The organism is Luteimonas pelagia (assembly GCF_054776035.1).
Genome location: NZ_BAAHCG010000003.1, coordinates 614,831 through 669,446, shown reverse-complemented (window position 1 = coordinate 669,446; position 54,616 = coordinate 614,831). Strand labels below are relative to the sequence as shown.

52 protein-coding genes and 1 pseudogene (2 of these 53 cut by a window edge) are annotated in these 54,616 nt (G+C 72.9%); 22 read left to right on the top strand and 31 right to left on the bottom strand.

Annotation, left to right across the window (positions count from 1 at the left end):
• The 3 genes and pseudogenes from ACYU7H_RS11975 to coaBC all read right to left on the bottom strand — a co-directional run.
• A protein-coding gene (locus ACYU7H_RS11975) for a phosphomannomutase/phosphoglucomutase (RefSeq protein WP_460815005.1) crosses the window boundary here: on the bottom strand, window positions 1-371 show its 5' portion. It extends 2,023 nt beyond the left edge of the window; only the first 371 of its 2,394 coding nucleotides appear in the window; its start codon is at window positions 369-371; its stop codon lies beyond the left edge, outside the window.
• Window positions 372-413: 42 nt separating this feature from the next.
• On the bottom strand, window positions 414-878 hold the full coding sequence (dut, locus tag ACYU7H_RS11970; protein WP_460815003.1) for a dUTP diphosphatase: 465 nt from the start codon (window positions 876-878) through the stop codon (window positions 414-416).
• A pseudogene (coaBC, locus tag ACYU7H_RS11965) lies at window positions 875-2,154 on the bottom strand (bifunctional phosphopantothenoylcysteine decarboxylase/phosphopantothenate--cysteine ligase CoaBC). The gene dut and the pseudogene coaBC overlap by 4 nt, the downstream one beginning before the upstream one ends.
• A 259-nt stretch (window positions 2,155-2,413) precedes the next feature.
• On the opposite strand from coaBC, the gene radC reads away from it, so the two are divergent.
• From radC to ACYU7H_RS11940, 5 genes are all read left to right on the top strand, one after another.
• Window positions 2,414-3,088: a RadC family protein gene (gene radC / locus ACYU7H_RS11960; protein ID WP_460815002.1), complete on the top strand. Its 675-nt coding sequence runs from the start codon at window positions 2,414-2,416 to the stop codon at window positions 3,086-3,088.
• Window positions 3,089-3,326: 238 nt separating this feature from the next.
• The gene (locus tag ACYU7H_RS11955) at window positions 3,327-3,593 is read left to right on the top strand and encodes a GIY-YIG nuclease family protein (RefSeq protein ID WP_460815000.1); all 267 of its coding nucleotides are present in this window, start codon (window positions 3,327-3,329) and stop codon (window positions 3,591-3,593) included.
• 270 nt (window positions 3,594-3,863) lie between these two features.
• On the top strand, window positions 3,864-5,552 hold the full coding sequence (argS, locus tag ACYU7H_RS11950; RefSeq protein WP_460814998.1) for an arginine--tRNA ligase: 1,689 nt from the start codon (window positions 3,864-3,866) through the stop codon (window positions 5,550-5,552).
• A 114-nt stretch (window positions 5,553-5,666) separates the two neighbouring features.
• On the top strand, window positions 5,667-6,371 hold the full coding sequence (locus ACYU7H_RS11945; protein ID WP_460814996.1) for an SPOR domain-containing protein: 705 nt from the start codon (window positions 5,667-5,669) through the stop codon (window positions 6,369-6,371).
• Between the two features lie 6 nt (window positions 6,372-6,377).
• The gene (locus ACYU7H_RS11940) at window positions 6,378-7,133 is read left to right on the top strand and encodes an SDR family NAD(P)-dependent oxidoreductase (RefSeq protein WP_460814994.1); all 756 of its coding nucleotides are present in this window, start codon (window positions 6,378-6,380) and stop codon (window positions 7,131-7,133) included.
• Between the two features lie 281 nt (window positions 7,134-7,414).
• Here ACYU7H_RS11940 and speA read toward each other — a convergent pair whose 3' ends face one another.
• A complete protein-coding gene (gene speA, locus ACYU7H_RS11935; protein WP_460814992.1) occupies window positions 7,415-9,322 on the bottom strand; it encodes an arginine decarboxylase in 1,908 nt (635 codons plus the stop codon).
• Between the two features lie 122 nt (window positions 9,323-9,444).
• Between speA and speE the strand changes: the two genes are divergently transcribed.
• On the top strand, window positions 9,445-10,296 hold the full coding sequence (speE, locus tag ACYU7H_RS11930; RefSeq protein ID WP_460814990.1) for a polyamine aminopropyltransferase: 852 nt from the start codon (window positions 9,445-9,447) through the stop codon (window positions 10,294-10,296).
• A gap of 488 nt (window positions 10,297-10,784) precedes the next feature.
• Here the strand turns inward: speE and ACYU7H_RS11925 are convergent, their stop codons facing one another.
• Entirely contained in the window at window positions 10,785-11,123 is a 339-nt protein-coding gene (locus ACYU7H_RS11925) for a P-II family nitrogen regulator (RefSeq protein WP_460814989.1), read from the bottom strand.
• A gap of 163 nt (window positions 11,124-11,286) precedes the next feature.
• Here ACYU7H_RS11925 and ubiK point away from each other — a divergent pair, with 163 nt between their 5' ends.
• From ubiK to ACYU7H_RS11905, 4 genes are all read left to right on the top strand, one after another.
• Window positions 11,287-11,559 carry a ubiquinone biosynthesis accessory factor UbiK gene (gene ubiK, locus ACYU7H_RS11920; protein WP_460814987.1) on the top strand — a complete coding sequence of 91 codons (273 nt, stop codon included), beginning with the start codon at window positions 11,287-11,289 and terminating at the stop codon, window positions 11,557-11,559.
• Window positions 11,560-11,569: 10 nt separating this feature from the next.
• Window positions 11,570-13,090 carry a YifB family Mg chelatase-like AAA ATPase gene (locus tag ACYU7H_RS11915; protein WP_460814985.1) on the top strand — a complete coding sequence of 507 codons (1,521 nt, stop codon included), beginning with the start codon at window positions 11,570-11,572 and terminating at the stop codon, window positions 13,088-13,090.
• 305 nt (window positions 13,091-13,395) lie between these two features.
• Window positions 13,396-13,803, top strand: a complete 408-nt coding sequence (locus tag ACYU7H_RS11910) for a GFA family protein (RefSeq protein WP_460814983.1) — start codon at window positions 13,396-13,398, stop codon at window positions 13,801-13,803.
• A 271-nt stretch (window positions 13,804-14,074) separates the two neighbouring features.
• Window positions 14,075-15,829 carry a potassium/proton antiporter gene (locus ACYU7H_RS11905; RefSeq protein ID WP_460814981.1) on the top strand — a complete coding sequence of 585 codons (1,755 nt, stop codon included), beginning with the start codon at window positions 14,075-14,077 and terminating at the stop codon, window positions 15,827-15,829.
• Between the two features lie 190 nt (window positions 15,830-16,019).
• Here the strand turns inward: ACYU7H_RS11905 and ACYU7H_RS11900 are convergent, their stop codons facing one another.
• Window positions 16,020-17,189: a putative peptide maturation dehydrogenase gene (locus tag ACYU7H_RS11900; protein WP_460814979.1), complete on the bottom strand. Its 1,170-nt coding sequence runs from the start codon at window positions 17,187-17,189 to the stop codon at window positions 16,020-16,022.
• A gap of 214 nt (window positions 17,190-17,403) precedes the next feature.
• Here ACYU7H_RS11900 and ACYU7H_RS11895 point away from each other — a divergent pair, with 214 nt between their 5' ends.
• Window positions 17,404-17,793 (top strand): NHLP-related RiPP peptide, encoded by a 390-nt coding sequence (locus ACYU7H_RS11895; protein ID WP_460814978.1) that lies wholly within the window; start codon window positions 17,404-17,406, stop codon window positions 17,791-17,793.
• On the opposite strand, the gene ACYU7H_RS11890 is transcribed toward ACYU7H_RS11895, so the two are convergent.
• The 10 genes from ACYU7H_RS11890 to ACYU7H_RS11845 all read right to left on the bottom strand — a co-directional run bounded on the left by ACYU7H_RS11890 (window position 17,736) and on the right by ACYU7H_RS11845 (window position 28,861).
• On the bottom strand, window positions 17,736-20,372 hold the full coding sequence (locus tag ACYU7H_RS11890) for a putative peptide modification system cyclase (protein ID WP_460814977.1): 2,637 nt from the start codon (window positions 20,370-20,372) through the stop codon (window positions 17,736-17,738). The genes ACYU7H_RS11895 and ACYU7H_RS11890 overlap by 58 nt on opposite strands.
• Window positions 20,373-20,376: 4 nt before the next feature.
• Window positions 20,377-21,411: a GGDEF domain-containing protein gene (locus ACYU7H_RS11885; protein ID WP_460814975.1), complete on the bottom strand. Its 1,035-nt coding sequence runs from the start codon at window positions 21,409-21,411 to the stop codon at window positions 20,377-20,379.
• Window positions 21,412-21,530: 119 nt separating this feature from the next.
• Entirely contained in the window at window positions 21,531-21,998 is a 468-nt protein-coding gene (locus ACYU7H_RS11880) for a hypothetical protein (RefSeq protein ID WP_460814974.1), read from the bottom strand.
• 187 nt (window positions 21,999-22,185) lie between these two features.
• Window positions 22,186-23,664, bottom strand: a complete 1,479-nt coding sequence (locus ACYU7H_RS11875) for a glycosyltransferase family 2 protein (RefSeq protein WP_460814972.1) — start codon at window positions 23,662-23,664, stop codon at window positions 22,186-22,188.
• A complete protein-coding gene (locus ACYU7H_RS11870; RefSeq protein WP_460814970.1) occupies window positions 23,661-24,743 on the bottom strand; it encodes a HEAT repeat domain-containing protein in 1,083 nt (360 codons plus the stop codon). The genes ACYU7H_RS11875 and ACYU7H_RS11870 overlap by 4 nt, the downstream gene beginning before the upstream one ends.
• A 2-nt stretch (window positions 24,744-24,745) precedes the next feature.
• Window positions 24,746-25,552, bottom strand: coding sequence for a YaiO family outer membrane beta-barrel protein (locus ACYU7H_RS11865; RefSeq protein WP_460814968.1), 807 nt, complete (start codon window positions 25,550-25,552; stop codon window positions 24,746-24,748).
• 2 nt (window positions 25,553-25,554) lie between these two features.
• Entirely contained in the window at window positions 25,555-26,580 is a 1,026-nt protein-coding gene (locus ACYU7H_RS11860) for an NAD-dependent epimerase/dehydratase family protein (protein WP_460814965.1), read from the bottom strand.
• A gap of 203 nt (window positions 26,581-26,783) precedes the next feature.
• Entirely contained in the window at window positions 26,784-27,410 is a 627-nt protein-coding gene (locus tag ACYU7H_RS11855) for a 1-acyl-sn-glycerol-3-phosphate acyltransferase (protein ID WP_460814963.1), read from the bottom strand.
• Between the two features lie 7 nt (window positions 27,411-27,417).
• Window positions 27,418-27,837, bottom strand: coding sequence for an alternative ribosome rescue aminoacyl-tRNA hydrolase ArfB (gene arfB, locus ACYU7H_RS11850; RefSeq protein ID WP_460814962.1), 420 nt, complete (start codon window positions 27,835-27,837; stop codon window positions 27,418-27,420).
• A gap of 49 nt (window positions 27,838-27,886) precedes the next feature.
• Window positions 27,887-28,861, bottom strand: a complete 975-nt coding sequence (locus ACYU7H_RS11845) for a pyridoxal-phosphate dependent enzyme (protein WP_460814960.1) — start codon at window positions 28,859-28,861, stop codon at window positions 27,887-27,889.
• Window positions 28,862-28,989: 128 nt separating this feature from the next.
• On the opposite strand from ACYU7H_RS11845, the gene ACYU7H_RS11840 reads away from it, so the two are divergent.
• On the top strand, window positions 28,990-29,640 hold the full coding sequence (locus ACYU7H_RS11840) for a hypothetical protein (protein WP_460814958.1): 651 nt from the start codon (window positions 28,990-28,992) through the stop codon (window positions 29,638-29,640).
• Between the two features lie 505 nt (window positions 29,641-30,145).
• A complete protein-coding gene (mnmG, locus tag ACYU7H_RS11835; protein ID WP_460814956.1) occupies window positions 30,146-32,035 on the top strand; it encodes a tRNA uridine-5-carboxymethylaminomethyl(34) synthesis enzyme MnmG in 1,890 nt (629 codons plus the stop codon).
• A 3-nt stretch (window positions 32,036-32,038) separates the two neighbouring features.
• On the opposite strand, the gene ACYU7H_RS11830 is transcribed toward mnmG, so the two are convergent.
• The 4 genes from ACYU7H_RS11830 to ACYU7H_RS11815 form a co-directional block, all read right to left on the bottom strand.
• On the bottom strand, window positions 32,039-32,896 hold the full coding sequence (locus ACYU7H_RS11830) for an alpha/beta fold hydrolase (RefSeq protein ID WP_460815056.1): 858 nt from the start codon (window positions 32,894-32,896) through the stop codon (window positions 32,039-32,041).
• Between the two features lie 89 nt (window positions 32,897-32,985).
• Entirely contained in the window at window positions 32,986-34,008 is a 1,023-nt protein-coding gene (locus ACYU7H_RS11825) for a 3-oxoacyl-ACP synthase III (protein WP_460814954.1), read from the bottom strand.
• A gap of 381 nt (window positions 34,009-34,389) precedes the next feature.
• Window positions 34,390-34,710, bottom strand: coding sequence for a DUF4156 domain-containing protein (locus ACYU7H_RS11820; protein WP_460815054.1), 321 nt, complete (start codon window positions 34,708-34,710; stop codon window positions 34,390-34,392).
• A 183-nt stretch (window positions 34,711-34,893) separates the two neighbouring features.
• On the bottom strand, window positions 34,894-37,767 hold the full coding sequence (locus ACYU7H_RS11815; protein ID WP_460814952.1) for a M16 family metallopeptidase: 2,874 nt from the start codon (window positions 37,765-37,767) through the stop codon (window positions 34,894-34,896).
• A gap of 178 nt (window positions 37,768-37,945) precedes the next feature.
• Here ACYU7H_RS11815 and ACYU7H_RS11810 point away from each other — a divergent pair, with 178 nt between their 5' ends.
• From ACYU7H_RS11810 to ACYU7H_RS11790, 5 genes are all read left to right on the top strand, one after another.
• Window positions 37,946-38,656, top strand: coding sequence for an SDR family oxidoreductase (locus ACYU7H_RS11810; protein WP_460814950.1), 711 nt, complete (start codon window positions 37,946-37,948; stop codon window positions 38,654-38,656).
• A 28-nt stretch (window positions 38,657-38,684) separates the two neighbouring features.
• Window positions 38,685-39,164, top strand: coding sequence for a tRNA (cytidine(34)-2'-O)-methyltransferase (locus ACYU7H_RS11805; RefSeq protein ID WP_460814949.1), 480 nt, complete (start codon window positions 38,685-38,687; stop codon window positions 39,162-39,164).
• A gap of 232 nt (window positions 39,165-39,396) precedes the next feature.
• Window positions 39,397-39,954 carry an OmpO family porin gene (locus ACYU7H_RS11800; RefSeq protein ID WP_460814947.1) on the top strand — a complete coding sequence of 186 codons (558 nt, stop codon included), beginning with the start codon at window positions 39,397-39,399 and terminating at the stop codon, window positions 39,952-39,954.
• Between the two features lie 187 nt (window positions 39,955-40,141).
• A complete protein-coding gene (locus ACYU7H_RS11795) occupies window positions 40,142-42,202 on the top strand; it encodes a TIR domain-containing protein (protein WP_460814946.1) in 2,061 nt (686 codons plus the stop codon).
• A 72-nt stretch (window positions 42,203-42,274) separates the two neighbouring features.
• The gene (locus tag ACYU7H_RS11790; RefSeq protein ID WP_460814944.1) at window positions 42,275-42,673 is read left to right on the top strand and encodes a hypothetical protein; all 399 of its coding nucleotides are present in this window, start codon (window positions 42,275-42,277) and stop codon (window positions 42,671-42,673) included.
• Window positions 42,674-42,731: 58 nt separating this feature from the next.
• Here ACYU7H_RS11790 and ACYU7H_RS11785 read toward each other — a convergent pair whose 3' ends face one another.
• From ACYU7H_RS11785 to ACYU7H_RS11760, 6 genes are all read right to left on the bottom strand, one after another.
• A complete protein-coding gene (locus ACYU7H_RS11785) occupies window positions 42,732-44,642 on the bottom strand; it encodes a phospholipase D family protein (protein WP_460814942.1) in 1,911 nt (636 codons plus the stop codon).
• Window positions 44,639-45,265, bottom strand: coding sequence for a YceI family protein (locus ACYU7H_RS11780; RefSeq protein ID WP_460814940.1), 627 nt, complete (start codon window positions 45,263-45,265; stop codon window positions 44,639-44,641). Before ACYU7H_RS11780 ends, ACYU7H_RS11785 begins: the two co-directional genes overlap by 4 nt.
• On the bottom strand, window positions 45,256-45,735 hold the full coding sequence (locus tag ACYU7H_RS11775; RefSeq protein ID WP_460814939.1) for a SixA phosphatase family protein: 480 nt from the start codon (window positions 45,733-45,735) through the stop codon (window positions 45,256-45,258). The genes ACYU7H_RS11780 and ACYU7H_RS11775 overlap by 10 nt, the downstream gene beginning before the upstream one ends.
• A gap of 37 nt (window positions 45,736-45,772) precedes the next feature.
• Window positions 45,773-46,402, bottom strand: coding sequence for a nucleotide-binding protein (locus ACYU7H_RS11770; protein ID WP_460814938.1), 630 nt, complete (start codon window positions 46,400-46,402; stop codon window positions 45,773-45,775).
• Between the two features lie 128 nt (window positions 46,403-46,530).
• Window positions 46,531-47,802, bottom strand: a complete 1,272-nt coding sequence (locus ACYU7H_RS11765; protein WP_460814936.1) for a hypothetical protein — start codon at window positions 47,800-47,802, stop codon at window positions 46,531-46,533.
• A 67-nt stretch (window positions 47,803-47,869) separates the two neighbouring features.
• The gene (locus ACYU7H_RS11760) at window positions 47,870-48,553 is read right to left on the bottom strand and encodes a 2OG-Fe(II) oxygenase (RefSeq protein WP_460814934.1); all 684 of its coding nucleotides are present in this window, start codon (window positions 48,551-48,553) and stop codon (window positions 47,870-47,872) included.
• Window positions 48,554-48,694: 141 nt separating this feature from the next.
• On the opposite strand from ACYU7H_RS11760, the gene ACYU7H_RS11755 reads away from it, so the two are divergent.
• Window positions 48,695-49,465: a hypothetical protein gene (locus ACYU7H_RS11755; RefSeq protein WP_460814933.1), complete on the top strand. Its 771-nt coding sequence runs from the start codon at window positions 48,695-48,697 to the stop codon at window positions 49,463-49,465.
• Window positions 49,466-49,528: 63 nt separating this feature from the next.
• Here ACYU7H_RS11755 and ACYU7H_RS11750 read toward each other — a convergent pair whose 3' ends face one another.
• The 5 genes from ACYU7H_RS11750 to ACYU7H_RS11730 are packed head-to-tail and all read right to left on the bottom strand — an operon-like array spanning window position 49,529 to window position 52,625.
• Window positions 49,529-50,557: an NAD(P)H-dependent glycerol-3-phosphate dehydrogenase gene (locus ACYU7H_RS11750; RefSeq protein ID WP_460814931.1), complete on the bottom strand. Its 1,029-nt coding sequence runs from the start codon at window positions 50,555-50,557 to the stop codon at window positions 49,529-49,531.
• On the bottom strand, window positions 50,557-51,090 hold the full coding sequence (gene secB, locus ACYU7H_RS11745) for a protein-export chaperone SecB (RefSeq protein ID WP_460814929.1): 534 nt from the start codon (window positions 51,088-51,090) through the stop codon (window positions 50,557-50,559). Before secB ends, ACYU7H_RS11750 begins: the two co-directional genes overlap by 1 nt.
• A gap of 56 nt (window positions 51,091-51,146) precedes the next feature.
• Window positions 51,147-51,626 (bottom strand): rhodanese-like domain-containing protein, encoded by a 480-nt coding sequence (locus ACYU7H_RS11740; RefSeq protein WP_460814927.1) that lies wholly within the window; start codon window positions 51,624-51,626, stop codon window positions 51,147-51,149.
• A 40-nt stretch (window positions 51,627-51,666) separates the two neighbouring features.
• Window positions 51,667-52,098 (bottom strand): hypothetical protein, encoded by a 432-nt coding sequence (locus ACYU7H_RS11735; RefSeq protein ID WP_460814925.1) that lies wholly within the window; start codon window positions 52,096-52,098, stop codon window positions 51,667-51,669.
• 44 nt (window positions 52,099-52,142) lie between these two features.
• Complete coding sequence (locus tag ACYU7H_RS11730) at window positions 52,143-52,625, bottom strand: YiiD C-terminal domain-containing protein (protein ID WP_460814924.1); 483 nt, start codon at window positions 52,623-52,625, stop codon at window positions 52,143-52,145.
• Window positions 52,626-52,698: 73 nt separating this feature from the next.
• Between ACYU7H_RS11730 and ACYU7H_RS11725 the strand changes: the two genes are divergently transcribed.
• The 3 genes from ACYU7H_RS11725 to ACYU7H_RS11715 form a co-directional block, all read left to right on the top strand.
• A complete protein-coding gene (locus ACYU7H_RS11725) occupies window positions 52,699-53,481 on the top strand; it encodes a uroporphyrinogen-III synthase (protein WP_460814922.1) in 783 nt (260 codons plus the stop codon).
• Window positions 53,482-53,544: 63 nt separating this feature from the next.
• Window positions 53,545-54,504, top strand: coding sequence for a uroporphyrinogen-III C-methyltransferase (locus ACYU7H_RS11720; RefSeq protein WP_460814920.1), 960 nt, complete (start codon window positions 53,545-53,547; stop codon window positions 54,502-54,504).
• Window positions 54,505-54,594: 90 nt separating this feature from the next.
• Window positions 54,595-54,616 carry the beginning of a heme biosynthesis HemY N-terminal domain-containing protein gene (locus tag ACYU7H_RS11715; protein WP_460814919.1) on the top strand. The gene runs 1,232 nt beyond the window's last position, so only the first 22 of its 1,254 coding nucleotides appear in the window; it begins with the start codon at window positions 54,595-54,597; its stop codon lies beyond the right edge, outside the window.

Here is a 54,616-nt window from a genome sequence, read left to right as displayed (position 1 = left end):
CCGCCCGCCAGGTCGCCGTATTCGGCGCCCAGGTCCTCGGGGAGGATCCCGGCGGCCTCGGCCTCGGGCCAGCCTTGCGCCAGCTGCGCCGAGGCCGCCTCGAGGTCGCCCTGCGCGAGGGCGGCCTGCACCTCGGGCGCGGCGAGCCGCGCCTGCAGGCGCCGGGTGGCCGCGTCGAGGGCCGTGCCGGTGCCGCGCGCGGCGGAATCGCGCGCACGCTCGAGCGCGGCGCTTTCCTGCGCGTCGCGCTGCTGCTGCCAGCCACCCCAGGCCAGCCACGCCGCCACCAGCGCCAGCAGCACCGCCGCGACCGGCAGCACGGGCCGCAACTGCGCGGCGCGCATGCGCGGGCGCTTCGTTTCCTCGTTCATTCCAACTCCCCCTCGGGGCGGCCGCGCGCGGCCGCCAGGAACTCAGCGCAGGCCGGTGTGGCCGAAGCCCCCCTCGCCCCGCGCGCTCGCATCGAAAGTATCCACCACCTGCAGGGTGGCCCGCACGATCGGCAGCACGACCAGCTGCGCGATCCGGTCGCCCGGCGCGATGGTGTGCGCCTCGCGGCCGCGGTTGAAGGTGCTGATCAGCAGCGGGCCCTGGTAGTCGGCGTCGATCAGGCCGGTCCCGTTGCCCAGGACGATGCCGTGGCGGTGGCCCAAGCCCGATCGCGGGAGGATCACGGCGCACAGGTTCGGGTCGGCCAGGTGGATCGCCAGGCCGCTCGGCACCAGCGCCGCGTCGCCCGGCGCCAGCGCCAGCGGCGCCTCGAGCGCGGCGCGCAGGTCCAGGCCGGCGCTGGCGTCGGTCGCGTAGGCCGGCATCGGCCAGTCGTCGCCGTAGCGCGGGTCGAGCACCTTCACTTCGAGCACGTGCGCGGTCTTCATGCGGGGCGGCGTCCTTCGTGTCCGGCGAGTCGGGCGGCGACCAGGTCGAGCAGCTGGTCGGCCAGGTGGTCCTTCGGCGCGGGTCCGAGCCGGCGATGGCCATCGGCCCACACCACCTCGAGCGCGTTGTCGTCGGCCTCGAAGCCGCTGCCGGGAATGCCTACCCGGTTGCCGGCGACGAGATCGACGCCCTTGGCGGCGAGCTTCGCGCGGGCGTGCCGCTCGACGTCCGCGGTCTCGGCGGCGAAGCCGACCACCACGCGCGGACGGCGTGGATGCGCCGCCACGTCGGCGAGCACGTCGGCCGTGCGGACGAGTTCAAGGGTGAGTACCTCGAAGCCGGGTTGCTTCTTGCGCTTCTGGTCGGCGACCTCGCGCGGCGTCCAGTCGGCGACCGCGGCCGCGCCCACGTAGACGTCGGCGGGCAGCGCGGCGAGGACGGCGGCATGCATCTGCGCGGCCGAACGCACGTCGGTGCGGTCGACGCCGGGCGGCGTGTCGAGCGCGACCGGGCCGGCGACCAGCACGGTCTCGGCACCGCGGCGCGCGGCGGCCGCGGCCACGGCGAAGCCCATCTTCCCGCTGGAGCGGTTGCCGATGAAGCGGACCGGGTCGATGTCCTCGTAGGTCGGGCCCGCGCTGACGACCACGCGACGGCCCTCGAAGTCGCGCGCACGGTTCACGCTGAGCGGCCGCCCGTGAACGACTCGGCGAGCGCGGCGACGATGTCGTCGGGTTCGACCATGCGGCCCTCGCCGGTCTCGCCGCAAGCCTGTCCGCCGGTGGCGGGGCCGAGGATGCGCACGCGTCGGCTGCGCAGCGTCTCGACGTTCGCCTGCGTGGCCGGGTGCGCCCACATGACGCGGTTCATGGCCGGCGCGGCGAGGATCGGCGCTTCGGTCGCCAGGCACAGCGTGCTGACCAGGTCGTCCGCGAGGCCGTGCGCGAGGCGCGCCAGCGTGTTGGCCGTGGCCGGCGCGATCACGATGCGGTCAGGCCAGCGCGCCAGTTCGATGTGGCCCATCGCGGCCTCGGCGGCGGCGTCCCAGAGCGAATCGCGCACCGGGTTGCCGGAAAGCGCCTGGAAGGTCGCCGTGCCGACGAAGTGGTGGGCATCGGCGGTCATCGCCACGCGCACCTCGGCACCGGCGTCCCGCAGGCGGCGCACCAGTTCGGCCGCCTTGTACGCGGCGATCCCGCCGCACACGCACAACAGCAGTTTGCGTCCCGAGAGCGCGGCCACCCGGTGTTTCCCTACCTGCGGAGCGGCGCCCAGCTTACCCGAAGGCCCCGCGTTTCCCGGCGGCGCGCGCCCCGGGCGATCGGGCCCAATGGCCCTGCGGTGGCGGATGCCGCGACGCGCCCCCCTGTCGTCGCGGCATCCCCGCCGCAAACCGCCTCGAACCCGGTCCGGCACCGCGGGAGCGCCCCGGCCGCGGCGGCGTTCGCGCCTCCCCGGGTCCGGCCGGCGCAGGCATGGCCAACACGACCGCGTCGCGGGGCGATGCCCGCCCCCGGCGCGACGGGAGTCACCGATGCACATCCGCGACTGGCCCGCCGACGAACGTCCGCGCGAGAAACTGCTCGCGCAGGGCCCGGCGGCATTGTCGGACGCGGAACTGCTGGCGCTGTTCCTCGGCTCGGGCATCCGTGGCCGCGACGCGGTGGCGACCGCGCGCGACCTGCTCGCCACGCACGGGCCGCTGCGCCCGCTGCTGGACCGCAGGCCCGTCGACCTGGCGCGCCTGCCCGGCCTCGGTCCGGCCCGCGCCTGCCTGCTGGCCGCCGCGATCGAACTGGGCAACCGCCGCCTCGCCGCCGGCCTCGCGCGCGGCGAGGCGATCAGCGACCCGGCCGCCGCCGGCCGCTATTTCGCCACCCGCCTCCGGCACCTGCCGCACGAGGTGTTCGCCGCGCTGTTCCTCGACAACCGCCACCGCGCGATCGCGTTCGAGGAACTGTTCCGCGGCACGCTCGACGGGGCCGAGGTGCCCCCGCGCGAGATCGCCCGCCGCGCACTGGACCTCAACGCCGCGGCGCTGATCGTCGGCCACAACCACCCCAGCGGGAATCCGGAGCCCTCGGCGGCCGACCGCGCGGTCACCGCGCGCCTCAAGCAGGCCCTGGCCCTGGTCGAGGTCCGCCTGCTCGACCACTTCGTCATCGCCGACGGCCCACCCGTCTCCCTCGCCGCCCGCGGCTGGGTCTGAGCCGCCGCAATCCGCCCACCCACCCATTCACCTACCCACTGTCGTCCCGAGCACAGCGAGGGACCTGCTTTTTCATCACGCCACCGCCCAAGAGCAGGTTCCTCACTCCGTTCGGAACGACAGAGAGGTCGGAACGACAGAGACGATTCGAACGAAAGGCCTGAACTGTCGTCCCGAGCGCAGCGAGGGACCTGCTTCCAAGGAGACCCCCCTGCCCACCCGCACCTACCACGTCTACATGCTCTCCAGCCGCTCCGGCGCCCTGTACGTCGGGGTGACCGGCCACCTCGAGCGCCGGGTGTTCGAGCACCGCGAGGGCCTCGTGCCGGGCCACACCCGCCGCTACCGGATTCACCGCCTCGTCCATTTCGAGGCGTGCGAGGACATCTACTCCGCGATCGCACGGGAGAAGGAGATCAAGGGGTGGCGGCGGGAGAAGAAGGTGGCGCTGGTGAGGGCGGGGAATCCGGCCTGGGATGACCTGGCGGCGGGGTGGTTCGGGTAGGAGTCGATGTGTCCGGGAGAGAGCAGGAGCAGGTTCCTCACTCCGTTCGGAACGACAGGGCACAGACCCCGACACCTGTCGTCCCGAGCGCAGCGAGGGACCTGCTTTTCGCTCGGCGGTGGGGGAAAAAGCAGAAGCAGGTCCCTCGCTGCGCTCGGGACGACATGGGTGGGGGCGACATGGGGCCGGGAGCAACCGGACGGCGAGGGACAACAGGGCCGCCGGGGACGGGCGCTTACAATGGCCGGCCCTGCTATCCCCGGTCCCCACGTGAAAGCTTCCCTCCGCGCCCTCGTGGCGTCCGCCATCGACGCGCTGCGCGCGGCCGGCACCCTGCCCGCCGACGCGGCCACGCCCGAGTTCGTGATCGAGCGGCCGAAGGACCGGGGGCACGGGGACTTCGCGACCAACGCGGCGATGCTGCTGGCCAAGGCGGCGCGCACCAATCCGCGGGCGCTGGCGCAGGCGCTGGTCGAGGCGCTGCCGTCGAGCCCGGACCTGGCCAAGGTCGAGATCGCAGGCCCCGGCTTCATCAATTTCCACCTCGCGCCCGCCGCGTACGAGCGCGAGGTCGCGCGCGTGCTGTCCGAAGGCGAGGGCTACGGCCGCAACGACAGCGGCAACGGCGTGCGCGTCGGCGTCGAGTACGTGTCGGCCAACCCGACCGGCCCGCTGCACGTCGGCCACGGCCGCGCGGCCTCGATCGGCGACTGCATCGCCCGCCTGCTGGCGGCCAACGGCTGGGACGTGGCGCGCGAGTACTACTACAACGACGCCGGCGCGCAGATCGACAACCTCGCGCTGTCGGTGCAGGCGCGCGCCCGCGGCCAGGGCCCGGACGACGCGGGCTGGCCGGCCGACGGCTACCGCGGCGAGTACATCAAGGACGTGGCGGCGGCCTACCTGCGCGGCGACACCGTCGAGTTCGAGGGCCACTCGGTCACCGGCGCCGGCGACCCCGACGACCTCGACGCGATCCGCGCCTTCGCGGTCGCCGCGTTGCGGCGCGAACAGACCGCCGATCTCGCCGCGTTCGGCGTGGCCTTCGACGTGTACTTCCTCGAGTCGTCGCTGTACGACGGCGGCCAGGTGGAGGAGACCGTGCGCGAGCTGGTCGGCCACGGCCACACGTACGAGGAAGGCGGCGCACTGTGGCTGCGGTCGACCGACTACGGTGACGACAAGGACCGCGTGATGCGCAAGTCCGACGGCAGCTACACCTACTTCGTGCCGGACGTCGCCTACCACCGCAGCAAGTGGCAGCGCGGCTACCGGCGCGCGATCACCGAGCTGGGCGCCGACCACCACGGCAGCCTCGCCCGCGTGCGCGCGGGCCTGCAGGCGCTCGACGCCGGCATCCCGCAGGGCTACCCGGAATACGTGCTGCACCAGATGGTCACGGTGATGCGCGGCGGCGAGGAGGTGAAGCTCTCCAAGCGCGCCGGCAGCTACCTCACCCTGCGCGACCTGATCGAGGAAGCCGGCCGCGACGCCACGCGCTGGTTCCTGATCGCGCGCAAGCCCGACTCGCAGCTCACCTTCGACATCGACCTGGCGCGCAGCCAGTCGAACGACAACCCGGTCTACTACGTGCAGTACGCGCACGCCCGCGTCTGCAGCTTGCTGCGCCAGGCCGCCGAGAAGAAGATCGCGCACGACGTGGACAACGGCGTCGCCAACCTGCACCTGCTCGACGACGAGGCCACGCAGCTGCTGATGGTCGAGCTGTCGCGCTATCCGGAAGTGGTCGAGTCGGCGGCGCAGACGCTGGAGCCGCACAACATCGCCCAGTACCTGCGCGAACTCGCGCACGCCTTCCACACCTGCTACCACGCCAAGCCGATCCTGCCGGCGCCGGCCGACGAGCGCGACGCGCGCATCGCGCTGAGCCTGGCCACGCGCCGGGTGCTGGCGAACGGCCTGGACCTGCTCGGCGTCGGCGCGCCCGAGAGCATGTGACCGCGCCGCCCGCCGCAAGGCGGGCGAACCCCCGCGCGGCCTTGGCATACACTGCCTTCCGCCCCGCGCGCGGCCGTTCGCCGCGCGCCGAACACGACAGAGGTTCCTGAACACGTGGCAGTCCGACGCGGCAGGTCGCAGGCGCGACGCAACAACAGCAGTGGCATGCCCGGCTGGGCCTGGCTGGTCCTGGGCCTGCTGATCGGCATCGGCGTGATCCTGATGGCGCCGTCGCTGCTGCGCTCCGACGGCGAGGACGGCTTCTTCCGCCCGCGGCCGAACCCGGACGCACAGCCGGCCGCCGACACCGGCGGCGAGGACGCCATCGTCCCGGAGGCCACCGCGCGCGACGACGGCGAGGCCGCCACGGCCCCCGACGCGGAGGCGCGCCCCGCGTACGACTTCTACACGATGCTGCCCGGCGACGAGGTGGCGATCACCGACGAGGAGCTCGCCGAAACCGCCGCCGCCGAACAGGCGCAGGCTCGGGCCGCCACCGAAACCCCGCGCAACGATGCGGCGGACCTGCGCGAGCCGGAGGCCACCCCGGCCCCGGCGGCGGCCCCGGCCGCCGCGACGGACGACGGCGCGCGCTACCTGCTGCAGGCGGGCTCATTCAGTGCCTCCGGCGACGCCGAGTCGCTCAAGGCGCGCATCGCGCTGCTGGGCCTGAGCGCGCGGGTCGAATCCGCGCAGGTGCAGGACAAGACCGTGTACCGCGTGCGCATGGGCCCGTACGGCAGCGCGTCGGAACTGGCGGACGCCAAGCGCAAGCTGGAATCCGGCGGCCTCCCGGCGCTCGCGATCCGGGTCGAGTAGGCGGCGATGGCGGCGCGGGTCGCGTTCATCAGCGGCGGCACGTCGGGCTTCGGCGCGGCGACCGCGCGGCGCCTGGTCGCCGACGGCTGGAACGTGGTGGTCACCGGGCGCCGCGCCGACCGGCTGCAGGCACTCGTGGACGAACTCGGCAGCGACCGCGTGCATGCGGCGTGCTTCGACGTGCGCGACGGCGACGCGATGGCCGCGGCGATCAAGGCGCTGCCGGCGGGATTCGACGGGATCGACGTGCTGGTCAACAACGCGGGCCTGGCGCTCGGCACGCAGCCGGCGCCGAAGGCGAGTCTGGACGACTGGCGCACGATGATCGACACCAACGTCACCGCGCTGGTCGCGTTGACGCAGGCGCTGCTGCCGTCGTTGATCGAGCGCCGCGGTTTGGTGGTGAACGTGAGTTCGACCGCGGCGACGTATCCCTACGCCGGCGGCAACGTGTACGGCGGGACGAAGGCGTTCGTGCGCCAGTTCTCGCTGGGGTTGCGCAGCGACCTGCATGGCAGCGGCGTGCGGGCGACGTCGCTCGAGCCGGGGATGGCGGAGACGGAGTTCTCGGTGGTGCGCACGCATGGCGACCAGTCCGCGGCCGACGCGCTGTACCAGGGCTGGCAGCCGATGACCGCCGGGGACATCGCCGACACGATCGCGTGGTTGGCGCAGCTGCCGCCGCACGTGAACATCAACCGCATCGAGATGATGCCGACGGCGCAGTCGTTCGCGGGGTTCCAGATCGCGAAGGACGCGTAGGTCCGCGGATCCTTCCGACCGGCGCGGGGTCACCCGACGACAGCGGACCCGCCTCCCCCGTAGGAGCGCCTCTACAGGCGCGATTGCTTGCGCCGCGCACCTTCGCCGCCCGCGTCGTCATTCCGGTGGACGCCGGAATCCATTCCTCGCCGGCTCCGGGGCCATCGCGCGCGTAGGCGCGCTCCTACAGATGCAAACGCAAGGCTGTCCCCTGTAGGAGCGCGCCTACGCGCGCGATTGGCTTGCGCCGCGCGTGTCGGCGGCGGGCGCGTCGCGTGCTGTCAGTCGAGCGGTTCGTCGCTGAGGTAGGTGTAGGCGGTGAGGCCCGATTCGAGCGCATCCCGCAGCCGCGTCGCCTCGTCGCCGGGCAACGACGCCGCGGCGACCTTCGCGTCATACGCCGCGCGAAGATCGTCCAGCCTGTAACCCACGTAATCCAGCATCACGTCCGCCGTGTCACCGCGCCGCTGCTGCCGGAACGCGTGGCCGTCGCCATCCACGTGCACCTCCACGGCATCGGTGTCGCCGAACAGGTTGTGGATGTCGCCCAGGATCTCCTGGTACGCGCCGACCAGGAAAAAGCCCAGCCGGTACGGCTCGCCCTTGCGCAGCGCATGCAGCGGCAGCGACGTGTCCAGCGCCTCGTCGCCCACGTAGGTGTCGATGCGCCCGTCCGAATCGCAGGTGAGGTCGGCGATCACGCCGCGCCGTTCCGGCCGCTCGCCCAGCCGCTCGATCGGCACGATCGGGAACACCTGGTCGATCGCCCACACGTCCGGCATCGACTCGAACACGCTGAAGTTGACGAAGTACTTGTCCACCAGCCGCTGGTCGAGCTCGTCGCGCACGCCCTGGTGGCGCTTGCCGCCCGGGTCGAGCCGCGCGCGCACCGCGTTGGCGATGGCGTAGAACAGGTCGTCCAGCCGCGCGCGGTGAACAAGCTCAAGCTGGCCCAGCGCGTAGGCCGACAGGCCCTCGGCGTGGAAATGCACCGCCTCGTGGAACAGTTCCGCCGCCGGCCGCTGGTCGAGTTCGTCATGGATCTCGCGCAGGTGGCGGATCACCGCCGGCTCGTCGTCGTGCGCGTCCGGCACGCGGCCCTCGGGCGCGGCCTCCACCTCCGACACGTTCGCCACCAGCACGGCGTGGTGCGCGGTCATCGCGCGGCCGCATTCGGTGACGATGCGCGGATGCGGCAGCCCGTTCGCCTCGCAGGCCTCGGCCAGCGGCTGCACGATGTTGAGCGCGTACTGCTTCACGCCGTAGTTGATCGAATTGAAGCTGCGCGAGCGGGTGCCCTCGTAGTCGATGCCCAGGCCGCCGCCCACGTCCATCCACTTGATCCGCGCGCCCAGCTTCGACAGCTCGACGAAGTAGCGCGTCGCCTCGCGCATGCCGTTGGCGATGTCGCGCACGTTGGAGATCTGGCTGCCCATGTGGAAGTGCAGCAGCTGCAGGCAGTCGCCCATGCCGGCGTCGCGCAGCCGCTTCCACAGGTCCAGCAGCTGCCGCGGCGAGAGCCCGAACTTGGCCTTGTCGCCGCCGCTGTTCTGCCACTTGCCCGCGCCCAGCGACGCCAGCCGCATGCGCACGCCCAGGCCCGGGCGCACGTCGAGCGCCTTCGCCTCCTCCATCACCAGCGCCAGCTCGGAGGGCTTCTCGACCACGATGAAGGTCTCCAGCCCCAGCTTGCGGCCGATCAGCGCCAGGCGGATGTACTCGCGGTCCTTGTAGCCGTTGCAGACGATCAGCCCGCCGGGCCGCGACAGGGCCAGCACCGCCATCAGCTCCGGCTTGCTGCCGGCCTCCAGCCCGAAATCGCAGCGCGCGCCGGCCTGTGCCGCGCCATGGGTGGCCAATGCCCCGGCCACGCCCGCGTGCTGGTTCACCTTGATCGGGTACACGGCGGTGTAGCCGCCCGGGTACTCCCATTCGGACATCGCCTCGGCGAAGGCCGCCTGCAGCTTGTCCAGGCGGTGGCCCAGGATCTCCGGGAAGCGCACCAGCAGCGGCAGCTTGGCGCCCTGCGCCCGGGCCTGGTCCACGATCTCCGGCAGCGCGATCGCCGGGCCCGCCTCGCCGCGCGGGCGGACCGTGACCCGCCCCGCGCCGTCCACGTCGAAATAGCCTTCCGACCAGTGCGGGATGGAATAGGCGCGGCGGGCGTGTTCGGTCGACCAGTCGGCCATGGGCGGCGTCCGGCAGGCGTTGGGGGACGCGCAGTTTAGCGTCCGGGGCCCCGCGGCCCGATCATCCGGGCGCCACGGGCCGACCCGTTACAATCCGCGGCCTTCGCACAGCCCCCACGCGCATGAACACCCCCGACTGGCATTACGAGAACTTCGACCCGACCGGCTCGGCGATCGGCTTCCGGATCGTGCGCAAGCTGGACGAGGTCCAGTCGGACTTCCAGAAGATCGAGATCTTCGAGACCAGCGACTGGGGCAACCTGATGCTGATCGACGGGGCGGTGATGCTCACCACCCGCGACAACTTCCTGTACCACGAGATGGTGTCGCACCCGGCGCTGTTCACCCACCCCGCCCCGCGCGACGTGGTGATCATCGGTGGCGGCGACTGCGGGACGCTGCGCGAGGTGCTCAAGCACCCGGGCGTGGAACGCGCCACCCAGTGCGACATCGACGAGCAGGTCACGCGCATGGCCGAGAAGTGGTTCCCGGAGCTGTGCGATTCCAACGGCGACAAGCGCGCCACGCTGATGTTCGACGACGGCGTGGCCTTCATGCGCGACTGCGCGCCTTCGAGCCTGGACGTGGTGGTGGTCGATTCGACCGACCCGGTCGGCCCGGCCGAGGGCCTGTTCAACCGCGCGTTCTACGAGAGCTGCTTCCGCGCCCTGCGCGACGACGGCATCCTGGTGCAGCAGTCCGAGTCGCCGCTGGCGCTGATCGAGCTGATCCGCGAGATGCGCGCGGAGATGGCCAAGGCCGGCTTCGCCGCGTTCGCCACCCTGCCCTTCCCGCAGCCCTGCTACCCGACCGGCTGGTGGAGCTGCACCCTGGCGCGCAAGCACGGCCACGGCTTCGAGTTCCGCGAGGGCGACGCGCAGGACAAGGCGTTCGGGACGAAGTACTACACCGCGGGCATCCACCGCGGCGCGCTGTCGACGCCGCCGTTCGTGGCCGAGGCGTTGGCGGAATAAGCCGCAACGCGGGGACCCATTCGGGATCGGTCGCTGGCATCGCGCGCGTAGGCGCGCTCCTACGGGGCGCGCCGAACCCGCGCGGCGTGGGTGCAAAACGGGGATGGGGTGCGCCGAACGGGCGTCGCGCGTGTCGAACCGGCACCAGGTGCACCGGACGGACAGCGTGCGTGCCGAACGTGCGGGTGGTTCTCCCGTAGGAGCGCCTCTACAGGCGCGAAGCCTGCGCAGGTCCAGTCACCGCGCAATCAGGCATCTCGCCAACCCGACGTCGCTCCTAGAACGCGGCGAGATTGCCCGCGTAACCCCAGAAGGCCGCCGCCAGCAAGGCCAGAAGGATCGCGCCCCTCACGGCCCGTTCGAGCCGGTCGCTCCGGCGCGTCTGTTCGATGTCCATGGCGCTCCCTCCTGGGAGCCCGATCAGACGCCCGCGGGGGCCCCGGCGTCCGCGACCCGGGTCACGCTTCCCGCCGCCGACCGGCCGGCGTTCAGAGTGCGTCGGCGTCCAGCTCGCCCGTGCGGATGCGCACCGCCCGCTCCAGGTCCCAGACGAAGATCTTGCCGTCGCCGATCTTGCCGGTGCCCGCGGCCTGCATGATCGCCTCGACCACCGCGTCGGCCTGCGCGTCGGTGACCGCGACCTCCAGCTTGATCTTGGGCAGGAAGTCGACCACGTACTCGGCGCCCCGGTAGAGCTCGGTGTGGCCCTTCTGGCGCCCGAAGCCCTTCACCTCGGTCGCGGTGATGCCGGCCACGCCGGCCTCCGACAGCGCCTCGCGCACGTCGTCGAGCTTGAACGGCTTGATGATCGCCATGACCATCTTCATCGCGCGGCCTCCGGAGTCGGGGCGCGCAGGATAACGCGGCGCGGGCGGTAGACTGGCGCGCGGCCGCCGTCGGGATTGCCCGACGCGACGGGCCGGTGGGCGCCGACGGCGCCAAGGCGGACCGCGGCGCAGGCTGCGTGGCGCCGACGCAAGGAACCTTCGCATGATCGACCTGAGCCACATCGACGACCTCGCCCGCCGCCTCAGCAGCCTGGTGCCCCCGGGCCTGCGCGAGGGCCGCGAGGAGCTGCAGCAGAACTTCAAGTCCGTGCTGCAGTCCGGGCTGGCGCGGCTGGACCTGGTCACCCGCGAGGAGTTCGAGGTGCAGCGCGCGGTGCTGCTGCGCACGCGCGAAAAGCTCGAGGCGCTGCAGCGCGAGGTCGAGGCGCTCGAGGCGCGCTTGGCCGGCGACACGCCGCCCCCGCAAGACCGCTGAGCCCGCCGCCATGGGGTTGGCGCTCGTGCACGGCCGTGCACGCGTGGGCGTGCGCGCGCCCGCGGTGAAGGTGGAGGTGCATCTCGCGGGCGGGCTGCCGTCGATGTCGATCGTCGGGTTGCCGGATTCCGCGGTGCGCGAGGCGAAGGAACGCGTGCGCGCGGCGATCCAGTGCGCGCAGTTCGAATTCCCGGCGCGCCGCATCACGGTAAACCTGGCGCCCGCGGACCTGCCGAAGGACGGCGGGCGGTTCGACCTGCCGATCGCGCTGGGCATCCTGGCCGCGAGCGGACAGGTGCCGCTGGAACCACTGGCGGGCCACGAGTTCCATGGCGAGCTCGGGTTGACTGGCGAGCTGCGCGCGGTGGACGGGATCCTGCCGGCCGCGTTGGCCGCCGCGCGCGAGGGGCGGCGGATGATCGTGCCCGCGGGCAACGGCGCGGAAGCGGCGTTGGCGCGCGGTGTGGAAGTGCGGACGGCACGCACGCTGCTCGAGGTGTGCGGCGCGCTGTCGGGTCGGAAGACGTTGCCCGATGCGATCGCGCCCGACGCCGTGCACGACATCGGGCCGGACCTCGCGGACGTGCGTGGGCAGGCACATGCGCGGCGCGCGCTGGAGATCGCGGCGGCTGGCGCCCACCATCTGTTGCTGCTCGGGCCGCCGGGGTGCGGCAAGACGTTGCTGGCGTCGCGGCTGCCGGGCGTGCTGCCGGAAGCCGACGAGGCCGAGGCGCTGGAAGCGGCGGCGGTGCGCTCGGTCGCCACGCATGCGGAAGGCCGCGGGCTGGACCCGGCGCGCTGGCGGCAGCGGCCGTTCCGCGCGCCGCACCACACCGCGAGTGCGGTCGCGCTGGCGGGTGGCGGCAGCGATCCGCGACCGGGCGAGATCTCGCTGGCGCACCGGGGCGTGCTGTTCCTGGACGAACTGCCGGAGTGGGACCGGCGCGCGCTGGAGGTGCTGCGCGAGCCGCTGGAATCGGGCGTGGTGACGGTGGCGCGCGCGGCGCGGTCGGCGCGGTTCCCGGCGCGCTTCCAACTCGTTGCCGCGATGAACCCCTGCCCGTGTGGCTGGGCCGGTGATCCGTCCGGGCGCTGCCACTGCACCGGCGAGGCGATCGCGCGGTACCGCGGGCGATTGTCCGGGCCGCTGCTCGATCGCATCGACCTGCACGTGGAAGTGCCGCGCCTGCCGCCGGCGCAGTTGCGGCCGGATGCGCCGCCCGGCGAGTCGAGCGCGGTGGTGCGGGCACGCGTCGAGTCGGCACGCGCGATCGCGATGCAGCGGCAGGGCGTGGCGAACGCGCATCTCGACCAGGCCGGCACGTTCGCGCACTGCCGCCTGGCGCCGGATGACCAGGCGCTGCTGGAACGGGCGATCGAGGCGCTGCAGCTGTCGGCGCGGTCGATGCACCGGATCCTGCGCGTGGCGCGCAGCATTGCAGACCTCGCCGGCAGCCCGGACATCCGGACCGCGCACCTCACCGAAGCCATCGGCTACCGCAAGCTCGACCGCGGCCCACCACCCCTGTAGGAACGGGCCTACGCCCGCGATGGCTTGCCAGCGAACCTTCGTCCGTGACGCCGTCATCCCCGCGAAGGCGGGGATCCATCGGCCCGCGGCAGTCGCTGCCACCTCGCCCCACGCCGGCTTCGCGCCTGTAGAGGCGCTCCTACGAAGGGCGACACACCCCTGTAGGAGCGCACCTTGGGGCGCGATGCCGCGAAATTCGGATTCGCGGGGAAAGCCATCGCGGTGCAAGCCCCGCTCCTACAGGGGTGGCTTGGCCGGGGGAAGATGGGTGCTTACGCTTGCCGCTCGATTCCCGGGAGTGGGCCATGGATACCGGTCGCGGCAGTTGCCTGTGTGGGGCGGTCACCTTCGACCTGACTTGGCCCAGCAAGTGGGTCGCGCATTGCCATTGCTCGCTGTGCCGGCGGGCGCACGGTGCGGCGTTCGTGACGTGGGTGGGGATGGAACGCCCGCGGGTGTCGATCGAAGATCCGGACAACGCGCTCGTCTGGCATGCATCGAGCGACCACGGCGAACGCGGGTTCTGTTCGCGCTGCGGCAGCACGGTGTTCTTCCGCGGCAGCCGCTGGCCGGACGAGTTGCACGTGACGCTGGCGAACCTGCACGACGGTGCGGACCGCGTGCCGCAGGTGCATGCGTACTGGGATTCGCACGTGGATTGGGTGGCGCTGGACGAAGGCGACGGCCTGCCAAGGAAACCCGCACCCCTGTAGGAGCGCCTCTACAGGCGCGAAGCCGGCGCGATGTCATGTGGTGCGAAGGCTGCGGAGCAATGGATCCCCGCCTTCGCGGGGATGACGTTGGGGGCGATGAGGGTGATGGGGCGAAGACGGCGTCGGTGATGCGGGCTTACCGGGTGGGGCGATCGCGCGCGTAGGCGCGCTCCTACAGGGGTCATCCGCCGGATGTGGGCAGGGGCACCCGCGAGGCCGGGCGCTGCGGGCCGCGTGGGTATGATGGCCCGATCCCCCGGCACCGGTGCGCATGGACAGCCTCGCGACCATCGACTGGCAGCTGCTCGGCGTCGCCCTTCTCGTGCTCGCGGGCATCGCCTCGTCGCTGTTCGCGCGGCGGCTGGGCGCGCCCTTGCTGCTGGTGTTCCTGATGCTGGGCGTATTGCTGGGCGTGGACGGGCCCGGTGGCATCCGCTACGACGACACCCGCTTCACCTACCTGGTCGGCGCGCTGGCGCTGAGCGTGATCCTGTTCGACGGCGGCCTGCGCACGCGCGCAGCGCAGGTGCGCGGCAGCGTCGGGCCGGCGGTGGTGCTGGCCACGGTGGGCGTGCTGGTGACCGCGTTGCTCACCGCGTTCGCGGGCTGGAAGCTGCTCGGGCTGGCGCCGCTGCCCGCGTTCCTGCTCGGCACCATCATGGCCTCGACCGACGCGGCGGCGGTGTTCTTCCTGCTGCGCGCCAATGGCCTGCACCTGGAACGGCGCACCGCCGCCACGCTCGAACTGGAGTCCGGCAGCAACGACCCGATGGCGGTGTTCCTGGTGCTGGCGCTCACCGCATGGATCGCCGGCGAACAGGGCGGCGGGCCGCTGGCCATCGCGCTGCGCTTCGTGTGGGCGGGTGCGGCGGGCCTGGCCGTGGGCTACGGCGGCGGGCGGCTGCTGGTGTGGGCGCTCAACCGCTTCGACCTGCCCAGCGGCCTGCACCCGTGGCTGGCGCTGGCCGGCGCGGTGGCGCTGTTCGCGCTGGCCAACCGGCTGGGCGGCAGCGGCTACCTGGCGGTGTACCTGGCGGGGATCGTGGTCGCGAACCGGCCGGTGCGCGCGCTGCCGCAGGTGCTGGCGCTGCAGGACGCGGCCACGTGGTTCGCGCAGCTGATGATGTTCATGCTGCTGGGCCTGCTGTCGGCGCCCAAGGCGCTGCTGCCCATCCTGTGGCCGGCGCTGGGCGTGGCGGCGTTCCTGATGCTGGTGGCGCGGCCGGTGGCGGTGCTGCTGTGCCTGGCGCCGTTCCGCCGCTACCGCGCGGCGGAGATCGGCTTCATCTCCTGGACGGGCCTGCGCGGGGCGGTCGGCATCTTCCTGGCGTCGATCCCGTTGATGGCCGGGCTGCCGAACGCATGGCTGTACTTCAACGTCGCCTTCGTGGTGGTGCTGGTGTCGCTGGTGGTGCAGGGCTGGAGCCTGGGCTGGGCCGCGCACCGCCTGGGCGTGGCGGTGCCGCGCGCCGACCCGGTGGCGCGGCGGATCCCGCTCGACCTGCCGGGCCAGGTGGAATACGACATGGTCGGCTACCGGGTGGCCGCGGGCAGCGCGATGCTGCGCGGCGCCACCCTGCCGGGCCGCGTGCGGCTGGCGATGGTGGCGCGGAACGGCGAGGTACTGGTGCCGGAACAGGCCGGCGCCCTGCAAGCCGGCGATTACGCCTACCTGCTGGCGCCGCGCGGGCAGGCGCCGCGGCTGGACTGGCTGTTCGCCGAGGGCAGCGACGCGCGCGCGGCGGAGCAGGAGCTGTTCGGCAGCTTCACCTTCGCGGGCAACGTGCCGCTGGGGGACATCGCGCAGTTCTACGGGCTGAAGATTCCGTCGCGGTATGCGGGGCGCACGGCGTCGGAGCTGTTCGACGAGCGGTTCGACGGGCAGCCGCAGGTGGGCGACCGGCATCCACTGGGGCGCGCGGTGCTGGTCGTGCGCAGCCTGGCGGACGAGCGCGTGGAACAGGTCGGGTTGCGCTTGCCGGGGATGGGCGAGCGGTTGATGAGTGATCCGCGGGCGCCGGGATAGGGGCACGCGGATTCGTTCCCGATCACGGTCTTGGCGATGTCCGCGGATGTGGAAGTTCGCGCGGGCTTCGCGCCTGTAGAGGCGCTCCTACGGGGTCGGCAATTGCGTGGATCGGACGGGTTCGATCACTCCGTAGGAGCGCGCCTACGCGCGCGATCGCTTGCGCCGCGATGGGTCCGTCACGTCGCCCCTACCCCGTCGTCCACACCGCCCCGTTCGGATCCAGCTCCGTCGTCACCATTTCATCGGCGCGCCAGCCGAAGCCGCACAGCGCCAATGCCCCGCTGGTCACCGGGTCCAGCCCGAACGCCTGCTCCAGCAGCACCTCGTTGATCGCGCCGGTGATGTAGGCGCCCAGGCCCGCCTCGGTGGCAGCCAGGTACAGCGTCTGCGACAGGTGCCCGGCCTCCAGCGCCACCACGCGGTAGCCCTTGGCGTGCTGGCGGTACTTCCAGAACGTGCGGTCGAAGCGCGGCGCCAGCAGCACCATCGCGTGCGCGTTCGAGAACCACGTCTGCCCCGCCACCGCGTCCAGCGCCAGCGCGTCGAGGTCGCCGTCCCACGCGGGCAGCGGCTCCAGCGCATGGGTGGTCGCGTGGTAGTGGTACAGCCCGGGCGCGAGGCCCGCGACGTTGCGCACCAGCAGGTAGGCCTCGACCGGATGCAGGCCGCCGCCGGACGGGCTGGTCTTCTTCAGGAACACGGTGTCGTCGGCCACGCGCACCTGCGCCTGCGCGGCGAACACGCGCTGCATCAGCCGCGCGAACACCTCGAGCGGCAGCGGCCGGTCGGCGTCGAAGTTGCGGCAGGTGGCGCGGCGCGCCAGCAGGGCGTCGAAGTCGTTGCCGTCGCTGCGCGGCAGCGGCACGCGCGCGTCATCGCCGGCCAGCGCGGCGGCCTCGGGCGGCGGCGCGCCCAGGACGTCGCGAAGGGCGGCGGCGGTCTCGGTGCCGGTGTCCTTCATCGCCTGCACGGCGTCGGCACCGTGCCAGCGGGTGAAGGCGTGCAGCGTGGCCGAGAGCGGATGCCAGTACACGCTGCGCAGCACGTCATCGCGTTCGCGCATGCCGGCGTGCGCCTTGGTCGAACCGATCACCAGCCCCGCCTTGAGCAGGCGCCGCAGCGGCGCGCGCAGGTCATCGGGCAGCGTGCGGCTGTCGCGCCATTCGCCGGGGCTGAGCGCGCCGAGCAGTTCGCGCTCGGTGGCGTCTACTTCCACTTCCTCGCCCAGGTGCGGGGCCAGCGCCAGCCAGCGCGCGGTGCGGCGCAGGCCGTCGCCACCGGACAGCAGGCCGTCGAGGTCGAAGGCGACCTCCTCGCGCGGCTCCAGGTACAGGACCGCGCAGCGGCGGATTTGCATCGGTGGTGCCCCCGTGTCGGTGCCGCACTCCGCGGCGTGACCTGGCACGGGTCCGTGTGCCGATGCCGCCAGTGTCGCCGATCGCGCCGGCGCGCAGGAACCGCGGCGGCGCGTTGCCGGGGCGCCCGAGTTGTGACGGATGCACGGTCGCCGCTAGGATCGCCGGCGGGGCGGCCTGCGGGCCGGATTGCTGGACCACATAGGGGAGTCAGGCATGGCGACGAAGAAGGGCACGGGGACGAAGCGCGCGGCACCGCTCGAGGCGAAAGTGGCCGACCGGCTGCTGGACCTGCTGAGCACCGACAACGAGTTCCGTCGGCTGTTCAAGAAGGATCCGCATTCCGCGCTGGTCAAGGCCGGCTGGAAGCCGACGGCAGGCGCCGTCCCGGCCACGGCCAAGTCCGGCAAGGGTCCGCCCCACGTGCCGCCCGGCCCACCGGAAAGCGTGCCGCCGGGGCCGTGCATGAAGGTCGACCGGATCGCGCCGAAGGCGAAGTTCGTCGCCTCGCGCGAGGATTTCAAGCGCGAGCTGATGCAGGGGCTCGGCTACAGCCCCAATCCCTTCGAGGCGGTCCCGACCGCGTCGCGTCGCTCCCGCAAGTAGGCCGGCAGGGACGCCGCCGACCAGCTGCGTTCCAGCAGTCCCATCTGGACGGCGGCTTCCTCCTCGCGACCCAGTCCGAGGAGGATGTCCGCCGCGCGCAAGCGCGCAAGGTTCGAGTCCATGACATTCATGGGTTGCTGGCACAGGCCACAACCCAGTTGCGTGTACGCCCAGCCCCTGTGGCCGCCGAGCCACCGCGCCTCGCGGAGCGCGGCTTCCTTCTGGTCGAGCGCGAGGTAAGCCTCGAGCAGCGCGACGTGCAATTCGAAGCGTTCGTGCCCGTTGACGCCTGCTTCCAGGAGCGCGACCGCGCCCCTGGCGTCGCCCTTGGACATGAGGTCCCGGGCGCGAACCACCCGCACCAGGTCCGCGACGTAGGGCATGTCGAGCGCACCCTCCTGCGCGGACAGCCTTGCCAGCACCTCGCGCGCGCGACCGGGTTCGCCCGCGCGCTGCGCGAGGATGCCGGCGAACGCCGCGAGATACGCATCCGTGGCCTTGTCCGCGCTGCGCCCGGGGGCCGCCAGTGCGTCGAAGGCCTCCTCTGTCGCGCGATCGATCTCGCGCACCGTCGTCGCACGGTCGCCGGCCAGCCACGCCAAAGTTGCGACCGGGATGCGGGCGAACCTGCGCTGCCCGGGCTTGCTGGTCTCCAGCAGCCTGTCCGCCTCCTGCCGTGCCGCGGCCCACTGTCCGCGATCGAGCAGCAGCGACACCCGGTTGGTCAGGGCCACCGGATAAGGTGCATGCGCCTTCCAGACCGACTCGGCACGGCCGTGATCGAACCGCGTCGCGTGGACGTTGGCCCGAGGCAACGCCGACAGCGTCGCGCCCGCCTCGAGGGCCTGGTCAAGCACCTTGGCGGCGGCCTCGTGCTTGCCCTGCGCAAGCAGGATCCGGCCATGGAGTTCGAGACCGAGGGTGGAAAGTTCGTTCTGGGGCAAGCTGGATCGCTTCGCGTACGGCAGGGCTTCGCCGAAGCGATTCCGGTAGAAGAGCGACCAGCCGACGTTCGCGACCGCTGGGAAATAGTCCGGGTACAACGACGCGAGGTGCTGCCACTTGCCAAGTGCCTTGGAGGGCGCATCGACCTCGGCGGCCCACGCGTCCAAGTACAGCGCATCCTTCAGTGGCAGGCTCGACCTCAATCCCTGCGCGCGCCGCAGCGCGGGTAGCCCGGCCATCCGGTCGCCCTGGGCGCTGTGGGTGCGCAGGATCGCCACGTGGGCGAGCGCGAAGCCCGGGTCGACCTCGACGGCGCGCTCGAACAGCGCCTGGGCATCGGCGTAGCGATTCTCCTGGAACGCCTGCTGGCCGAGGGCGTATGCGCGAAGCGCGTCCAGGTTCGACGTGGTCACCTGCGGCAACGGCTCCGAATCCCGCTGGATGGCCTTGACCTCCTCGCCCAGCCGCGCGCGCAGCGCGGCGGTCACGTCGTCCACCGAGGCCAGCACCGAGTCCAGCCCGTCGCCGTCGGCGAACTCCGAGTACACGGTGGTCTGCGAGTGCGGGTCGATCACCTCCGCGCTCACCCGCACGCGGCCGCCCACTTCGGCCACCGTGGGCAGGATCACCGCGCGCGCGCCGTCGCGCAGCGCGATCTCCGAGGCCACCTCGCGGTCCAGCGCGGTGGTCGCGCCGCGCTGCATGCGCGCCAGGGTGTCGCGCGCCTTGAGGTCGGACAGCACGTTGACGTGGCGCGACTGCTCCAGGCTGATGCGGAAGGCCTGCTGCAGCGAATCGTCCAGCACCGGCTGGCCGGTGAGGTTGCGCATGTCGGCCACCACCACCCAGTCGCGCTCGGAGAAGGCGATGGCCGGCTGCGGGCGGGTGAAGAACCAGGTGAGCAGGCCGAGCGAGGCGACCAGGAAGAGCTGTGCGGCCAGCGCGAGCGGCTGGCGCCACTTCGGCACGTCGCGCCGCGACTTGCCGTCCGGGATGGGGCGGCGCAGCGGCGCGAAGCCGGGCTCGCCGGCTTCCCAGACGTCGATCGGGTTCTCGACGCCCTTCAGGCGCCAGCGGCCGTGCGACTTCCACAGCAGCTGCCCGCCGCGGTCGCCCAGCTCGGTGGTGGCGCGGCGCGCCAGCGATTCGGCGGTGCCCGACAGCAGGATCTGCCCCGGCCGCGCGATGCCCAGCAGGCGGCCGGCCATCGGCTTGGCCAGGCCCTCCACCTCGAGCGGCTTGGCACCGACCTCCACCGCCTCGGCCTCGTTGTGCCAGGTGAGCACCTCGCCCACGTGGATGCCGGCGCGCGCCTTGAGGTCCAGCCCGCGGGCCTTGCCCATGTCGTGCAGGCCGCGCTGGTAGTCGAGCGCGAAGCCGAGGCCGTCGATGGCGCGCTCGAACAGCAGCAGCAGGCCGTCGGAGCGGTCGATCAGGCGGCCGCGCCAGCGGCGCTGCAGTTCCAGCACCAGGCGGTCGTGGCCGCGGAACAGGTCGGCCGCGGCACGGTCGCCCAGGCGCTCCACCGTGCCGGTGGAGTCGACCATGTCGGTGATCAGCAGGGTGCGCGTCTGCGGCGCGGCGGCCTGCGGGTCGCCCGGGGGCGGGGGCAGCGGGGCGGCGACGGCGCTCATCGTCCTAGTCGCGGCGCGCGTCGTCGGCCCATTCGATGCAGTCGCCGCCCTTGTGCTTGGCACGATGCACGGCGGCATCCGCGACCGCATACCAGTCGTCCCAGTGGTGGTGCGGCGGCATGGCGCAGGCACCGATGCTGAGCTTGACCATCGGCGGCGGCAGGTTCGGGCGCGCATTCGCGACCATGGCGCGGGCAGCCTCCTGCACGCGCTGGGCGCGGGCCAGGATGGCCTCGCGGTCGCCCGTCTCCAGCACCAGGGCGAACTCGTCGCTGCCCATGCGGCAGGCGATCTCGTCGTCATCGATCGCGCCGCGCAGGATCCCGGCCACGCCCTGCAGCACGCGGTCGCCCACGTTGTGGCCGTGGACGTCGTTGAAGGCCTTCAGGCCGTCGCAGTCCACCAGCACCACGCCGCGCACGCGGCGGTTGTCGTGCTGGCGGCGCTTCTGCATGTGCAGGCTCAGGCCGCGGCGGTTGGGCAGGCCGGTCAGCTCGTCGGTGCGCACCATCTGCTCGCTCAGGTCCAGGCGGGCGGTGGTCGTGCGCAGGGTGTCGACGGCGGTCTGCAGCTCGAGGTTGCGGCGGCGCACGCGGCGCAGCAGGCTCTGCTCGCTGCGCACCACGCGCAGGATCGCTCGGCGGAGGAACTTCGACAGGCCTTCCGGCGACTCGCGCGCGATGCGCTCGAACTCGGGCTTGTTGAGTTCCAGCAGCCGGCCGGGGGAGACGACGATGGCGTCGGCGCTGCGGGCGTGGTCGCCGATCAGCAGGCCGAGCTCACCGAAGAACTCGTGGACGCCCAGGCGCTTGGTGGTCAGGTCCTCGCCGAAATCGAGGTCCACCTCGCCCTCGGCGATGACGTACATCGTGCCGCCCAGGTCGCCGCGCCGGAACAGCACCTCGCCGCCCTCCACGCGACGCGACCGCCCGACCTGCTCGAACAGGGCGAACTCGTCGTCGTTGAGGACCGCATCGCGGTCGTAGAGGCCGCTGTCGGCCCGCGCCGGAAAGACCGGCGCGCTGGCATCCGCATTCATCCTGCCCCCCGTCCGGGCGAACGGGCCGAGGATAGCACCGGCCCTTCCGGAAGCCTTACGGCATCGGGGGCGTGGGCAGGACAGGCCGGGCCGCGGTGGCGGCCCGGCCGGGGCCCGGATCAGTTGTTCGGCAGGCCGTAGGTTTCGCGGAATTCGCGCATCGCTTCCAGCGAGGCCTCGCGGTCGGCGTCGCGCTGGGCGACGGTCTTGCACTCCTTCACCTTGCGGTGCGAGCCCGTCTTGCGGACGTATTCGCAGACCACCTGGGCGCCGCGGGCATCGTTGACGGTGGCGTTGATCCACTCCAGCTCGTTGAAGACCTCGAACTGGTCCTCCTTGGACAGGTCGGTGAACTCGGCCACGCCATCCAGGGTGGCGAGCAGGCGGTTCTGGCGGACCACGAGCTCGTTGCGCTCGACTTCGCTGATGTCGGCGAAGACGCCTTCCTTCTTCTCGATCAGGCCGCGCAGCTCGATCTGCTGGGCGCGGATGAAGGCCAGGTCGGGCTTCTCGGCGGTGGTCTCGGCATGGGCCGCGAAGGCGGCCGCCAGGGCGATGAGCCCGGAAAGCAGGATGGCGTTGCGCATGGTCGTTTCCTCTGTCGGAAGCCGCGACCCTAGCGCCCGCGGCGTCTCTGTCGTAGTGCCCAAAGGCATGGTCGGCCGCCGCCCGGGCCGGGCCGGCGCGTCCCCGCGCGGGTCCCGGTGCCGGTCCCTGGCAGGGCGGCCTTGACGGGGGCAACGCGCGCCCCCGCCCGGACCGGACGCCTGCCGGTCAGCGCCCCGCCCTGGCCAGCGAGGGCGGCGGCGGGGCCTGCGGCGCGGTGTCCTGGTAGCTGCCGTGGCGCTCGGTGGCGCCGACGTCGGTGCGCCGGCGCACCACGAAGTCGAACGTGCCCACGATCCGCGTGAGCAGGTGGACCTGGTGGTAGCCGAGGTTCTCGACCAGCGCCGCGCCGAGCAGCCGCAGCAGGTCGCGGCTGGTGGCCGCGCGCATGCGGGTGCGCTCCTGCAGCAGCACCGCGGCCACCGACAGGAACGTGCCCAGCACGATGGCCAGGGCGATGAACATCCACACCTGCTGCGCCGTGGCCAGGCCCGCCACGACCACGAAGAAGATCAGCACGTAGCTGGCGCCCTCGACCAGCGCGGAGAAGACCTCGAACAGCACGAAGAACGGCATGCCGAACAGCCCGGCCAGCCCGTACTTCGGGTTGAAGGTCATGCGCCAGTGGCGGAACAGCGCCTGCATCGTGCCGCGCTGCCAGCGGTTGCGCTGCGACAGGTAGCTGCGCCAGGTCTCCGGCACCTCGGTGTAGCAGACCGGGTCGGGGATGTAGTCGACCTCGAGGCGGTGACCGGGGCGGGAGTTGTCGTACGCGTACTTGTAGAGGCGGATGGTGAATTCGATGTCGTCCGTGATGGTCTTCGCGTCCACGCCGCCCATCTGCATGAACACGTCCTTGCGCACCACCATGAACGCGCCGGAGATGCTCAGCATGCTGTTGAGCCGCGCCAGGCCGAGCCGCGCCCACTGGAAGCTGCGCAGGTACTCGACCGCCTGCACCAGCGGCAGCATGCGCCGCGGCAGGCCGAAGCCCTGGATGCGGCCGTCGCGCACCACCAGGCCGTTGGCCGGGCGCACGATGCCGCCGGCGGCGATCACGTCGCGGCTGCGAAGGAACGGGCGCACCGCGCGCAGCAGCGCGTCGTCCTCGAAGATGCAGTCCGCGTCCATGATGCACAGCAGCGGATAGCGCGCGTGGTTGGCGGCGGCGTTGATGGCGTCCGCGCGCTGGCCGTTGCCCTTGTCGATGACCAGCAGGTGCGGGTGTTCGGCGGACTCGTACACGCCGCGGACCGGCTGGGTGTCCAGCCGCTTGGCGCCGAACCGGTTCACCTTGCGCAGGCCGTAGCGGTCGATGAGCACCTGCATGGTGTCGTCGGACGACCCGTCGTTGACGACGATCACCTCGTGCTCGGGATAGCGCAGCCCGAGGGCGGCGTCCACGGTGCCGCCGATCACCTTGGCCTCGTTGTAGGCGGGGATGATCACGGTGAACGGCAGGGTGAGCGGCGACTCGGCGATGCGCTTGAAGTCGCCGACGTTGATGCCCTGGTGGTAGCGCCGCAGCTGCGTGGCGCCGATCAGGATCAGCATCAGGTACAGCCCGTGCAGCACGGCGTAGTAGATGAAGATCCCGTTGAGCAGGGTGACCAGCGTGTCGGGGCTGATGGCGATGGCGTCGATCATGGCGTGGCCTCCTGCCGGCGCTCGCTGCGCGCCTCGAGCAGTTGCCGGCTGATGTCGCGGGCGAACGCGTCGTCCTGCGTCGCCAACGCGTGCCGCAGCGCCTCCAGGCCGTCGTGGCCCAGCGAGGCGAGCGCCTGGGCGGCGTTGAAGCGCACCCACCACGCAGCGTCGGACAGCGCGGACTGCAGGGGCGCGACCGCCGCCGGCGTGCCCGACTGGCCCAGCGCCTTGGCGGCCATGCTGCGCACTTCCCAGGTTTCGTCGCGCAGCGCGCGGGCCAGCGCGGGCACCGCGGCCGGATCGGCCATCCCGCCCAGCGCACGGGCGGCGGCCACGCGCAGTTCCGGATCGGACCGGTCGAGCCAGCCGAGGATCTCGGTGGCCGCCTCGCGCTCGCGCAGCAAGCCGAGCACGTTCAGCGCCACGGCGGCTTCGCTGGTGCTCGGCTCCGGGGTGCCGGGGCGCACGCGCAGCAGGTCGCGCAGCGGCACGGTGGCCAGGTCGCCGAAGCCGGCGACCAGTTCGGTCGCGCGCTGCAGCGGCCAGCGGCCCGGCAGCGCAAGCGCGCGCAGCACCGGCAGCACGGCGGGCGCATGGCGCATCTGCACCAGTGCCTGCGCGGCGGCCAGGCGCACGTCCAGCTGGTCGTCGCCGAGCGCGTGCAGCAGGGCGGGCACGGCCTCTTCGCTGCCGAGATAGCCCAGGCGGACGGCGGCGCGGGCGCGGCGCGCGGGGCTGCCCCTGACCAGGGTCTCCAGTGCGCGTCGCTCCAGGTCCAGGCCCTCGGCCAGCTCCTGCAGCCGCACCTGGCGCGCGCGGATGGTGCCGCTGGCGACGTCCAGCAACACGCCGGTGGCGAGTTTCGGATCCTGGGCGAGTGCGCGCTCGACGTGTGGCGAGGCGACGCGGCCGTCCAGCCAGGCCTCCACCTGTTCGCGCATCATCGGTCGCAGGCGCGAGGCGCGCGTCTGCTGCCGCTCCGACAGCCAGCGGCTGGCCACCGCGTAGACCGACAGCGCCAGCACGGCGATGCCGAGCACCGCGGTGCCGTAGAGGGCGAAGGCGTAGAGATTGTCCATGGTCAGAACCTCGTAACGAACCCGATCGCGATCCCCTTGCGGGTCCACGCGGGTTCACGGTCCTCGTACTCGACGCCGAACAGGAGCTCGGGACCGTTGGCGCGCACCGGGAAGCGGTAGTACGCCGCGTAGAAGTCACCCTCGGTCAGCAGTACGCCGGGCAAGGCCGGATCGCGCTCCGGGTCGGTGCCGCGGGCGTGGACGAGGGACAGGCGATGGTCGTCCAGCAGGACCTGGTCGAGGCGGACCGACCAGGCGTCGTAGTGGACGCCGTCGAAGGCGTCGCCCTCGGTGTAGCGCAGGGTGACGGCGGTGGCGTCGTCGTTGAACCAGAACGTGGCGCCGGGACGGACCTCGCGCAGGTCGCCCAGCGGGAAGTCGAAGCGGCGCCCGTCCAGCAGCAGCGACAGCCACGGGGTGGCCCGCCAGTCGGCGCCCAGCGTGTAGGCGCGCTCGTAGCTGAAGTCCGCGTCGGGCGTGGCCGCGACGCTGCCGTGGAAGCGCCAGGCGCCGGTGTGGTACTCCGCGCCGGCGAGCAGCGTGGCGTCGGTGGTGTCGTCCCGGCGCCGCGTGGTGGCGCCGCCGCGGACCACCCAGCCATGGCCGACCCGGCGGTACAGGTCCAGGTCGAGCTGCTGCCAGTCGTCGCGGCCGGGGCCGAGGTCGCTGTGCGTGTAGACCGCGCCGAGGGCCCAGGGATCGTCCGCCGGCGCGGGCGCGGCGGCGGGATCGGTGGCCTGCGCGGCAACGCCGGAACTGGCCAGGACCGCCACCAGCGCGGCGGCGCACGGCGCGATGCGCGCGCGCATGGTCAGGCGCTCGCCAGCAGCGGTTCGACGTCGGCGGCGTCCCCGTCGGGGCGTCGGTTGGACAGCTGCATCCGGTAGTGCGCGCACAGGTCGTCGATGGTCTGCACCAGCGGGAAGCGGTGGCGGTAGCCGGTGAGCGCCTGCAGCCGGTCGAGGATCGGACGGCGCTGCGGGATCTGCGCGAACGACTGGCCGTAGGCCTGCGCGTAGGGCACGTAGCGGATGGGCGAGTCCGATCCCACCCGCGCCTTCACCAGCTCGGCGAGCTCGAGGATGGTGATCTCCTGGATGTTGCCGACGTTGACCACCTTGGCGTTCGCCGCCGGGGTCCGCGCAAGCGTGTCGAGCATGGCGGCGGTGTCGCGGACGTCGCAGAACGAGCGGGTCTGGCTGCCGTCGCCGAACACGGTGATCGGCTCGCCCGCCAGCGCCTGCTGCACGAAGCGCGGCACAACGAAGCCGTACTGGCCGGACTGGCGCAGGCCCACGGTGTTGAACAGGCGCGCGATGGTCACCGGCATGCCGTACTTGGCGGCGTAGGCCCGGCCCTGGATCTCGTTGCTGAGCTTGCTGATGGCGTAGTTGAGCAGCGGCGCGTCGGGCGAGGCGACGATGTCGGCCTCCTCGTGCAGGTCCTCGTATTTCGCCGGGCCGTACACCGAGGAGCTGGAGATCAGCACCGTCTGCGGCTTGTGGCCCGCGTCGGCGATGCACTGCAGCAGCCGCTCGCAGCCCATCGTGTTGACCTTGGTGACCTCCACCGGCTGCTCGAGCACGCGGAACATGCCGACCACCGCGGCCATGTTGTAGACGCGGTCGGCGGCGGCGACGGCGTCGTCCAGGCCGTCCCAGGTGTTGAGGTCGCCCTCGTCGAACTGCAGGAACGGGTTGGTCTGGTGGGCGGCCAGGTTCGCCCGGTTGCCCGTGCTCAGGTCGTCGAGCACGTGGACGTGGTCGCCGCGGGCGATATGGAGGTCGACGAGGTGCGAGCCGATGAAGCCCGCCCCGCCCGTGATGAGTACGCGCATCCCCTGTTCCCCTGTTGTTGAATCTGCGTGCCGAATCCGTTTGCCGGATCGGCGAGGGCCACGCCGGAACTGTGACCGTGTGCATGGATTGGACGCAAAAGACGGGCCAACCCGGCCGATTCGCGGGGCGGCGGGCGACGGGCGGCGTGCTGGAGGGGAGGGACGGCGGAGCCTGAACTGGCCGCCGGGCGGATCGTGGCGGGTCAGGGCGTGCCGTGGTGCCGGCCCTGCCAGGGGCGGTACCAGGCGCGCAGGGCGGCGAGGTCCGCCTCCATGTCATCGGTCGGGAGGAACGGCGGGCCGATGCCGATGACCTTGTCGGGGTAGTGGAAGTAGGCCGGCACGATCGGCACCCCGGCGGTGTGGGCGATCTTCCAGAACCCGGTCTTCCAGCGGGCGACCGGCTTGCGGGTGCCTTCCGGCGCGAGGCCGAACCAGAAGCGCTCGGCGCCCGAGATCATTGCCGCGGCCTGCGCGACCACCCCGTGCGGGGCGCTGCGGTCGACCGGGATCACGCCCAGCCGCGACAGCAGCCCGCCCAGCAGCGGCACCCGGAACAGCGAGTCCTTGCCGAGGATGCGGATGTCCAGGCCCAGGGCGAGCTTGGCCGCGAAGCCCCAGAGCCCGTCCCAGTTCGAGGAGTGCGGCACGCCGATCAGCACCGCGCGCGGCAGGTCCGGGAAGGCGCCGACCATCCGCCAGCCGCCCAGCCGGAGCACCGTGCGGCCCAGCCAGCGACCGAAGCCGCTGCGCGGGTGCCGTGGCACGGCGGGCGGCAGTGGCAGCACGGGGCCGTCGCGCGCGGGGGTGGGCGGATGCGCGGGATGCACGGGCCGGTCAGTCCCAGTCGCGGCCGCCGCCGCGGCCCCGCTTGACCTGGCCGCGGGCGCGCTTGGCATCCAGGCGGCGTTCGCGCGAGGCGCGGGTGGGCTTCGTCGCGATGCGCGCCTTCGGCACCACCAGGCCGTGCGCGACGAACGCGGCCAGGCGTTCGCGCGCGTCCTCCCGGTTGCGGTCCTGGGTGCGGAAGCGCTGCGCGGCGATGACCAGCACGCCCTCGGCGGTCACCCGCCGGTCGCGGCGCGCGAGCAGGCGCGCGCGCACCGGTTCGGGCAGCGACGGCGAGTTGGCGACGTCGAAGCGCAGTTCGACCGCGCTGGCGACCTTGTTGACGTTCTGCCCCCCGGGACCGGACGCGCGCACGAATCGCTCGACCAGCTCGCTGTCCGGGATGGCGATGCGGCCGACCTTCAGCATGCGGGGATTGTAGGGCGCTGCCCGGCGGCGGCCACCGGCGCGGGCCCGGTCATGCCGCGCCGAACAGCCCGCGGCAGGCGTCGAGGTCGACGTTGCCGCCCGACAGCACCACGCCCACCCGCCGGCCGGCGAAGCGGTCGCGCCGCGCGAGCACCGCGGCCAGCGCGATCGCCGAGGACGGCTCGACGATCAGCTTCAGGCGCTGCCAGAGCAGGCGCATGGCCGCGAGCGTGTCGGCATCGCGCACCAGGATCGCGCCCACCGCGTGCTGGCGCAGGATCTCGAAGTTCGGCGCGCCGAGCGTGCCGCGCAGGCCGTCGCAGACGGTGTCGGGGACGAAGTCGACGTCGCGGGCGCCGGCCACCAGCGACTTCGCGGTGTCGGCGGCGCCCACCGGCTCGGCCACCACCACGTCCGGCGCGGGCGACTGCGCGCCGGCCACCAGGCACGCGCCGGCGGCCAGCCCGCCGCCGCCGACCGGCAGCACGATCGCCTCCAGCGGCCCGGCCTGTCCCAGCAGTTCCAGGGTCGCGGTGCCCTGCCCCGCGATCACCCGAGCGTCCGCGTACGGATGCACCAGCTCGGCGCCGGTCTCGGCCTGCACGCGCGCGCAGGTGGCCTCGCGCGCGGCGATCGTCGGCGCGCAGCGGTGCAGGGTCGCGCCATAGGCCTCGATGGCGGCCAGCTTGGCCGGCACCGCGCCGTCGGGCACGACCACGTGGCAGGCGATCCCGCGCGTGCGCGCGGCCAGCGCGAGCGCGGCGCCATGGTTGCCGGACGAATGCGTGACCACGCCGCGCGCCGCGCCGGCGTCGTCGAGCGACCACACCGCGTTGCAGGCGCCGCGGAACTTGAAGGCGCCGGCGCGCTGCAGCGGTTCGGCCTTGAAGTGCAGTTCGCAACCGGCGAGCGCGTCCAGCCCGCGCGAGCGCAGGACCGGGGTGGCGTGGGCGTGCGGCGCGATGCGCGCGGCCGCGGCGAGGACGTCGTTGAAGGCGGGCAGCGCCACGGCGGGATCGGGCATCCGTGCATGCTATCCGGGCGGCCGCGCCGCGCGCCATGTTCAGCAAGCCGAACGCGCGTCACGGAGGGTTAATGGCACATTCAATCCGCGAGGACGACAGTGCAGGCTCTGTGACAGGGGGTGACACCATGAACCTGACCCGCATGATCCGCCCGGCGCTCCTGGCGCTGGCGGCCGTGGCCGTGAGCGGCTGCGTGACCTATCCCGGCTACCGCCATGGCGGCGCGGCGGGCGACTACTACTACGGGCAGCCGTCCGTGGAGTACCGCTACCGCGACTACGGCCCGTGGCATGGCGGCTACGGCTATCCGTACTACGGCGGCTCCCGCCTGAGCATCGGCATCAGCTACGGCTATCCCTATGGCTATGGCTATGGCTACCCGTACGGCTACGGCTACCACCGCTACGGCCATGGCTATCCCTGGTACGGCTGGCCCTACTACGGCTACCCCTACTACCGGCCCCGCGTCGAACGGCCGCCGGTGCACCGTCCGCCGCCCGGCGACGGCGGTGGCGACGGTGGTGGCCGCCACGACGACGACCGCGATCCGCCGTGGCGCGACCTGGGCGGGCTGGACGACCTGCGTGGCCGCCGCCCGATCGACGCCGAGCCGCTCCCGCCGCGCCGCTTCACCGGCGGCGTGACCGCCGATCGCCCCGCGCCGCCGCGCACCAGCGAGCCGGTCCGCCCGCGGATGGAGCGCGCGCCGGCGCGCCGTGAATCGAGCTCGACCTCGCGCCTGGAGCGCGCCCGGCAGATCCTCGAGCGCGAGGATTGAGGCCCATCGCGCCGCCCGCCCGGGCGGCGCTTGCATCGGGGCGGACTTGACCGCAAGCTAGCCCGCGACTGACCCAATGCGTCGCTTTTCGACGCAACCGGCGTCAGGCCCGATGTCGACGTCCGGTGGGACTCACGGATCCCCCCTGTTCCGCCCCCGCCGGGCGTCGACGCTTCACCCCGCAGGCCGCCGCAAGGCGGCCTGCGTGCTTTCCGGGTGTGGATCGGCCGGGACGGCAGGAACGGTCCGTCGCGGACCGCGGGCGCAAAAAAATGGGGTCGGATGTCCCCCGACATCCGACCCCGCGCCTCCCCGTCCGTGCGCTGACCGGCCCCTGTTCCAATACCGGTCGATGCCGCGCCACGACATCCGCCACGTCGGGTGCAAGGAGTAGCACGCAGGAAGCGTGCCAATCCGGCCGCCGCTGGCCGGGGCCGGGCGCGGCACCGGCGCTAGAATCCCCTCCCGCCCGCACGCGGCCCCGCCGCGCCCGCAGGACCCGCGCATGCCCAACGATTTCCATCGCCATGACGTGATCGTGGTCGGCGGCGGCCACGCCGGCACCGAGGCCGCGCTCGCCGCCGCGCGCGCCGGTGCGCGCACGCTGCTGCTCACCCACGCGATCGAGACCGTGGGCGCGATGAGCTGCAACCCGGCGATCGGCGGCATCGGCAAGGGCCATCTGGTGCGCGAGATCGACGCCCTCGGCGGCGTGATGGCGCGCGCGGCCGACGCGGCCGGCATCCAGTGGCGGCGGCTCAACGCCAGCAAGGGCCCGGCGGTGCGCGCGACGCGCTGCCAGGCCGACCGCGCGCTGTACCGCGCCTTCATCCGGCGCGCCGTCGAAGCCCAGCCGGGGCTGTCGCTGTTCCAGGCCGCGGTCGACGACATCGTGTTCGAGCACGGCCGCGTGGTCGGCGTGGTGACGCAGTCGGGGCTGCGCTTCGACGCGCCCGCGGTGGTGCTGACGGCGGGCACGTTCCTGGCCGGCAAGGTGCACGTCGGCCAGGCGACCCACGCGGCCGGCCGCGCCGGGGAGCCGCCGGCCACCACGCTTGCCGAGCGCCTGCGCGACGGGCCGTTCGTGGTCGACCGTTTGAAGACCGGCACGCCGCCGCGTCTGGACGGGCGCAGCCTCGACTACGACGCGATGGCGATCCAGCCGGGCGACGACCCGCGCCCGGTGTTCTCGTTCATGGGCACGCGCGAGGATCATCCGCGCCAGGTGCCGTGCTGGATCACCCACACCACCGAACGCACCCACGAGATCATCCGCGGCGCGCTCGATCGCAGCCCGCTGTATTCCGGCCAGATCGAGGGCACCGGCCCGCGCTACTGCCCGAGCATCGAGGACAAGGTGGTGCGCTTCGCGGAGAAGGCGAGCCACCAGGTGTTCGTGGAGCCCGAAGGGCTGGACGTGGTGGAGGTCTATCCGAACGGGATCTCGACCTCCCTGCCCTTCGATGTGCAGCTGGATCTCGTCCGCAGCATCCGAGGCTTCGAGCGCGCGCACGTCACCCGGCCGGGCTACGCGATCGAATACGACTTCTTCGATCCGCGCGGGCTGAGGCCGACGTTGGAGACGAAGTCGGTGGCCGGCCTGTTCTTCGCGGGGCAGATCAACGGCACCACCGGCTACGAGGAGGCCGCGGCGCAGGGCCTGCTGGCAGGCGTGAACGCGGCGCGCTTCGTCCGCGGCGACGAGGGCTGGACGCCGCGCCGCGACCAAGCCTACCTGGGCGTGCTGGTCGACGACCTGACCACGCACGGCACCAGCGAGCCGTACCGGATGTTCACCAGCCGTGCCGAGTACCGGCTGCAGCTGCGCGAGGACAACGCGGACCTGCGGCTGACGCCGGTCGGACGCGAACTCGGCCTGGTCGACGACGCGCGCTTCGCGGCGTTCGAGGCGCGGCGCGATGCGATCGAACACGAGACGTCACGCCTCGCGTCACTGTGGGCGGCCCCCAACAACGCGCTCGGCCGCGCGGTAGCGGACACGCTCGAGGTGCCGGTGTCGCGCGAGACCAGCGCGGTCGAGCTGCTGCGCCGGCCGGAACTCGACTACGTGGCGCTGATGCGCGTGCCGGGCCTGGGCCCGGGGGTGGACGACGCCGGCGTCGCCGAACAGGTGGAGATCGGCGCGAAGTACGCGGGCTACCTGGAACGCCAGCGCGAGGAGATCGCGCGCGCGCAGCGCAACGAGTCGACCGCGATCCCGGACGGCTTCGACTACGCGCGGGTGCGCGGGCTGTCCGCGGAAGTGGCGCAGAAGCTGGCGCAGGTGCGGCCGGTCACCGTCGGCCAGGCCCAGCGCATCCCCGGCATGACGCCGGCGGCGATCTCGCTGCTGCTGGTGCACCTGGCGCGCGAGCGGCGCGGCCGCGCGGCCTGAGGCTCAGCCCGGACGGCGCCCGACCGGGTTGCGGTCGAGGAACTCGCGGATCTTCGGCACCAGCAGCGCGTGCTCGTCCTCGAGCACGTAGTGGTCGGCATGCTCGAACGCATGCACCTGCGCCTGCGGCCAGGCGGCGCGGTAGACGTCGAGGCAGCGCTTGTCGAACACGAAGTCCGCCAGGCCCCAGCCGATGAACACCGGGCGGTCGGCGAACGCGTGCAGCCGCCGGCCCGCCGCCTCGACCAGCGACCAGGCCCGGTCGCGCGCGTCCAGCGGGATGTCCTGCACGAAGCGCAGCGTCGCGATGCGGTTGCGCCAGCTGTCGTAGGGCGCGAGGTAGGCGCGGCGCACCGCGCCCGGCATCGGCCGGCCGACGCCGACGTGCGCGGCGGTCCAGGCGAAGGCGTTGAACGCACGGATCAGGAACGCGGCCAGCGCGCTGTCGCGACCGAAGCGCAGCGCGGACGGCAGCGGCTTGTTTTCGGGCAGCGGGAAGGTGGCGGTGTTGAGCACCACCAGCCGGCGCACGCGCGACGGATCGCGCAGCGCCCAGCCGAGGCCGACCATGCCGCCCCAGTCGTGCACGGCCAGCGTCACCGGGCCGTCGATCCCGAGCGCGTCCAGCAGCGCGTCGAGGTCCTCGATGCGCGACTGCAGCGTGTAGTCGTAGCGCGGCGACGCACCCGGCGCGTCGTCCGGCTTGTCCGACAGGCCCATGCCGACGTGGTCCGGCGCCAGGCACCGGTAGCGACCGCGCAGGCCGCACACCAGGTGGCGCCAGTAGTAGCTCCACGACGGGTTGCCGTGGAGCATGACCACCACCTCGCCGTCGCGCGGCCCCTCGTCCACGCAGGACATCGCGATGCCGGGCCGCACCTCGACCCGGCGCGGCTGGAACGGGTAGCCGGGGAAGCGCGGGGTGCCGTGGGCGCCCTGCGCGGGCGAACTCACCACACGACCTCGGCCATCGAACAGTTCAGGCCCGAACCGATGCCCAGCAGGGCGATCCGGTTGCCCTTCTGCAGGCTGCCCATCTCGCGCAGCTTCGACAGCACGATCGGCACCGAGGCCGGGCCGATGTTGCCGTGTTCGCCGAAGATGGTCATGACCTTCTTCGGGTCGATGCGGAAGGCCTTGAGGAAGGCCTTGGTGTGCGCCTTGCTGACCTGGTGGATGACGAACTGGTCCAGCTCCTCGACCGCCCAGCCGAGCGCCGAGCGCGCGGCGGCGAACGTCTTGTGGCCCAGCTTGAGGCCTTCGATCATCAGCATGCGGCCGTCGGCGACCATGCGGTCGTGGACCAGGTCGCCGCGGCACAGCTGGTTCCACTCGGTGGCCGAGCGGGTGACGCCGCCGCGGTAGCGCGGCGCGCCGGGGGCGAGCTCGGCGCGCGCCATCACCATCGCCGCGGCGCCGCTGCCCAGGGTGAGCGTGGCCATCTCGTCGCGGAACTGGTCGGCGGTGACGTCCGGGCGGGACAGGCGCTCGAGGGTCTTCTCGTAGGCGAGGTCGGCGGTTTCGCCGTTGACCACCAGCGCGTAGTCGATCTCGCCGCGCTCGATCATGCGGCTGGCGATGTCCATGCCGTTGAGGAACGCCAGGCACGCGTTGGCGACGTCGAAGTTCTGGCAGGTGTCGGGCAGGCGCAGGTTGCCGGAGACGATGCTGGCCGTGGACGGCTCCAGGTAGTCGCGGCTGACGGAGGTGTTGACCAGCAGGCCGATGCGGTCGGCGTCGATGCCGGCGTCGGCGAGCGCCTTGACGCCGGCGAGGGTCGCCGCGTCCGAGGCGCGGACCTCGCCGTCCCACAGCCGGCGTTCGCGCACGCCGGCGACGTCCTCGAGGACGTTGGCCTTGATGCCGAGGCGGTCCAGCGTGGGCCGCAGGCGGGCGTGGATCTCCTCCGACGTCAGCCGGCGGGGGGCATCGATGTGGGCGAGGCCCGCGATGGCGACGTGCTGGAACAGCATGGACTGCAACCGTGGCGCGGCGTACCGGAGGGTACGGGGGACGCGCAAGGATACCGGCTTAACGCCCCGGACACATTGAATGTGGCCGCGGGGTGGGGCGGTCCCGCGCGGGCGGGCGGCCCTGGGCGGCCCTCTGCGCCGTCATCCCCGCGGAGGCGGGGCTCCACGGGTCGCCGGCGCCCACCCGCATGGATTCCCGCCTTCGCGGGAATGACGGCCAGGGGGGGTACCGGTGCGGGTGGATTCCCGCCTTCGCGGGAATGACGGCCAGGGGGGGTACCGGTGCGGGTGGATTCCCGCCTTCGCGGGAATGACGTGGTGGGAGACACCGCGGCGTCATCCCCGCGGAGGCGGGGATCCATGGCGGTCGACGCGTCGGGGTCAGCCGCCGCAGCGCCAGGCCGCGAAGCGCTGGTCGCCCTCGACCGGCGGGCCGAGCGGCTGGATGGTGTCCGCGCCGATGGCCGGGGCCTCGTTGCGGGCGAGGGTCTCCAGCTCCTCGATCACCCGCAGCTGGTTGCGCTCGTAGAACGCGATGCTGTCGCGGACGGTCACCGCGATCTCGCCGCGCTTCTCGCAGCCGGCCGGCGGGGTGCCCTGCGGCAACACGCGCACGTCCTTCGCCCCGGGGGCCATGTGGACCCAGGTGCAGCCGCCGGCGAGCAGCGTGGCGGTGGCGAGGGTCAGGATCGAGGTGCGGATCGCGGCCATGCGGGACTCCAGTGCGGATTCGGAAGGATCGGGCTGCGCCCGGGACCGGGCTGCCTCCCCGGGTCGTTCTTCGGGCGTCGATTGTGTCCCGCGCGCGAGGGCGCGGGATGAATCGGACGCGACGGGCGCTGTTGGCAATGACGGGGCCGGGCGAATGCCCGGCCCCGCATGGCATCACTCGGCGTCGGCGACCGGCTTGCCGTCGGCGTCGACGACGGTGACCGTGCCCAGGTCGAGCGCACGCACCTTGCCTTCGATCTGGTCCAGGTCGCCGACCACCACCCAGGTCAGCGCGGACGGGTCGATCGACGCGGCGGCCGCGGCGACCTCGGCATCGGACATCGCCTCGATCTCCGCGCGGCGGCGCAGCACGTAGTCGTCCGGGCGACCGTAGCGGACGATGCCCGTGATCGTGCCCATGACGGCCCCGGCGGTTTCGTACGCACCGGGCAGGCCGCGGATGTTGGTGGCCTGGATCTTGTCGACCTCCGCTGCCGCCGGCGGCATGGTGCCGGTGGCGTAGTCGGTGATCTCGCGCTTGAGCTCGGCCAGCGATTCGGCCGTCCTGTCGATCTGCACCGGCGCGAACGCGATCCACGGGCGCTGCCCCTGCGCGTCGCTGACGAAGCTGTAGGAGCCGTAGGCCCAGTGCTTGTCCTCGCGCAGGTTCATGTTGAGGCGCGAGGAGAACTCGCCGCCCAGCACCGCGTTGGCGATCTCCAGCGTCGTCGCGCCGTCGTCGCGCGTGGACGGCACCAGCTGGCCGACGAAGATGTTGGCCTGCACGGCGCCGGGCTGGTCGATCAGGAACACGCGCGGCGCGTCCGGCAGGTCGACCTTCGCGGCCTCGACCGGCTCGGGCGCCGCGCCCGTGCCGTCCCAGTCGCCGAAGTGCTTCTCCAGCATCGGCACGACCTGCGACAGCGTCGTGTCGCCGACGACGACGAGCGTCGCCCCCTCGGGCCGCACCCAGTCGCGGTGGTAGGCGACCAGGTCGTCCCGGGTGAGCGACGCGATCGACGCCTCGGTGCCGGTGCCGGAGAACGGCATCGCGTACGCATGGCCCTCGCCGTACAGCAGCGGCGGCAGCACGCGCAGCGCGGCGCCGTTCGGGCGCGCCTTCTCCTGCGCGATGCCGGCGATCCAGCTGGCCTTGACGCGATCGATCTCGGCCTGCTCGAAGCGCGGCTCGCGCAGCATGTCGGCGAACAGCGCCAGCGACGGGTCGAGGTTTTCCTTCAGCGTGGACATGTACGCGTTGCCGCCGTCCAGCGACGCACCCGCGCCCAGGCTCGCGCCCAGCGCCTCGGCGGCATTGGCGAACGCGAGCGCGCCCAGCTCGCCCGCGCCCTCGTCGAGCATGCCCATGGTGAAGCTGGAGGTGCCGAGCTTGCCGCCCTGGTCGGCCGAATAGCCGCCGTTGAACAGGTAGCTCATCTGCACCACCGGCACGTCGTGGCGCTCGGCGAGGATCACCTTCGTGCCGTTGGACAGCGTCGCGCGCTGCAGCTCGGGGAACTTGAGGTCCGGGAAGCGCTCGGGCATCGGCGGGCCGGCGGCGCGGTCGACATCCGAGGCCACCGTGCCGTAATCCGGGTCCACGGGCGGCAGGTCGAACGGTTCCGGCGTGACCGCCGGTTCCTCGACCAGCGGCGTGCGCTCGCCCGGCTCGACCACCAGCGTATGGCTGCCGCTGGACAGCCACTGGCGCCCGGTGGCCCGCACGCCGGCGACGTCCGCGGCGGCCAGCGTGGCGAGGCCGTCGCGGAAGCAGTCCGGCTCGCCCGTGTACACCTCGCACTCGGCCAGCACGTCGGCCTTGCCGCCGAAGCCGCCGATGCGCTCGATGCCGCGGATGAAGCCTGCGCGGATCACCGTACGCGCCTGCTCGAGCTCCGAGGCGGTCGGGCCATCCGCCAGCAGGCGGCGCAGTTCTTCGTCGATCGCCTTCTCGACGGTCGCCACCTCGACGCCCTGCTTGACGTCGGCGGTGACCACGAACGCGGAACCGAGCTGCGAGGTCCATACGCCCGAGCTGACGCGGTCGGCGATCTTGTCGCCGTGCACGAGGCGCGTGTCCAGGCGCGATGACTTGCTGCCGCCCAGCACCTGCGCGAGCAGCTGCAGGCGCTCGATGTCGGGGTTGCCGTACTCGGCGACGTTCCACAGGCGGTACACGCGGGCCTGCGGGACCTTGTCCTCCATCACCTCGCGGCTCGCCTGCGTGCGCTTGGCGACGTCGACGGGCGGCTGCGCCATGTCCGGGCCGGCCGGGATGTCGCCGAAGTAGCGCGTGACCTTCTCGCGCGCGGTCTCCACGTCGATGTCGCCGGCCAGCACCAGCACCGCGTTGTTCGGGCCGTACCAGGCGCGGAACCACTGCTGCACGTCGGCCAGCGAGGCGGCGTTGAGGTCGGCCATCGAGCCGATGGTGCTGTGGTGGTAGGGATGGCCCTTCGGGTACATCGCCTTGCCGAGCTTTTCCCAGACCTGGCCGTAGGGCTGGTTCTCGCCCTGGCGCTTCTCGTTCTGGACGACGCCGCGCTGCTCGTCGAGCAGGGCCTGGTCGACCGCGCCGAGGAAGTGGCCCATGCGGTCGGATTCCATGAACAGCGCCATGTCCAGCGCGGTGGTCGGCACGTTCTGGAAGTAGTTGGTGCGGTCGGAGTTGGTGGTGCCGTTCTGGTCGGTGGCGCCGACCAGCTCGAACGGCTCGAAGTACTCGCCGTCGTAGTTCTCGCTGCCCTGGAACATCAGGTGTTCGAACAGGTGCGCGAAGCCGCTGCGGCCGGCGGGCTCGTCCTTGCTGCCCACGTGGTACCAGACGTTGACCGCCACGATCGGCGCCTTGCGGTCCTCGTGCACGATCACGCGCAGCCCGTTGGGCAAGGTGAATTCCTCGTACGGGATGTCGACCGATGCGGTGGCCGGGGCGTCCTGCGCGTGCGCCGGCGCCGGTGCGAAGGCGAGGCTGCCGAGGGCCGCGGTGAGGGCGAGCGCGAGGGCGCCGTGCTTGAGGGCGGCGCGCGGCCGGCGGGCGACAGGCATGGGTCACTCCTTGGAAGTGGTCGGTTCACGGCGTGGGTGGGTCGTGTCGCGGCCCGTGCGGGCGCGGGACCCCACGCCATCCTAGCCGCCGGTCGTGGCGGCGCATGGGCCACAAGTCCGGGGCGCGCACCGGCCCCTGCCGCGACCCGGGCGCGGGCCGGCGGCGTAGACTGCCGCGATGCCGCTCCCCGACCCCTGCCTGGTCACCGGTGCCAACCGTGGACTGGGCCTCGAGTTCACCCGCCAGCTGCTGGCCCGCGGCCACCGCGTGGTCGCGACCTGCCGCCAACCCGGACGCGCCACGGCGCTCAATTCACTGGCCGGCGAACACCCGGGCCGGCTCAAGGTGCTGCCGCTGGATGTCGGCGACGCGAAGCAGCACGCCGAACTGGCGCGGGAGATTCCGCTCGCCCTCGGCGAAGGCGTCCGCATCGGCCTGCTCGTCAACAACGCCGGCATCCTGCACGCCGGAGAACGGTTCGGGTCGCTGAAGCTGGAGAACTTCCTCGACACGTTCCGCACGAATGCCGCCGGGCCGATGCTGCTGACGCAGGCGCTCGCGCCCGTGCTGGCGGACGACGCGCGGGTGGTGATGCTGTCCTCGCGCCTGGGCTCGATGGCCGAGACCGCGCGCTTCGGCACGCCGAGCTATTCGGTGTCGAAGGCCGCGCTCAACATGGTGACCGCGCAGCTGGCGCAGGCGCTCGGGCCGCGCGGGATCGTGGTCGTCGCCACCAGTCCCGGCTGGGTGCGCACCGACATGGGCGGGGAGAAGGCCGAGGTGCTGCCGGAAGATGCGGTCGCCGGCGTGCTGGCGCAGGTCGAGCGATTGAAGGCGAAGGACAACGGCCGCTTCATCAGCTGGAAGGGCGACGCGATCCCGTGGTGACGCGCCGCGCCTCGGCCCGGCCGTAGCGATGTTCGACGTCGTCCTCGTCGCGCCGGAGATCCCGCCCAACACCGGCAACGTGATCCGCCTGTGCGCCAACACCGGCGCCCGGCTGCACCTGGTCGAGCCGCTGGGGTTCGAGATGGACGACCGCCAGCTGCGGCGCGCCGGCCTCGACTACCACGAGTACGCCCCGGTGCGCGTGCATCCCGGCGTCGACGCGGCGCTCGCGTCGATCGCCCGGGAGCGCGACGCGCCGCCGCGCGTGTTCGCGCTGTCCACGCGCAACAGCACCCGGTTCGACGCCCCGCGCTTCGCGGCGGGCGACGTGTTCGTGTTCGGCGCCGAGTCGCGCGGGCTGCCCGACGACGTGCTCGCGCGGATTCCCGGCGGCCAGCGCCTGCGCCTGCCCATGCGCCCCGGAAACCGCAGCCTCAACCTGTCCAACGCGGTCGCGGTCGTGGTGTTCGAGGCCTGGCGGCAGATTGGATACGCGGGCGGCGACTAGGCGAGGGCCGCGCTGATGACGCGGATGACGCGGATTTCGCGGATTTCGGGGATTCATCGCCACGTTCGCGCCGCGGGCACATCGCTGAAAAGTTCCCCCGGCACAAGTCCACGGGTTCAGCATCCGTTGCGTGCCCGCTCGGATACTGCGCCCCGCCCCGGCGATTCGTGCCCCGCAGCGATGCGGGGACCGCACCGGCGGGGTCCATAACTCGAAACAAGAGGCTTCCCCCATGAAGCGTACTTTGCTTGCCCTTCCCCTGATGGCCGCCCTTCCGTTCGCCGCGAATGCGGCCGAGGGCGTTTCTTACAACTACGTCGAGGGTGGCTACACCGCCACCAACACCGACAGCGGCGACGCCGACGGCTTCGGCGGCAATGCGTCGTTCGCCGTGCATCCGAACTTCCACGTGTTCGGCGGCTACCAGAACCAGGAGATCGAGGATTCGGACCTCGACTTCGACCAGTGGCGCGCCGGCGTGGGCTACAACCACCCGGTGACCGCGAACACCGACCTGGTCACGCGCGTGGCCTACGAGAAGTTCCAGGCCGACGACGTGGGCGTGGATGCCGACGGCTACAGCGCCGAGGTCGGCGTGCGCAGCGCGCTCACCACGAACCTGGAGGGCTATGCCCTGGCCGGTTTCGAGGACGGTGATGCCTACGACGGCGACGTGTACGGCCGCCTGGGCGCGCAGTACAAGTTCACCCCGAACTGGGGCGTGAGCGGCGACGTCAAGATCGCCGACGGCGACACCCAGTGGTTCGTGGGCCCGCGCTTCAGCTGGTAAGCGCCCAACCCCGCAGCAGCACCATCGCGGCGCGTCTCTCTCCCCCGATGCCGCGATGCCCGGAGCCCGGCCACTGGCCGGGCTCCTTCTTTTCCGGTCCCGGCCGCCCCCGGGCCGGTGCCGCGCGTCGTGGCCGGCGACCGAACCCCCCCGCGTTGGCTGGGTCACCCTCGCCGGGGCGACCGGGATGCGTTATCGCGCCTTCCTCAGCTACAGCCACGCCGATGCGCCCTGGGCGCGGTGGCTGCTCAAGCGCCTGGAGGGGTACCGCGTGCCGCGCAGGCTGGTGGGCACGCGCGGCCGGGATGGTCCGGTGCCTGCCCGGCTGGGGCGCGTGTTCCGTGATCGCGACGAGCTCCCGTCCGCAGGCGACCTGAGCGATGTGGTGCGCGCGGCGCTGGCGGGATCCGAGACGCTGGTCGTGCTGTGCTCGCCCGCCGCCGCCGCCTCGCGGTGGGTGAACGCCGAGGTGGAGGCCTTCCGCGCGCTCCGCCCGGACGCGCCGGTGCTCGCCTTCATCGTCGACGGCCCCCAGGATGGCGCGACCCCGTTTCCCCCCGCGCTGCTGGCCGATGGCGCGGGCGGAGCGACGCGCGAACCGCTCGCCGCGGACGCGCGCAAGGCCGGAGACGGGCGCGAACGTGCCCTGCTCAAGCTGGTCGCGGGCCTGCTCGGCGTGGGTTACGACGCGCTCGCGCAGCGCGAGGCGCAACGCCGCCACCGGCGGCTGGCACTGGTCGCGGCGGCATCGCTCGCCGGGATGGCGATCGCGCTGTCGCTGGCCACCACCGCGTGGATCGCCCGCAACGACGCGCAGCGCCGGCAGGCGCAGGCCGAGGACATCGTCGGCTTCATGCTCGGCGACCTGCGCGAAAAGCTGGCGACCGTGGGCCGGCTGGACCTCATGCGCGCGGTCGACGACAAGGCCACCGGGTATTTCGCGGCGCTGGATCCGCGCGACCTCAGCGACCGGGCGCTGGCCGAGCAGGCGCGCTCGCTGACCGGCATCGGCCAGGTGCGGCTGGACGAGGGCAACCACGCCGAGGCAATGGCGGCCTTCCGCGAGGCGCACGCCCGCAGCACCGCGCTGCGCGAGCGCGCGCCCGCCGATGGGCAGCGGCTGTTCGACCTGGCGCAGGCGGAGTTCTGGATCGGGTTCGTCGCCCTCCAGCAAGGGCGGCTCGACGATGCCGCCACGTGGCTGACGCGCTACCGCGACAGCGCCATCGAACTCGCGGCGATGGACCCGGCGAACTTCGCCTGGCAGCGCGAGGTGGCCTACGGTCACCACAACCTGGCCGTCGTGGACGAGCGTCGCGGACGGCTGGACGCGGCCGAGGCCGCGATGCGAGCGCAGCTGGCGCTGTACCGCGGGTGGACCGCCGCGCAGCCGGACGACGCGGCGCTGCGCTACGAGGCCGCGAATACGGCGTCGTGGCTTGGCACGCTCGCGCTGCGCCAGGGGCGGTTGGCCGAAGCCGACGCGTACTTCGACGAGCAGATCGACGGCATGCGCCGCAACCGCGCGCTGGAGCCGGACAACGCGCGCTGGAAGGAGCTGCTGGTCGACGCCCTGCTGCTGGCGGCCGACGCGCGCGCCCAGCGTGGCGACAGTGGCAGGACGCGTGCGGTTGTCGACGAGTCCGCCACGCTGGCCCATGCACTGCACGCGCAGGATCCCGCGAACAACCTGTGGACCGCTTCGCTGGCAAGCGCCCGCTGGTGGCAGGCTCGACTCGATCCACCCGACCCTGTGGCTGCGAGCGCGGCCACGGCGCTGTTCGAACGCGCGCACGCGGCCGAGCCGGAGAACGTGCGCGTACGCACGTGGCTGGCCCGTGCGCTGGCGCTGGAGGCCGAGTTCGCGCTCGCCGCCGGCGAGCCGGCGCGCACCGATGCGTTCCTCGACCGGGCGCGCGCGCTCGTCGCGCCGAAGGCCGATGGCGGCGCCACCACGGCGGGCGACGCCGGCCGCGTCTGGCATGCGCGCCTGGACCTGCTGGCCGGCGACGCCGCGGCGCGCGATGGTGACGCCGCAGCGGCGACCGCCGCATGGCGGGCCGCGCGCGACCGGCTGGCCGGCGACGATCCCCTCCCGTTCGAGCGCCTCGACCCCTTCGTCCGTGCACTGCACCGGCTGGGTCTGGACGCCGATGCCGCACCGCACGCCGCGCGCCTGGCCCGCGCCGGCTACGTGCCGATCGATCCCGCCTACGCGTCGCCCGCCTCCGGGGTGGCGGCGCGCTGACGCCGGCCGCGGCCCCCCCGCCGCGACCGGTCCCCCCGCCCTCGCGGGCGATCCCCCGAAAGGAGCATCACCATGCCCAGCACGCCCCTGATCCAGCTCGACCTGCGCAACTTCCCGTCCAGCGAGCCCGGGTGGCATGACATCGCCGCCTCCAACGGCCAGACCTACAGCTACCGCTACACCGGCGGCGACGACGGTGCCGGCGGTCTGGTGCAGACCGTCGGCCAGGGCCGCGACACGGCGCCCATCCAGCTCGTCGCCGATCAGCGCTACCAGATCGAGAGCTGCAACTTCACCGGCGACTCGAAGTCGCAGCTGTCCTGGAACGGAAACTCGCCGCGCGCGGGCAGCATCACGGACGTCAACGAACAGGTGGAGACCGCCGAGTACAGCCTCCGGGTGATGGACACCGGCAACGGCAACTGCACGATCGACTGCGATCCGCCGATCGACAACAAGCCGCCCGCCTGACGCGGCGGCGCGATGCCGGGGTGCGCGGCGACGCCCGCGACCCCGGCAGCCGGCGCGCTCAGAGGATGGGGGCGAGCCCCGCGCCGAAGGCGACCAGGATGCGCGTGTACAGCCACTTCGGCCCGAGCGCGACCTCGGGGAAGTCGCCCACCGGCGCGTAGCAGTCGCGGAACCGCGGATCGTTGGGCCGCAGCGGCGTCGGGCATTCCGGGCCCGGCTGGAACTCGTAGCTGGTGCCGTAGCGCAGCGGCCACAGGTCGAACAGCGGCAGCATCTCCGACAGCTTGGCGATCGAGTAGTCCAGCCCGGAGAACACGGGCGGGCGGTCGCGCGGCGCGATCACCCAGGAGTTCTCCGGCGCGATGTCGTCGCGGATGCTCGCCGCCAGCGCGCGGGCGAACGCCGGGTCGTCGATGACCACGGCGTTCTCGGTGTTGTAGTTGTCCGAGCGCGGATCGAAGTTGTGCGTGCCGACCACGCCCACCCGGTCGTCGACCACCAGCGACTTGGCGTGCAGGCCGACGCGGACGCCGGCGCGCTCCAGCGGCACCGGCTCGGTGACCGCGCGCGTGCCCAGGTACGACGGCCGGGTCTCGGTGCGCAACCGCTGGCGCACGACCGTGCCGCGCTGCCGGCGCCCGTTGACCAGCCGCACCGGCGGCAGGCCGCCGTCCGGGTCGGCGCGCGTGGCCGCCAGGTCGATCGGCGCGTCGGCGGGGAACGGCTTGTACTCGTGGATCTCGAAGCCCATCTCGCGCATGTAGCGGCGCCGGTACTTGAACGACAGCGCATAGACCATGAACGCGTCGGTCGCGGCGAGGCTGTTGGTGGACACGACCACGCGGGGCGGCGACGGGCGCGCGCGCAGATCACGGAACAGGTCCTGCGCCGTGCCGGAGAGGATGAGGTACGGCGTCTGCAGCAGCACTTCCTCCCGGGCGGAGGCGATCAGTGCGTAGAGGCCGTCGGTGGCTTCCTCGCCGGCGCCCGGACCCTCGGCGTGGTGCTTGCGCGGCAGGTCGGAGATGAACGCGACGTCGCCGACGGGCAGTGCGGCGTCGACCAGGCGCGAACGCACGAGCGCTGCGTCGTCCGCCCGCGCGGAGGCTTCGGCGACGCGTTCCGGGTGCGTGTACCGGGGCGGTTCCAGCGCCGGCACGCCCTCGCGCAGCAGGTACCCGCCGACGTCGGCCAGCCGGCTCGCGGGCACGCTGCGCCGGTCGTTCCAGAACACCTCGAAGCTCGCGTCCATCTCGCGCGCCACGGGGCCGGCGACCAGCAGGTCGCGGTCGCGGAAGTTGTACTGGGCATCCCAGTCGTAATAGTCGTTCTGGTAGTTGCGCCCGCCGGTGATCGCGATCGCGCCGTCGACCAGCAGCAGCTTGTTGTGCATGCGCTGGTTGAAGTCGCGGAAGCAGCACAGCACGCTCAATGCGTAATGCAGGTAGTTGGGCCGGGCGCGCCCGAACGTCGGGTTGTAGACGCGCAGGCGGAAGTTCTCGTGGGCGCCGGCGAGCGCGGCGAGCGTCTCCACCTCCTCGAGCGCGGACAGCTGGTCGATCAGCACGCGCACCTGCACGCCGCGCCGCGCCGCCGCGAGCAGTTCCTCGATGAACAGCTGGCCGGCATCGTCCTGGTCGAAGATGTAGGTCTGCAGGTCGATGCGCGTGGTGGCGCTGCGGATCAGGTTGAGCCGCGCGAGCATCGCGTCGCCGCCGGCGTCGAGCAGCAGCGCGTAGTGCTTCGGCGCGCCCGGATTCGATTGCACGAAGGCGCGCGCGCCCAGGTCGCGCAGCGGGGACTGGTGCGCGCAGGCGTCCGGCTCGGTGCAGGAGACCGCCGTGTCGCGCGCCTGCGCGGCGATGGCATCGGCACGTTCGCGTTGCGCGGGTGACAGCGTCGCGCAGCCGGTCGACAGCACCAGCAGCAGGACGGGCAGCAGGCGGCCCAGGGCGGACGCGGTCCTCATGCCGCCCCGCCCGGGCCGTCGTCGACCAGCCGGATCCGGAGGTGGAAGCGCACGCGGTCGCCCAGCGCGACGCGCCAGCGGTCCATGCCGAAGTGCGTCCGGTCGACCACGCCCTCGGCGACGACGTCGCAGCCCAGGCCCGGATCGGCGCAGGTGGACGGCGCGATCGCGAAGATCGTGTCCCGCTCGACGCCGCGCATGCGCAGGCGCCCGCGCAGCTCGCCGCCGTCGCGCAGCAGGGCGCGCGGGTACGGCCGCGACTCGAACTCGATCCGCGGATGGCGCGCGGCGTCGAAGAACCCCTCGCCGCGCGCGAACGCCGCGTAGCGCGGATAGCCCTCGATCTGCATCGACGCCACGTCGAGCGCGATGCGCACCCGCCGCAGCTCGCCGCCGACCGGCCGCACGTCGCCCTCGAACGCCGGGAAGCGGCCGTCGAGCCGCTGGCCCCAGCGCGTGCGCAGGCTGAAGCCGATGTGGCTGCGCGCGGGATCGAAGGCGATGGCCTCGGCCGTGGCCGCATCCGCGCGCGCCGCGGCCAGCGCGAGCACGCCGGCGGCCAGCAGCCCCAGCAGGCCCGACCACGCCGTCGACCGTCCCACGGCGTGGTCCGTCAGGGCCACCAGAACGCCGACAGGCGCGCGACGCCCGGTTCGATCGGCGCGTCGTCGCCGCTGAACGCGAGCACCGCGATCGCGCCGGGCGGCATCCCGCGGTAGTCGCTGGACTGGCCGCTGTGCAGCAGTGCGGCCAGGCGCTCCAGCCCGGGGTTGTGGCCGACCAGCAGGATCCGGTCGCATTCGCGGTGCGCGTCGGCCAGGTCCACCAGCATGCCCGGGGTGGCCTCGTAGATGGACGTTTCCAGGCGCTGGTCGACATATCCGACGACGTCCAGCACCGCCTCGAGCGTCTCGCGCGTGCGCCGCGCCGGCGAGCACAGCACGCGGTCGGGCACGAACCCGTTCTCGCGCAGCCACCGTCCCGCGGCCTCGGCCTCGGCCAGGCCCTCCGGGGAGAGCGCGCGGTCGATGTCGGCGCCGCCCGGGGCGGCGGGTTCGGCGTGCGCGTGGCGCAGGAGGATCAGTTCCTTCATGCAGTGGCCCGTGGTCGTGCGAGGTGCGGAGACGGCGTCAGAGCTTGAGCCAGCGCAGCAGCGGCTGCCAGTCCTGCTGGTGGTCGCGGACCTGCGCGGAGTGATAGTCGAACAGGCTCTTGCCCAGCCCCGTGAGCACCGAATAAGCCTGACTGTCGCGCAGCTGCGCGATGACCGGCACGGGCCAGGACGACAGCACGTCCAGCGCCTGGCGCGATGCGTTGGTCCACGGACGGAGCTTGTTGGCGACCAGCGCCACCGGGAGCTTGCCGCGCTTGACCCGCGGGTGCGCGGCGAGCGAGTCGAGGAAGGGCACCGTGGCCTCGATGTCGAGGGCGGACGGCAGGACCGGCACCACCACGGCGTCGGCGTGTGCCAGTGCCGTCTCCAGGTCGTGCGCCATCGCACCGGCCGCCGCGTCGACCACGACGGCATGCGTGCCGCCGGGGACGTGCCGGGTCCAGTCCTTGCGCCCGGTGCCGTCGATGGGCAGCACCGCGCGGTCCAGTCCCGCGCGCCGCTGCGCCCAGCGGGTGGAGGACCCCTGTGGATCCGCGTCGACCAGCACCGTGTGCCGCCCCGAGAGCGCCGACTGCGCCGCGAGGTGCGTCGCCACCGTGGTCTTCCCCACCCCGCCCTTCGAACTGGCCACCAGCACCGTCTTCATCCGCGACTCCGGTCCAGAGGAAGCCGCAGCCTACCGGAATCGGGTGGATGGGGCGTGGGGGCCGCGCGTGGTCCCGGCGTCCCGACGCATGGGCGCGCGCGGGCCGCGAGGTCCGCGCGCTGGACGGCTCAGTCGGGCGCGCGCCCCGTGGTGACCAGCGCACGGTGGCGGGCGCCGGCGGGAAGCCATCCGTCCGGCGCCTCGGCAGGCAGGCCCGCCTGTCGCATCAGTCGCCGGGTGGCCTCCACTTCGCCCACCGCCGCCCACCACCGGAGCCACGTCCCGCCCGATACGCCCGACCCCGGTAAACCAGGCAACAGCTGCCCGCCCCGGTCCATGACCCAGTACAGGTCGCGCAGGCGCTCGCGCCAGGCCGCGCCCGCGTCCGTCCCGGCCGTGAGCCGGACCAGCTGCGGCAGGGCGACGTTCTGCGCGAGCACGCTCGTCCCCGCGTCCGCGATCGTCGCGAGCGCGGCGATGCAGTCGGCACGCAGGGCGGGGCCCGGATCCATCTGTCCGCCGTCGTCGCTGCACACGGCGCTCAGCTGGCGCGCACCCGGCATCGTCACCGCCACGAGCCAACCGGTGAGCATGCCGTGCCCGACGTCCTCCGGGGCGAGCGGACCCGCGGCGCCGAAGGCCCGGCCCATCGCGTCCGCCGCGTCCGGCGGGAGCGGCGGCCAGTCCACGCCTGCGTTCGCGTCCACCAGCAGGCCCAGGATCGCCCGCTGGTAGTCGTCGAACCCGTCCGCGGCCGCCATGCGTGCGAGCGCGGCGCGCGCGCCGGCGAGGTCGCCCGCATCGTGGCGCGCATTCAACTCCAGCAGGTGGACGGCGGCGTTGCCCGGCGCGATGCGTGCAAGGCGCGCGCGTGCGTCCGCGGGATCACAGGCGTCGGACAGCGTCGCGCAGTCCAGCGCCTCGATCCACGCCACGGGTGGAAACGAAGGGCGCACTGCACGCGCTGCGTCGAACCAGGCCTGGGCCTCGGGCGCCGGGGCCATGGGGTCCGCATGGGCCGCGGCCGGACCGTTCCGCACGCCCGGCGATTTCGGCCACAGGACTGCGGCGGCGAACAACCCCTCAGCGGTCCCGCGCGCCGCGAGCCGCCTGGCATGCACGCGCAGGGCATCGTCCGCCTGCACCTGCCACGCCTGCATCGCACGCGTCAGTTCGACGTCCGCGCCCAGTTCCGCCGCGGCGCGCAGCTCGGGTGGGACGTCCGGGAGTTCCAGCAAGAGCTTCGCCGCGCAGGCGTCCCGTTCCAATGGATCCTGCACTGCCCTGCAGGCGTCCAGCTGCGCGACCTGAGCGTCCGCTGCCCCGTTCGCCCGAGCCGCGGGCTGCACGCCCGCGAACACCAGCGCGACCGTCGCCGCGCATGCCGTCATGGCCTTCATCCCCATCCCCTGTCCCTGTGGTGGTCGCCCGGACTCTAGCAAAGGGACACCGGCGCACCGGGTCGCCTCACCCCTTCGCGTGCCACCAGCCGGTAATCGCCAGGCGCGGCGTGCGCGCCCACGGCGCCACCAGGCTGACGTAGTGGTTCACCGGCACGCGGAACAGGCTCAGCGAGTTGAAGCGCGGCACGAAGGTGTCGACCACGCGGCCGTCGGCATCCATGAAATGCAGCAGGCCGCCCCAGTCGGCCTGCCAGTCGCGCGACAGGTTGAGCACGTAGGCGACGCGGCGTCCTTCGTCGTCGTGCCTGTCGTCGTGCGGGCGCAGGAACTGGCCCGGCCGGTAGCGCGTGGCCTGCGCGCCGACCATGTTGATCTTCGGATCATTCGCCATCCATCGGGCGAACTGCAGGAACTGCGGGTCGTTGAAGAACGGCACGACCGCGTGCAGCACCAGGCCCGGGTCGCGGCCGGACTTGAGCGCCTCGACCATCAGGTACCGGTCGTAGACGAAGTGGAACGGGTCGTCGCGCCGCTGGGCGGCGCGCAGAACGGCGTCGTCGGCCTCGCTGCCAGGCTCGGCCGGCAGGTCATCGCGCCCACGCTCGAACACGCGCCAGGGCACCTCGTCGCGCAGGCAGTCGTGCAGCGCCCCGGCGGCGTCCGGCTGCAGGAAATCGCGCACCTGGACACGCCCGGTCGTCGCGAGCGCGCGGCGGGCGGCATCGGCGTCGAGCGCGTTGTTGATCATCGATGCGGTCTCGATCGGTTCGGGTCGGGAGCAACGCCGGTCATGGGCCGGTTCGCCGCCGGGGCCGCCATTCTGTCCGGATTCCGTGTAGTTTTCGATGCGGGCCGGGTTCGCGGCCTTGGGGAAACACAGGGAGTTCCAATGAAGCAGGCATGCTTGCTGGCGATCGCGTTCGCCGGCTGTCCCACGGCTGCGCTCGCGCAGGGGACGTTCGATTACACGTACGTGGAAGCGGTGTACTCCGGCTACAAGTCGTCCGAACTCGAGGGCCGCGGCATCCAGGGTTCGTTCGCATTGGGCGAGCGCTGGTTCCTGCTGGGCAGCTATGACTGGCGTTCCGGGATCGGCTACGGCGACGCCTCGACATTCGGGCGGTTTGCCCGCGAGGCAGAGTTCTACGACTACGAGGACAATTACGCGCGGATCGGATTGGGATTTCACGCGCCGATCAATCCCCGGATGGACTTCGTCTCCCGCGTGATGCTCGACCACATCGATGGCGCGGTCCGCTACCAGTACTGGCTCGACACGGTCCTGCACCTATGGGGGGCGAACGGCTCGGTTTCGTACGGCTACGACGAGCGGACCTTCATCGGGGCGATCGAAGCAGGCGTCCGCGGCCTGCCCCACGACCGCTGGGAGCTGTGGGGCATGGCCGGCTACAGCCATCAAGGCAGGACGGACATATCCAATGTCCGGGAAATCTTCTGCAGCGAGGCGGGCGATGCCTGTGTCGCGTGGGACACCAACCTCGAGGAACGGTTCGAGCGCCGATCGCAAAGCGACGGCAGCGCGTACGCCCGGCTGGGAACGGTGGTGCACCTCACCGATCGCTGGGGCCTGGTCGCCCAGGGCCGTTTCGGCCGGGGCGGCGCGGTCTCCTACTACGCCGGCGTGCGGCTCTCGCTCTAGCGTGGCCAGGCGCCCGCCGCGACGCGGGCGCCGGGACCGACATGCACGGCCCGCGACACGCGCTCAGGCGTCGCCGAACAGTCCGCGCGGATACTCGGCCTTCTGGTCGCGTGCGAGCAGCTGGCGCACGCCGTCGGCCGGGGTGATGCGGCCGTGCAGCGCGGCGTGGACCGCGCTGGCGATCGGCAACTCGACGCCGTGGCGCTCGGCCAGGCGCATCACCTCGTCGGCGGTCTGCACCGACTCGACGACCTGGCCGATCTCGCGCACCGCGTCCCCGAGCGCCACGCCGCGGCCGAGGGCCAGGCCCAGGCGGCGGTTGCGCGACAGGTCGCCGGTGCAGGTCAGCACCAGGTCGCCCAGGCCGGCGAGGCCCATCAGGGTCTCGGCGCGGCCGCCGAGCGCGGCGTTGAGCCGGAGCATCTCGTTGAGGCCGCGGGTGATCAGGCCCGCGCGCGCGTTGAGCCCGAGCTGCATGCCGTCGGCCACGCCGGTGGCCACCGCCAGCACGTTCTTCATCGCGCCGCCGAGTTCGGCGCCGAGCAGGTCGTCGCCGGTGTAGGCGCGGAAGGTCGGGCCGTGCAGGACGTCGGCCACCCGCGCCACGAATTCGGCCGGCGTGCCGTGGACGGTCAGCGCGGTCGGCAGGCCGGCGGCCACCTCCTTCGCGAAGGACGGGCCGGTGACGACCGCCAGCGGCACGTCCGCGCCCAGCACCTCGCGCGCCACCTCGTGCAGGAACCGCCCGGAACCGGGCTCGAACCCCTTGGTGGCCCAGGCCACGCCGACGCCGTCGCGGCGGTGCGGCGCCAGCGCGCGCACCGTCTCGACGAAGGCGTGCGAGGGCACGGCGACCAGCACCAGGTCGGCCGCGGACACCGCCGCGGCCAGGTCGGTGGTCGCGTGCAGCGACGCCGGCAGCGTGATGCCCGGCAGGTAGCGGGTGTTCTCGTGCCGGTCGGCGACCGCCGACACGGTGCCGGCGTCACGCCCCCACAGGACGGTGTCGTGGCCGGCGCGGGCGACGAGGGCGGCGAGCGCGGTGCCCCAGGACCCCGCGCCCAGCACCGCGACCTTCATGGCGGGGGCCATCAGGCGTTGCCGACGGTCTCCGGGCCGGCGCCCGTGGCGTTGCCCTGGCCTTCCTGCTGCGCGGCGCGCTGGCGCAGGCCCTCGGCGTACAGGGCGTCGAAGTTGATCGGCTGCAGGTAGAACGGCGGGAAGCCGCCGGACTGGACCAGGTCGCTGATGAGCTGGCGCGCGTACGGGTACAGCACGTTCGGGCACTGGATGCCCAGCATCGCGTCCAGGGTGCGGTCGTCGAAGCCGCGCAGGCCGAAGATGCCCGCCTGCTGGACTTCGGCCAGGTACATCGACTTGTCCTCGACCTTGCAGGTCAGGGTGATGCCCAGCACGACCTCGTAGGCGTTCTCGCCCAGGCGCTGGACGCGCTGGTTGAGGTTGAGCTGCAGCTGCGGCTGCGCCTGCTCGGAGAACACCTGCGGCGCGTTGGGCACCTCGAAGGAGACGTCCTTGACGTAGATCTTCTCGACCGAGAAGGCCGGGCCCTGGGCCTGGGCGTCGGGGGTGGCGCCGGCGGCGCCGTTCTGGGTGTCATCGGCCATCGGCGCGGACTCCGGGAGTGCGGGAAAAGAGGGCGATTATGGCATGCGGCCGCGGCTCAGCCGCGGCCGCGGACCAGCGGAAGATCGGCCTGGCGCCAGGCCGCGACGCCGCCGTCGAGCCAGTACACCTGGCTGAAGCCGGCCTTCTTCAGGCGCTTCGCGGCGCCGGCGGACGCCTGGCCCGTGCGGCAAGTGACGACCACCGGCAGGTCGCGGGCCTTGGCCAGCACCTTGTTCTCCGGGTCGAACTGGCTGGGCAGCACGTTGCGCGCCCCGGCGATGTGGCCCTTCTCGAAGTCGTTGGCCGGCGACAGGTCCACGAGCAGCGCGTTGCCGTCGTTGAGCAGGCGGGTGAGTTCCGCCGGACGCACCGACCGGAAGCCGCGGAACAGGCGCGACAGCTCGGTGGCGACGATCGCGACCGTCAGGCCCGCCAGGGCGAAGGACAGGATTGGGTGGCGGCCGAAGAAGGCGGCCAGTTCGGCGAGGCTCACGGGCGATCGGGGTCGGCGGGGGGGGCGGAGAGTATGCGTCATGCCGTCCGCGCGGCCCAACCGCGGGCGCCGCGGCGCGGCGTCAGCCGTCCTTCCAGAGGTCCGGCAGGCCGTCGACGATGTACCAGGCCTCGTCCTCGGCGTCCCAGCGCCAGCGCTCGGTGTAACGCTGCCGGCGCTCCTGGAGGGTGTGCCGGTTGACCACGCCGATGTCCACCTCGCGCTGCGCCTGGGTCTCCGTCGCGCGTTCGGCGAGGATCGAGTACCCCGAGATCTGCACCTGCGCGTAGCGGGCCAGTTCCAGCTCGGTCACCGGGTGCGCGCGGCGATAGTCGGGGTCGACCAGCGACTGCGCGCCCTCGAAGTCCCCCCAGCGGATGGCGGCCGACCAGGCGTACTGGGCCTGCTGCAGCGCGCTGGCCTGTCCGGTGCTGGCGCAGCCCGCCAGGCTCGTCGCCAGCCACAGCATCGCGGACAGGGCGAGCAGGCGGCGGAAGGCGGGGGACTGGCGCATGCGCGGCTCCGGCGGGGCGACGCGCCGCATGCTAGCAGCCATGCTCAGCGCAGGATCGCGGCGAACGACGCGTCCATCGTCGCGGCCGGCCCGCCGTCGGGCAGCGGCACCACGCCGTCGACCTGGATCCGGCCGCGTCCCCGGGATTCGAGCGCCGCGACGAACCCGGCCCATGCGCCGGGGTCGGCCAGCGACGCGACGGCGACGAGGTCGTCGTACAGCGGCGCCCGGAACCGCACCCGGCTGTCGGCCACGAAGATGTCCGCGTCGAACCCCGCCGCTTCCAGCTTCAGCTGGACCAGCCCCCAACCGGCGAGCGTGAGCAGCGAGCCCAGGCTGCCGCCGAAGGCACAGCCCTTGTCGTTGACGTGCGTCGACAGCGGCGCCGCCAGCCGGAGGCGGTCGCCGTCGTAGCCGTCGATCGCCATCCGCAGCGCCGCGACCGGCGGCATGCCTTGATAGTGGGCATCGAGGCGGGCGAGCGCGGCGTCTGTGGCGGGTTCGCTGGAGGGATCGTGTCGGGGCATGGCGGAGGAGCACGGGGTCCGTCGCGCGGTCGGCGCTTGCGGCGCGGGTCGCGTGCGGGACACTCTGCACGCGATGCCCGCCCGACCGCCGCCGCGATGGTATGTGATCTCGTTGCGCCCGGCCGGCGACCACGCCGCGTTGCGGCGCGCGGCCGCCCGCCACGGCGCGGGCGTGCTCGCGCTCTCGCCCTGGCGCATCGAGGCGTGCGACGACGAGGCCACGCGCACCGCCCTGCGCACCGCACTGGCGTCGGGCATCGCGGTGTTCACCAGCCCGGCGGCAGTCCGCGCGGCCGCGACGCTGGCCCTCCTGCACGCGCGCGGCCGCGTCGCCTACGCCGTCGGCAGTGGCACCGCCGCGGCGTTGCGCCGCGCCGGCGTGCCCGCGCCGCGGGCGCCCGGCCGGATGGACAGCGAGGGCCTGCTCGCCCTGCCCGGCCTGCGGAACCTCGATGGCCACGAGGTCGCACTGGTGACCGCCCCGGGCGGGCGTGACCGGATCGCCCCCGCGCTGCGCGCGCGCGGGGCACGCGTGCAACGGGTCGACGTGTACGCGCGCCGGCCCATCGCCCTGGCCGCCCGGCAGGTGGAGCGGCTGCGATCGCTGGACGCGCCGGCCGTGCTCGCCCTCAGCAGCGGCGAGGCGCTGGCACGGGTGATGGACGCCCTGCCCCCCGACGCCGCGCGGCGCCTGCGCGGCTGCGCGGTGACTGCGGCGAGCGAACGGCTCGCCGCGCTTGCCCGGGGGCACGGGTTCCCTGCCGCGCGGGTGTCTGTCGCCGCGGGGCCGCGCCCGGCCCAACTGGTCGACGCGGCGGCTGGAATCACGGCGTCTGGAATCGCCGCGCGGCGCTGAGCGCTTCCGGTAGCATGCGTTGGCACATTCCGCGCCTCAGCGCATCCGCCGCCGCACCCGTCCGTGACCGAATCCCCCACCCCGTCCACCCCTCGCCGCCGCGGCGGCGCCTGGCTGCTCGTGCCCGTGCTGCTGGTGGCGGGCGCCGCGGCCCTGGGCTGGCGCGAATGGAAGGCCCAAGAGGCCGCCGAGACGGCGGAGGCGAGCGCGTCCCAGCGCCTGTCCGCGGTGGAACTGCGCCTCGATGCGCTACGCCGCGACCAGCGCGCGCAAGCGCAACGGCTGCAGCACGCCGACGCCACCAACCGGCTGCTGCGCGAGGAACTGCTCGGGCTCGGCCAGCGCGCGGCGCTGCTGGAGGAGACGGTCAACCGGCTCGCCGACGGCGGCGGGACGGGCGCGCAAGCCCTGCGCCTGGACGAGGTCGAACTGCTGCTGTCGCAGGGCGGGCAGCGCCTGGCGCTGTTCGGCGACGTGGCCGGCGCGCGGCGCGCCTATGCGTTCGCGGCCGGGCTGATGGACGGCGTGGACGATCCGGCATGGATCGACGTGCGCCAGTCGCTGGCGCAGGAACGCGCGGCGCTCGATGCACTGGGCGAGGATCCGAGCGCCGACGTCGCCGCGCGCCTCGACGCCTTCGCGGCGTCGCTCGATGCATTGCCGCTGCGCGAGCGCGCCGCCGGCGATGGCGAAGACCGCTGGTGGCGGCGCCTGCTCGGGCGCGTCGTCCAAGTGCAGCCGTCGGCCGGCGCACCGCTCGCCGCAGACGGCCGGGACGCCGGGCTGGCCACGCTCCAGCTCGAGCTGGCGGTCGCGCGCGCCGCGCTGTCATCCGGGGATGCCGACCGGTTCGCGTCCGCACTCGAGCGCATCGACGACTGGCTGCCGCGCCTGTGGCCGGAGTCGGGGGCCCGCGACGCGGCCCTGCGCGAGCTGGCGGCGCTGCGCGCGATGCCCGTCCGGCCCGCGCTGCCGACCCTCGGGACCACGCTCGAGCAATTGCAGCGCCTGCGCGCCCGCTGATCCGCGTACCCTGAACAGGCGGGCCGCGGCTCCACGCGGCGGCCACGCGTGGCTGACTAGCGTCGGCGCCATCCTGTCGGGAGATCCCGCATGAACCTATTCCGCAACCTGC

What these genes read in the sequence shown, in the direction of transcription:
- ACYU7H_RS11940 (WP_460814994.1), top strand. Translation starts at nt 6,378, where the DNA reads ATGGCGGCGCGGGTCGCGTTCATCAGCGGCGGCACGTCGGGCTTCGGC.
- ACYU7H_RS11910 (WP_460814983.1), top strand. Translation starts at nt 13,396, where the DNA reads ATGGATACCGGTCGCGGCAGTTGCCTGTGTGGGGCGGTCACCTTCGAC.
- ACYU7H_RS11725 (WP_460814922.1), top strand. Translation starts at nt 52,699, where the DNA reads ATGCCCGCCCGACCGCCGCCGCGATGGTATGTGATCTCGTTGCGCCCG.
- ACYU7H_RS11750 (WP_460814931.1), bottom strand. Translation starts at nt 50,557, where the DNA reads ATGGCCCCCGCCATGAAGGTCGCGGTGCTGGGCGCGGGGTCCTGGGGC.
- ACYU7H_RS11770 (WP_460814938.1), bottom strand. Translation starts at nt 46,402, where the DNA reads ATGAAGACGGTGCTGGTGGCCAGTTCGAAGGGCGGGGTGGGGAAGACC.
- ACYU7H_RS11755 (WP_460814933.1), top strand. Translation starts at nt 48,695, where the DNA reads ATGAAGCAGGCATGCTTGCTGGCGATCGCGTTCGCCGGCTGTCCCACG.
- ACYU7H_RS11790 (WP_460814944.1), top strand. Translation starts at nt 42,275, where the DNA reads ATGCCCAGCACGCCCCTGATCCAGCTCGACCTGCGCAACTTCCCGTCC.
- radC (WP_460815002.1), top strand. Translation starts at nt 2,414, where the DNA reads ATGCACATCCGCGACTGGCCCGCCGACGAACGTCCGCGCGAGAAACTG.
- ACYU7H_RS11815 (WP_460814952.1), bottom strand. Translation starts at nt 37,767, where the DNA reads ATGCCTGTCGCCCGCCGGCCGCGCGCCGCCCTCAAGCACGGCGCCCTC.
- ACYU7H_RS11825 (WP_460814954.1), bottom strand. Translation starts at nt 34,008, where the DNA reads ATGCTGTTCCAGCACGTCGCCATCGCGGGCCTCGCCCACATCGATGCC.
- ACYU7H_RS11730 (WP_460814924.1), bottom strand. Translation starts at nt 52,625, where the DNA reads ATGCCCCGACACGATCCCTCCAGCGAACCCGCCACAGACGCCGCGCTC.
- ACYU7H_RS11865 (WP_460814968.1), bottom strand. Translation starts at nt 25,552, where the DNA reads ATGCGCGCGCGCATCGCGCCGTGCGCCGCCGCGCTGGTGGCGGTCCTG.
- ACYU7H_RS11845 (WP_460814960.1), bottom strand. Translation starts at nt 28,861, where the DNA reads ATGCCCGATCCCGCCGTGGCGCTGCCCGCCTTCAACGACGTCCTCGCC.
- ACYU7H_RS11810 (WP_460814950.1), top strand. Translation starts at nt 37,946, where the DNA reads ATGCCGCTCCCCGACCCCTGCCTGGTCACCGGTGCCAACCGTGGACTG.
- ACYU7H_RS11830 (WP_460815056.1), bottom strand. Translation starts at nt 32,896, where the DNA reads ATGTCCTGCGTGGACGAGGGGCCGCGCGACGGCGAGGTGGTGGTCATG.
- ACYU7H_RS11875 (WP_460814972.1), bottom strand. Translation starts at nt 23,664, where the DNA reads ATGATCGACGCCATCGCCATCAGCCCCGACACGCTGGTCACCCTGCTC.
- ACYU7H_RS11895 (WP_460814978.1), top strand. Translation starts at nt 17,404, where the DNA reads ATGGCGACGAAGAAGGGCACGGGGACGAAGCGCGCGGCACCGCTCGAG.
- ACYU7H_RS11735 (WP_460814925.1), bottom strand. Translation starts at nt 52,098, where the DNA reads ATGCGCCAGTCCCCCGCCTTCCGCCGCCTGCTCGCCCTGTCCGCGATG.
- ACYU7H_RS11955 (WP_460815000.1), top strand. Translation starts at nt 3,327, where the DNA reads ATGCTCTCCAGCCGCTCCGGCGCCCTGTACGTCGGGGTGACCGGCCAC.
- ACYU7H_RS11805 (WP_460814949.1), top strand. Translation starts at nt 38,685, where the DNA reads ATGTTCGACGTCGTCCTCGTCGCGCCGGAGATCCCGCCCAACACCGGC.
- ACYU7H_RS11890 (WP_460814977.1), bottom strand. Translation starts at nt 20,372, where the DNA reads ATGAGCGCCGTCGCCGCCCCGCTGCCCCCGCCCCCGGGCGACCCGCAG.
- ACYU7H_RS11925 (WP_460814989.1), bottom strand. Translation starts at nt 11,123, where the DNA reads ATGAAGATGGTCATGGCGATCATCAAGCCGTTCAAGCTCGACGACGTG.
- ACYU7H_RS11870 (WP_460814970.1), bottom strand. Translation starts at nt 24,743, where the DNA reads ATGGACAATCTCTACGCCTTCGCCCTCTACGGCACCGCGGTGCTCGGC.
- ACYU7H_RS11905 (WP_460814981.1), top strand. Translation starts at nt 14,075, where the DNA reads ATGGACAGCCTCGCGACCATCGACTGGCAGCTGCTCGGCGTCGCCCTT.
- ACYU7H_RS11840 (WP_460814958.1), top strand. Translation starts at nt 28,990, where the DNA reads ATGAACCTGACCCGCATGATCCGCCCGGCGCTCCTGGCGCTGGCGGCC.
- ACYU7H_RS11760 (WP_460814934.1), bottom strand. Translation starts at nt 48,553, where the DNA reads ATGATCAACAACGCGCTCGACGCCGATGCCGCCCGCCGCGCGCTCGCG.
- ACYU7H_RS11795 (WP_460814946.1), top strand. Translation starts at nt 40,142, where the DNA reads ATGCGTTATCGCGCCTTCCTCAGCTACAGCCACGCCGATGCGCCCTGG.
- speA (WP_460814992.1), bottom strand. Translation starts at nt 9,322, where the DNA reads ATGGCCGACTGGTCGACCGAACACGCCCGCCGCGCCTATTCCATCCCG.
- ACYU7H_RS11900 (WP_460814979.1), bottom strand. Translation starts at nt 17,189, where the DNA reads ATGCAAATCCGCCGCTGCGCGGTCCTGTACCTGGAGCCGCGCGAGGAG.
- mnmG (WP_460814956.1), top strand. Translation starts at nt 30,146, where the DNA reads ATGCCCAACGATTTCCATCGCCATGACGTGATCGTGGTCGGCGGCGGC.
- ACYU7H_RS11880 (WP_460814974.1), bottom strand. Translation starts at nt 21,998, where the DNA reads ATGCGCAACGCCATCCTGCTTTCCGGGCTCATCGCCCTGGCGGCCGCC.
- ACYU7H_RS11915 (WP_460814985.1), top strand. Translation starts at nt 11,570, where the DNA reads ATGGGGTTGGCGCTCGTGCACGGCCGTGCACGCGTGGGCGTGCGCGCG.
- ACYU7H_RS11765 (WP_460814936.1), bottom strand. Translation starts at nt 47,802, where the DNA reads ATGAAGGCCATGACGGCATGCGCGGCGACGGTCGCGCTGGTGTTCGCG.
- arfB (WP_460814962.1), bottom strand. Translation starts at nt 27,837, where the DNA reads ATGCTGAAGGTCGGCCGCATCGCCATCCCGGACAGCGAGCTGGTCGAG.
- ACYU7H_RS11785 (WP_460814942.1), bottom strand. Translation starts at nt 44,642, where the DNA reads ATGAGGACCGCGTCCGCCCTGGGCCGCCTGCTGCCCGTCCTGCTGCTG.
- dut (WP_460815003.1), bottom strand. Translation starts at nt 878, where the DNA reads ATGAAGACCGCGCACGTGCTCGAAGTGAAGGTGCTCGACCCGCGCTAC.
- ACYU7H_RS11885 (WP_460814975.1), bottom strand. Translation starts at nt 21,411, where the DNA reads ATGAATGCGGATGCCAGCGCGCCGGTCTTTCCGGCGCGGGCCGACAGC.
- speE (WP_460814990.1), top strand. Translation starts at nt 9,445, where the DNA reads ATGAACACCCCCGACTGGCATTACGAGAACTTCGACCCGACCGGCTCG.
- ACYU7H_RS11775 (WP_460814939.1), bottom strand. Translation starts at nt 45,735, where the DNA reads ATGAAGGAACTGATCCTCCTGCGCCACGCGCACGCCGAACCCGCCGCC.
- ubiK (WP_460814987.1), top strand. Translation starts at nt 11,287, where the DNA reads ATGATCGACCTGAGCCACATCGACGACCTCGCCCGCCGCCTCAGCAGC.
- secB (WP_460814929.1), bottom strand. Translation starts at nt 51,090, where the DNA reads ATGGCCGATGACACCCAGAACGGCGCCGCCGGCGCCACCCCCGACGCC.
- ACYU7H_RS11860 (WP_460814965.1), bottom strand. Translation starts at nt 26,580, where the DNA reads ATGCGCGTACTCATCACGGGCGGGGCGGGCTTCATCGGCTCGCACCTC.
- ACYU7H_RS11800 (WP_460814947.1), top strand. Translation starts at nt 39,397, where the DNA reads ATGAAGCGTACTTTGCTTGCCCTTCCCCTGATGGCCGCCCTTCCGTTC.
- ACYU7H_RS11740 (WP_460814927.1), bottom strand. Translation starts at nt 51,626, where the DNA reads ATGACGCATACTCTCCGCCCCCCCCGCCGACCCCGATCGCCCGTGAGC.